Genomic DNA, 56889 nt, shown 5'->3' with positions numbered 1-56889 from the left:
GCCTCCCGGACGGTCGGCGGCAGCCTCGTGCCGCTCGCCCAGCAGGACCGCGGGAAGTGGGACACGCGGATGATCGCCGAGGGCGTCGGGGTGCTGCAGGCGGCGCTCGCGCGGGACCGGCTGGGGGAGTTCCAGGCGCAGGCGGCCATCGCGGCGCTGCACGCGGACGCCCCCGTGGCCGAGGAGACCGACTGGGTGCAGATCGTCGAGTGGTACGACGAGCTGCTGGCGCTGACGGACAGCCCCGTCGTCCGGCTCAACCGCGCGGTCGCCGTGGGCGAGGCCGACGGGCCGCGAGCGGGGTTGAAGGCCTTGGCGGAACTGGACGACTCCCTGCCCCGCCATTCGGCCGTCTCGGCTTACCTGCACGAGCGCGACGGCGATCTGCGCACGGCCGCGCGGCTCTACGCCGAAGCGGCGGAGAAAGCGACGAACCTCGCCGAGCGGGAATACCTCACCCGGCAGGCCGCCCGGCTCAACAACTGAAAAGACCTCCCGACCCGGGTGGGTCGGGAGGTCTTTTGTGATCAGGCACTCAACCGTGCGGAGGAAAGTCAGAGCGTGCCGCCCGCGGCGGTCGGAGCGCTGGTGTCGGCGCCTTCGTCGCCCACGCTTTCCCGCGTGAGGAAGGTCTCCACGTAGAACATGTTGCCGTCCGCGCGGTCCATGATCGTGAGCAGCGTCTTCATCGAGGAGACCTCCTCGACCTGCTCCTTGAGGAACCACTGCACGAACTGCTCACCGATGTAGTCGCCCTCCTCGCGGGCGGCCTTGGCGAGGGCCACGATCTGCTCGGTGACCTGCTGCTCCTGGCGCAGTGCCAGGTCGACGAGGTCGCGCGGGGCCTTGAACTCGTTGAACGGCGTCTCGGTGCCGGGAATGACGGCCGGGATGTCGTTGTCCATGAGGAACTTGACGATCATCATCGCGTGGTTGCGCTCTTCGAGGGCCTGCTTGTAGAAGTGCGACGCGAGGCGCGGGAGGTCCTCGTTGTCGAACCACACGGCGAGTGCGACGTACTGCTGCGAAGCGGAGAACTCGTTGCCGACCTGAGCCTGCAGGAGCTCGTGGAACTTCGACTGCTTGGACAGGATCTTCTTCACGTTCGAGGCCATGCGGAGTACGTTAGCCGAGAATGCCGAAATTTGCATTCGAGGAAAAGCTAACCTTTGTTTGGAAAGGGAAACCAAACAAAGGTTAGGCATTCCTAACGATCACACCAATGGCGCGCGGTCGATCGGGCACGACATGCACCGGGGGCCGCCGCGGCCGGAACCCAGCTCCGAACCGGCGATCCGCAGCACCTCGACGCCCGCGTCCTCCAGGCGTGCGTTCGTCTCGACGTTGCGCTCGTAGGCCACGACGAGGCCGGGAGCCACGGCAAGCGTGTTGTTGCCGTCGTCCCACTGCTCGCGCTCGGCGGTGACGGTGTCCAGGCCGGTGTCGATCACACGCAGCCGCTCGATGCCCATGGCCTCCGCCGCCGCCTCCAGGAACGGCACGGGGCCGTCCACGCGCACGCCGCCGTCGCCGTCGGACCGCATCGGATAGGCGGTGAGCGAGTCGCTGATCGCCGGGTACATCACCACGGCGTCGCGGTCGACCATCGTGCAGACGGTGTCGAGGTGCATCGTGGCGCGTTCCTGCTTGATCGGCACCGCCAGCACCGTGTGCGCGAGGCCGTCCGCGAGAGCGGAGCGCGCGAACGACTCGGCGCCGGCCGGGGTGGTGCGCTCGCCGACGCCGATGGCGATGACGCCCGGCGCGAGCAGCAGCACGTCGCCGCCCTCCAGCGGTGCCGAGTGGGCGCCGTACGCGCGGCCCGTGCGGCGGAACCGCGGGTGGTAGGCGTAGATCAGGTCGGTCAGCGTCGTCTCGCGGTCGCGGGCGGGCAGCGCGAGCGAGGTGATGGCCACGCGGTCGCCGACCCAGACCGACGAGTCGCGGGTGAAGAGCAGGTTCGGCAGCGGGTCGACAGCGAAGTCGATCGGCAGGTGCATCTTGCGCACCAGCGACGCGCCCTCGGCGGCCGGCAGCTCCTCGAAGGTCATGCCGGTCATCAGGACCTGGGCGAGCTGCGGGGCCGGCAGCGACGTGAGGTGGCTGCGCAGCGCGTCGGCCAGGTCGATGCCCAGACGGCGCTCGTTGACGGCGCTGTGGATGCCCGCGATGCGCGCGCGGTTGTCCTCCAGCGCCTGCACCAGCACGTCGGCCAGCAGCAGCACCTCGACACCGCGGGAGGTGAGCGTCGCGGCGAACGCGTCGTGCTCCTCCTGGGCGCGGCCGACCCACGGCACGCCGTCGAACAGCAGCTGGTCGTTGTTGCGCGGGGTGAGCCTTTTGAGCTCGTTGCCCGGCCGGTGCAGCAGCACCGTGCGCAGCGGGCCGACCTCGCTGTCCACGCGGGGCGCGGCGTCCGGGAGTGCTTCGGTTTCGGCGATCGTGTGCGCAGTCACCGGTCGAGCGTAACTCCGAACAGCACAAATCGCCGCTCCAGAGCTTCAACAGGCAACGAAACGCGTGTGAATGTCGATCTGAGCAACGAATCGTTAGGGCAACCAGCTGACTTTGCCGCGCAACATTGCGTAGCCCACGAATGCCACGACGTCGAGGATCGTGTGAGCGATCACCAACGGCCACAGGCGCTTCGTCCGCTGCCAGTAGTAGCCGAAGACCAGGCCCATCACGAGGTTGCCGACGAACCCGCCGAAGCCCTGGTAGAGGTGGTACGAGCCGCGCAGGACGGCCGCCGCGACCAGCGCGGTGTACTGCCGCCACCCGAGCTGGCGCAGCCGGGTGATCAGGTACCCGACGACGAGCACCTCCTCCGCCCACGCGTTGCCGGCCGCGGCGAGGACCAGCGCCACGTTCATCCACCACTGGTTGTCCAGGGTGGACGGCTGGACGGCGAGGTTCAGCCCGAGCGTCCAGGCGGCGAAGTAGAACGCGAGCCCCGGGATGCCGATGATCGCGGCCAGCCCGAGCGCGCCGAGCGAGTCGGCGAGCTTGCGGGTGCCGTCGAGCCCGATGACCTTGAGCTTGATCCCCGTGCGCCACAGCAGGTACAGCCCGATGCCGCCCCACGCGGCCAGTTGCAGCACGCCGAGCAGCTGTGCCACGAGGTCCAGCAGGTCGGCACGCGCCTGCGGGACGTTGAGCGCGACGGACTGCTGGTTGAGCGGCGTCGGCTGCAGCAGGCTGTCGACGAGCCGCACGAGGCTGCGCAGGCCCGAGAGCCCGAGCGTCATGCTGAAGACGATCAGCAGTTCGAGCTGGTAACCGCGCTTCTCTTCGGTGCGGATCTCCAGGGCGGTCGAGGTCACCCGCGTGACGCTACCCGCAGGCCCCGCTCACCTCTGTGCGAGGAAAGGGCAGCCCATCAGGCGCCGGAGCTCGGCGGCGAGCTCCGCCGGGGTGCTGACCGACTGGGAGAACGCGATGCGCACGTCGTGGTCGTCGCACTCCGCCTCCACCCGCAGCCGCAGCCCGAACCGGTCGAGTCCGAGCGGCCGCACGCGGCCCGCCCGCAGCTCCTCCGGCAGGTGCCGGGCGAGCTGGCCGACGACGTCGCGGTGCGCGGCCTCCAGGTGCCGCAGCCAGTGGTCCTCGTTGCCGCAGAACGGGTCCGGCGTCGCGCTCGCGAACTGCTCCGGCTGGATCGACGACGTGCTCTCGGCGTCCGCGATCACCATCGAGGCGGGCGTGAGCCGCAGCACGGTGACGCCGTGACCGGCGTCGAGCAGCCGGTGGTCGGGCCGGACGTCGGCGACCGCGAGCACCTCCTCGCGCGCCTCCCGGTCGTCGAGCGCGGAGACCCAGCCGGTGAGCCACAGCAGGCCGCGCACGGGTTCGCGCAACGCCACCGGTGCCTGGTCGGCGATCTCCAGCATCGCCGTCACCTCGGTCCGCGGGGAGTGCCAGAGCTGTCCGACCAGCGGGTGCTCGTCGGGCAGCAGCAGGGTGGTGGAGCCGCACGGGTGGACGTGGTGGAACAGCGGGGTGGTGCGGGACCCGGCCTGGGGGAGCAGGGCGGCGGAGCCGTGGCGGGCCGCGATCGTGCGGGCGCGTTCGGCGGCGTGCGGCGCCGGCGGGCGCTTGGTCCGGGTGTCGGTCACCACTCCACCTCCTCGAAGCTTAGGCAAGCCTAACTTAGCGGTGCTCGGGAAGGGAACAGCCACCTGTACGGTGGACGCGTGGCCGTGCCCAGCAAGCCGTCCACCGAGGGGGCGGCGCTCGACGATCGGTGGACCCGGCACTGCGTGGACCGGGCGAGTCGTCGCGCCCTCATGTGGACGGTTCTCGCGGGTTCGGCTTTCGTGCTCCAGTTCCTCCTGGTCCTGGTGTGGTCGTGGTCCTCGCCGGTGGCGCTGGTGCTGCTCTTCTTCGCCGCGGCCGTGCTGTGGGGGGTCACCCGACGGCGTCCCGTGCGTTTACCGGAAGGTGAACCGTGGCATTTCGCTCATGTGCAGTGGGAGGGAGGGCGTCTGGTCGTGCAGTCTTCACCGCCTCTGTTGCTGACCCTGAGCGTCGATCCCCTGGTGCGTGGCCGGATCGCGCGTCACCGCCGTGCGTGGTTCGTGCCGCCGGACGCCGCCGGGAACACCGTTGTGACGTTCCGCGGCGTGCCGCGCCTGATCCCGGCGCGGGTGACCCGATGACGACCATGGTCGAGAACTGGAGCGACACCTGCCTCGCGCGGGCGGACCGCCGCGCGGTCGGCCACATCCTCTTCTCCCTCGCCGTGCTCGGCCTCGTGCTGCTGATCGGCTGGCTCTGGCTCACCGTCCTGTCGGTGCCGGTGGTGCTCGAACTGGCCGCCCCGGGGTTGCGGCACTTCCTGCAGCGCAGCGGCACGGTCGAGCTGGTCGAGCGGTTCCCGTTCCGCCCGGTGTCGGTGAAGTTCGTGCCGGGCAAGCGGATCGGGCGCCAGGCCTACCTGCGGGTCGCCGACTCGGAGAACGACCTGCGCCTGCCCGAGCTGCCGGAGCGGGCGCGCGTGCTGGTCCGGCACACCGGCCGGATCTGGATCGCCGGACCGGACGAACGCGGCCGCGTCGTGGCGATGACGCGCGGTCTCGCGTTCCTCACCCGCGGACGGGTCATCGACCGCTGACCCACGCCCGGTAGTGCCTCTCGGGCGCGTCGGTGAACGAGACGTGCCGCGGCCGCCAGCCGAGCAGCCGGTGGGCCTTGGCGCTCGACACGAGTTCGTCCTGGTCCGCCGCGACCTGCATGATCCCGCCCGCCTCCGCGGGTTCCAGTCGGATCCCACCGGTGAAGCCCGCCGCGCGCACCGCGACGCGCTGCACCTCCAGCGCGGACAGGCGCTGGTCGTCCGCGATCACGAACACCTCGCCCTCCGGTGCGCGGCCGAGGATGCGGACGTATGCCTCGGCGAGGTCGTCGACGTGCACCCAGCTCCAGCGCTTGGCGGTGTCGCCGTAGAAGACCGGTGCGCCCGCCTCGGCCGCGGCGAACCACTGCGCGGTCATGGAGGTGGTGGCCGGGCCGCCGTAGAGGAAACCGGGCCGCACCACCGTGTGCGCCAGGCCGCTCGCGGCGAGCTCGCGTTCCAGCGCGAACCGGAACCCGATCGGGCTCTCCGGGTTGCCGGGCGTGTTCTCGTCCATGAGCGCCACGCCCGTGCGGCCGTAGGAGGAGATGCCGGTCGTGTAGACGAGGTGACGGCGCCGGCCGTCCCGTTCCTCGGCCGCGGTGATCTCGGCGAACAACGTGCGGTCGGTGCCCACCGGGTCGTCGAGGTCCATCACCAGGTGCACGACCGCGTCGGTGCCGTCGAGGTGGTGACGCCAGGTCTCCGGCTCGGCGAGGGCGCCCCGCACGGGCGTGACCTCGTCGACGACCAGGTTCCCGGCGGTGGACGTGTCGCGGGTGAGGCCGAGGACGGTGTGCCCGGCGCGGGCGAGGGCCGCGGAGACGCGGCGGCCGGTGTAGCCCGTGGCGCCGGTGACGAGGATCTGCATGTTTTCTGGCTCCCTGATCAGGCCGCGAAGAAGCGGGTCAGTGCGTCGGCGGTGGCGGCCGGGTTGTCGGCGGCATAGGTGTGGGCGGCGTCAGGGACGATCTCGGCGCGGACGTCGGTCGCCGCCTCGCGGGCGCCGTTGAGCAGCACGTCGGACGGCAGGCCGTGCTCGCCGTGCAGCACGAGCACCGGGACCTCGACCTTGATGCCGGCACGGGCGTTGCGGCCGTCCTGCGGCACCGTGGCGTAGTGCTCGAACCCGCCGCGCATCCCGCCGGGCCGGGTGAGGGTGCGCAGCAGATCGGCGTGGTCGTCGTCGGTGATGCCGCCGCGGGTCATCTGCCGGTGGAACCAGGACAGGTACCGCTCCTCGCGGCCTTCGACGAGCTCCGCCGCGAACTCGCTCTCGGCGTGGAAGCCGAAGTGCCACAGGTGCGACAGGTGCTCCTCCAGGCCGAAGCCGGGCAGGAAGCACTCGCTGAGCACCAGCCTGGTCACGTCCCGCGGGTACCGCTGGGCCCAGGCGTGGGCGGTCATCGTGCCGACGTCGGTGCCGAGCACGAACGCGTTCCCGGCACCGAGGTGGCGCAGCAGCGCGTGCAGGTCATCGGCCTCGTCCTGCTTGGTCCAGTGCCCGTCGGGGACCGACGAGTCGCCGGAGCCGCGCAGGTCCGGTGCGACGACGCGGAAGCCGCGTGCGGCCAGCAGCGGCAGCAGTGCGCGGAACTCGATCCAGCTGAACGGCCAGCCGTGCACGAGCACGGCCAACGGCCCCTCCCCGCCGATCACGTAGTGCAGCGTGACGCCGTTGACCTCGGCGTACGCGTGTTCGAACCCCTCCGGCGCCGGAGCTGGAGATGTCATGCGATCACCCCTTAGCTTGCTTGCCTAAGCAAGGAACACCCTTCCAGGAGTACAGGAAATTGCTTGGTTGGGCAAGTAAGCTGTGAGCGTGACCGCACTCGCTCCGCTGTCGTCCGACGAAACCCAGCTCTGGCAGAGCCTCGGCCGGTTGGTGCACTCGCTGCCCCGCGCGCTGGAGGACGACATGTCCCGCACCGGCGTGACGATGACCGAGTTCGCCGTGCTGCTGCTGTTGAGCGAGGCACCCGGCCGTCGGCTGCGGATGTCCGCGCTCGCCTCCCGGGCGGGTCTCACCGCGTCCCGCATCACCAGGGTCGTCGACGGGCTGGGCAAGCACGGCCTCGTGCGGAAGGAGCGCCACGGCGAGGACGCGCGCGGAAACGACGCGATCCTGACCGACGAGGGGCTGCGCGTGATGCGCGCGGCCCAGCCGGCTCACCTGGCGAGCGCGCGCAAGCGGGTGCTCGACAAGATCCCGCCCGAGCTGCTGCCCGAGCTGGCCAGGACCGTCACGGCGCTGGCCGACGAGCTGGCCTAACGGCCCGTGGCGATGCCCTCGGCCTCGGCCCACTGCGTGAGGTCGTCCTTGCGCAGGGCGGCCGCCATCAGCTCGGGGAACTTGTCCGGCGTGCAGGCGAACGCGGGCGCGCCCAGCGCGTGCAGCTTCGCCGCCAGCTCGTGGTCGTAGGCCGGGGTGCCGGAGTCGCTGAGCGCCAGCAGGTTCACGACCGTGACACCGCTCGCGACCAGTTCCCGGACGCGGCGCCGCAGCTCGGACTCCGACCCGCCCTCGTAGAGGTCGCTGATGATCACGACGACCGTGTCGGTGGGCCTGCGGACGAGCGTCTGCGCGTAGGCGACCGCGCGGTTGATGTCCGTGCCGCCGCCGAGCTGGGCGCTGAACAGCAGGTCGACCGGGTCGCTGAGCTGGTCGGTCAGGTCCGCGACCTCGGTGTCGAAGACGACGAGCTTCGTCGAGATCGAGCGGATGGACGCGAGGGCCGACCCCAGGACCGCCGCGTGCACCAGCGACTCCGCCATCGAGCCGGACTGGTCGACGAGCAGGACGACGTCCCGCACCGCCGCGGCCCTGCTGCGCCGGCGGTGGCCGATCAGGTCCTCGACGATCACGGTCTTGTGCCGCGGCTGGTAGTTCTTGAGGTTCGCGCGGATCGTGGTCGCCCAGTCCACGTCCGGCAGCTGCGGCCGCCGGGTGCGCCGGGACCGGTCGACGGCGCCGCGGACGGCCTCGACGAGCCGGTCCTGCAGGCGTTTCTCGATGTCCTCGACGACCTTGGCCACCACGGTCCGCGCGGTGTCGCGGGTGCGGGCGGGAATGGCGCGGGAGAGCTGCAGCAGGGTGCTGACGAGGTTCACGTCCGGCTCGACCGACTGCAGCAGTTCGGGTTCGAGCAGCAGCTGCTTGAGCCCCAGCTTCTCGACCGCGTCCCGTTGCATGACCTGCACGACGGACGTGGGGAAGTACTTGCGGACGTCGCCCAGCCAGCGGTGCAGCTGCGGGTTGCTGGCACCGAGACCGGCGCCGCGGTCGCCGCCACCGCCGTAGAGGCCCGTGAGCGCGCTGTCACGCCGTTGGTCGTCGTCTCCGAGCTGAGAGACGTCTTCAGCGCTCGGGCCGAGCAGCAGCCGCCAGCGCCTCAGGCGTTCGTCGGTCATTTGAGCGCCGCCGCCACTTCTTCGGCCGCCCGCACGACGTGAGGGCCGACGATGTCCGCGTCGAGCTTCTCCAGCGCCACGACGCCCACGGACGCCCGCAGGCCGGGAACGCCGCGCACCGGTGCCGCGACGCCGAACGCGTTCGGCTGCAGCTCACCCGCGGAGACGACCCAGATCTCCGCGGGCTGCGAGATGGCCCTGCCGGCCGCCCCGCGGTGCACCGGGTGGCGCGATCCCACCCGGTACGCCACGTGGAAAGCGGTCCACGACGGTTCGACGACGGCGACGGCCTGGGCCTCGCCGCCGTCCGCGACCGTCAGGTGCGCGGTGGCGCCGACCTTCTCGGCGAGCTCGCGCAACGCCGGGTTGGCCGCCATCCGCAGCTGGGGGAGGACGTTGGAGGCGAGGCGCAGCACGCCCAGGCCGAGCCGGACCTTCGACCCCTCCCGGCGCACGAGACCGCGCGCCTGGAGCGGGACGAGGAGCCGGTAGACCGCGGCCCTGGACGCGCCGATGGCCGTGGCGAGCTCCGAGATCGACGGCGCCTCGGACTCCGCCTCAGCGACAGCCTGGAGGAGCGCCAGACCCCGTTCCAGGGTCAGCGAGCTCTCCTTCGTCGCTCCCACCATCACGCGCTCCGAACTGTGCCCACCACCTCGGCGAGACCGACCACGGAGCCGCCTTCACCGGGAGCCGTCGCGGTCAGCCTGACCGTGTCGCCGTCCTCCAGGAAGGACCTCGTGGAGCCGTCGTCGAGCTTGAACGGTTCCTTGCCGCCCCAGCTGAGCTCGAGGAACGAGCCGCGCTCGTGCTTCTCCGGTCCCGAGACCGTGCCGGAGGCGAACAGATCACCCGGGCGCACCGTAGCGCCGTTCACCGTCATGTGGGCCAGCTGTTGCACAAATGACCACGACATCTCCCGGAACGGGGGCCGCGCGACGATCGTGTCGTTCAGCTCCACCGTGATGGTGATGTCCAGGCCCCACGGCTGGTCGCACGTCAGGTAGTCGTGCAGCTTGTTCGGCAGCGGCGGCGTCGGGACGCGGGCGACCGAGAACGCCTCCAGCGGCGTGATCCACGCGCTGATCGACGTGGCGAACGACTTGGCGAGGAACGGGCCCAGCGGCTGGTACTCCCAGGCCTGGATGTCGCGCGCCGACCAGTCGTTGACCAGCGCGACGCCGAAGACGTGCTCGGCGGCCCTGCTGGTGCTCACGTTCGCCGCCCGCGGACCGCCGCAGACGAACCCGACCTCGGCCTCGATGTCGAGGCGCTCGGACGGGCCGAACTTCGGGCCCTCGCTGCCGCGCTTCTGGCCGTTGGGGCGCTTGACGTCGGTGCCCGAGACGTACACCGTGCCCGCGCGGCCGTGGTAGCCGATCGGCAGGTGCGTCCAGTTCGGCGTGAGCGGGTCGCCGTCGGGGCGGAACATGCGGCCGACGTTCTCGGCGTGGTGCCTGCTCGAGTAGAAGTCCACGTAGTCGCCGACGGTGAACGGCAGCTTCGCGGTCTCGATCCCGACGAGCTCGGCGCCCCTGGGGGCGGAGCTCGACCGGACGACCTCCCTCAGCTTGGCGCGCAGCGCGCTCCACACCGGGCGGCCCGCCGCCAGCAGCGGGTCCAGCGAGTCGCCCTGGACGAACTCGCTGCACTTGCCCAGGGCGAGGCTCTTCAGCAGCAGAGCCCGGTCGCCCACGCGGACGGCCACACCGCCGTCGACGACGCCGTAGGGGAGGGTCTGCGGTCCGAACGGCTGGTCTTCGGTGAAGTTCGGGTCGCTGATCCAGCTCACAGCAGTCCAAGCCCCTCGAGGTCGGCGACAGGTTCGGCGAGCGAGCACGAGCCGTAGCTCGCGAACACGCCGCGGACGGCGTGCGCGGCCTGGTCGCTGAGCGCCTTGGCCTCGGCGGTGAGAGCCTCGGCGTCGGTGTTCGCCAGCGCCTCGCGGACGTCCCGGCCGCTGAGGCTGCGGGCCGTGGCGACGAGGAGGTTGAGGAAGCCGTGGTGCGTGAAGCCCTGCTCGTCGGTGTGGCGGACGGCCCTGTGCAGGCCCGCCGTCGCCTTGAACGCGACGCCGCCGCCGCTGACGACGGACAGGAAGTCCGCGACCTCCTCGACGCTCGGGAAGTTCTCCTGCGACAGGCCGCCGCAGCGCAGCTTGGGCCAGCTGCCGTGCTCGATGACCCGGCGGACGCCGTCGAGCCACTCGGCTCCACCGCGGCGGGGTTCGACGACGCGGATGACGTCCTCGGGGACGAACTCCGACACGCGCTCGAGCCACACCTCGTCCACATCGGACGGTGCGGGCATCTCGACCATGCGCAGCGCCAGGAGCTCACTGCGGCTCTCGACGATCGACACGGCCTTCGGCACACCGCCGAGACCCGTGTCGATCACGAGGGAGAGCGCGATCGGCTTCGGGGGCTTGACCTTGATGAGTTCGGTGATCAGTTCGGCGAGGCGGGAGGCCGGGCACAGGAAAAGACCCATGACACCGGACCACTCACCGACCCGTCCGTCGAGGTGACCACGCACCGCGTCGGGCATCGACGCGCTCCCCGGGGGGAACAGCGCGGCATCGTCCACAAGCCTCGCGAGCAGGGGCGGAGTACCGCGCGGACCGGGCGCACGGAGTTCGACAGCGCTTGACACGGCTGACACGCTAGCCGTGTACCGCCAACTGAACAAAGATGTCCGATAGTCGAACGCTTCCGGAGACGTCATGGCCCACTACCGCCAGGTCGGGGAGATCCCCCGAAAGCGCCACACCCAGTTCCGCAAACCGGACGGTGGGCTCTACGCGGAAGAGCTCATGGGGGTCGAGGGGTTCTCGGCCGATTCGGCCCTGCTCTACCACCGGTACCTGCCGACCGCGATCGTCAACGCGGAGACGCTCAAGGACGAGCGCGGCACCGTGGCGCCGAACCTGCCGCTGAAGCCGCGCCACTTCAAGACCACCGACCTGACCTGGGCTTCCGACGAGGTCGACGCGGTGACCGGGCGTCGCCGGCTGTTCCACAACCCGGACGTGACCATCGGTTTCGTGGTGGCCAACGCGCCGTCTCCGCTGTACCGCAACGCTTCCGGTGACGAGCTGCTGTACGTGCAGGGCGGTTCCGGCGTCGTCGAGACGATCTACGGCGCGCTGGAGGTGGGCGACGGCGACTACGTCGTGGTCCCGACCTCCTGCACGTACCGGGTGGTGCCGTCGTCGCCGATGTCGCTGCTGGTGCTGGAGGCGACCGGGCACATCGGGCCGCCGAAGAGGTACCTGTCGAAGGCCGGCCAGTTCCTGGAGCACTCGCCGTACTGCGAGCGCGACATCCGCGGCCCCGAGGAGCCGTTGCTCGTCGAGGGCACCGACGTCGACGTGGTCGTGCGGCACCGCGCGGGGCTCACGAAGTTCACCTACGCCAACCACCCGTTCGACGTAGTGGGCTGGGACGGGCACCTGTACCCGTGGGCGTTCAACATCCGCGACTTCGAACCGATCACCGGCCGCGTGCACCAGCCGCCGCCCGTGCACCAGACGTTCGAGGGCCCGAACTTCGTCGTGTGCTCGTTCTGCCCGCGCAAGGTCGACTACCACCCGCTGGCCGTGCCGGTGCCGTACAACCACGCGAACGTCGACTCGGACGAGCTGATGTTCTACGTCGGCGGCAACTACGAGGCGCGCAAGGGTTCGGGCATCGGCATCGGCTCGATGTCGCTGCACCCCTCGGGCTGCACGCACGGCCCGCAGCCCGGAGCCGTCGAGGCGTCGCTGGGCGTGGACTACTTCGACGAGACCGCGGTCATGGTCGACACGTTCCGGCCGCTGGAACTGGGCGAGGCCGCGGAGGCCTGCGAGGACCCGGCGTACGCGTGGACGTGGGCCCGACGCGGTCCGGCCTGATTTCCTGTCGGGGGTCCTCGCTACTTTGGTCCCGTGAGGACACGAGCCGTTCCGACGCGCTGGCAGGGCCTGGGCAAGGCCCTGCCGGTGCTGTGGGGCCTCTACACGGGCTCGGGCTCCGTGCCGTACCGCGTGTGCGTCGACCTGGCCGCGGGCTCGGCCAAGTGCACGTGCCCGTCCCGCAAGTTCCCCTGCAAGCACGCCGTCTCGCTGCAGGAGCTCGACCTCCCCGACGCCCCGCCGCCCGACTGGGTGCGGGAGTGGACGGCCCGCAGAGCCGCTCGTGAGCTCGACTCCTCACCGGAGGCCGTGGCCAGGCGCCTGCGCGCCCGCGAGAAGACGGCGGCGAACCGCGCCTCGGCGATGTCCTCGGGCATCGACGGCCTGCGCGACTGGCTGCTCGACGTGGCCTCCGCGGGCATCGCGTCCCTGCCCGGCCGCCCGGCGTCGTGGTGGCAGGCGTTCACCGCCCGCATGATCGACGCCCAGGTCCCCGGCGTCGCCGCGGCGGTGGCCGAGATCCAGGAGATCGTCGCCCGCTCGGGTCCCCGCTGGACCTCCGACGTGGCCGACCGCCTGGGCGGCCTGCACCTCCTGTGCTTCGTGCAGCCACGATCGCGCCTGGGCGTCACGATCCCCGAGGAGGCCGTCCGGGCCACCCCGGGCGTGTTCGACCGCTGGGTGGCCCTCCTGCGGCTGGAAACGGACGACGGCCGCGTCCGCACCGTCCGCCAGTGGTGCTGGGGCCGCCGGACGTCGGGCTGGGTGGTCGCGATCCGCCACTCCGCGGTCGGCGCGCCGGTCCCGCTCCTGCCGCACGGCCAGGAGTCCTCCGCGCTCGTGCACCGGTACCCGGACTCGGACCGCGTGGCCCTCGGCGAGTTGGAAGGCTCGCGAACCCCGGACCCGGTGCCCGCCCCGCCGGCGTGGCGCACGGCCCTGGCGGCCCTGGAACCGATGCTGACGGCCGACCCGTGGCAGCGCCTGTTCCCGCTCGGCTGCGCCTCGGTGAGGCTGCACGGGGGCTCTCTGGTCGACCCGTCCGGGCACGGCCTCCCGGTGCGCGACGACACGGGCCTGGACATGGCGCTGGCGCTGAGCGGCGGTGTCCCGTTCGACGCCTGGGGCCTGTGGGACGGGCACGCGCTGCGGCTGGGCGCGGTGTCGATCGACGGCATCCTGGAGGTGGTCGCGTGACCACGCCGCAGCCCGGTGGCGCCCCGCGGCTTCCTCCGGCGCGCTCCCGCGTCGCCCCGCACGTCCCCTTCCCCGGCCGCTCCCACCCCCTGCCGGAGGTGGCGGCGTGAAGGACGACTGGTCCAAGGCCGTCCAAGACCTCCTCATCGGCACCACGAGAGGAGGCGGCGACCCCGCGGTCCTCCTCGCCGACTGTGCCGCCCTGGGCGTGGCCGCGTTCGGCGCCACCCTCCCGCAGGAGGTCCAGGCCGACCCGCTCCCACCGGCCCCGCCCGAGCGGGCCGACTTCCCCAGGCCGGCCGCCAGGGCCGTCCTCGAAGCGATCATGAGCCTCGACGACGAGGTCCTGCTCACCGAGTGGTGCGCCCTCGCCAAGGCCGGCGGCGTCGTGGCCGAGCACCGCATGCTCCCCGCGCTGCTCGCCCTCGGCACGGCCCGTCCCGGCCTGCGCGCCGCCGTGGTCGAGGTGCTGGGCACGAGGGGCCGCTGGCTCGCGGGCACCCGCCCGGGCTGGTCCTGGGCGAGCGGTGCCGCGCCGCTCGTGGACGAGGTGCCGCTGGACGAGGTCCTCGACCTGCCCAGCGCGCAACGGGTCCGCGCGCTGCGCCGCAAGCGCAAGGCCGACCCGGTGGGCGTCGGCGGGTTCATCGCGCGGGAGTTCGCCGCGTCCCGCCGCTCCGCCGACCGCCAGGTGCTGGTCAGCGCCCTCGAGACCGGCCTGGGGCCGCAGGACGAACGGCTGCTCGAAGCGGCCCTCGACGACAACGCGGCGGCCGTCCACGACGAGGCACTCCGGCTCCTGCGCACCCTGGGGCGCACACGTCTCGCCGCCCGCGCGGCCCACCGCCTGCGCCGCGGGCTCCGCCTCACCGCGGACGGGCTCGACGTCCGGCCGGAGGAGCTCTGGACCGCGCAGGCCGACCCGGCGGAGCAGCGCGACCTCATGCGCGACGGGTCCGAGAAGGGCGTGGCGGGGCGCATCCGTGCGGCGGCCGCGAGCGTCCCGCCGTCGTACTGGACCTCGACCCTGCGGGCCGACGACGCCCAGGCCGCCGACGTGCTCCGGCGGGGGCCGTGGGCCGCGGCTCTGCTCAGGGGTGTCGCCGGTCAGCTCTCCGCGGCGAAGGACCCGCGTCCGTGGGCCGTCGCGGCCGCCGAGACGCTGACCGGCATGGAGCAGCTGGAGATGCTGGCAGCACTGCCCGCGAGCGTCGCCGAGCAGGCGGTCGTGGCCGTGTCGAAGAACTGGCACTACGACCTCCTCGACCACGCCTGCGCCCAGCTCCCGGCGCCGTGGTCGCCCGAGACCACCCGCGCGCTGATGCACCGCTACGCCGCGCTGCCCGATCCGCGCTGGCGGGCGGGCCGTCCGCCGTCCGTGCTGCTGGCGCGGGGTGACGCGGACCTGCTCGGGGCGAGCTGGGAGGCTCTGACCCGCCGCTGGCCGGAGAACTCGCTGGAACTGGAGGTCCTCCGCCTCCGCATCCGCCTGCGCGAATCGTTCGCACCACCGCAACCGCCCCGGGAGGCCCCGTGACCGCCGTGCTCAGGCCGACGGCCGAACAGCAGTACGCCGCCGAGCTCGAGGCCGTCGCGGCTCAGGACGACCGGCAGCGGCCACCGAACTGGCGCCTGTCGCCGCAGGCCGTGGTCACGTACGTGCTGGGCGGCACGCTGCCCGACGGCACGGTCGTCACGCCGAAGTACGTCGGCGCGCGCAGGCTGGTCGAGGTCGCGGTGGGCACGCTGGTCACGGACAGGGCGCTGCTGCTCGTCGGTGTGCCGGGCACGGCCAAGTCGTGGCTGTCCGAACACCTCGCGGCGGCGATCACCGGCGACTCGACGCTGGTGGTCCAGGGCACGGCGGGCACGAGCGAGGACCAGGTCCGCTACGGCTGGAACTACGCCCGGCTGATCGCCGAGGGCCCGAGCGAGAACGCCCTGGTGCCGAGCCCGGTCATGAAGGGCATGCAGCAGGGCTCGGTGGTGAGGGTCGAGGAGCTGACCCGCATGCCGTCCGAGGTGCAGGACTCGTTCATCACGGTCCTGAGCGAGAAGTCGCTGCCGGTGCCGGAGCTCAACTCGCAGGTCCAGGCGGTGCCGGGCTTCACGGTCATCGCCACGGCGAACGACAGGGACCGCGGCGTCAACCAGATGTCGTCGGCGCTCGCCCGGCGCTTCAACACCGTCGTGCTGCCGCCTCCCGCGACCGAGGACGCCGAGGTCGAGATCGTCATCACCCGCGCGCGGCAGCTGGGCAAGGCGCTGCAGCTGCCCGCCGAACCGCCCGCGCTCGACGAGGTGCGCCGCGTCGTGCGGATCTTCCGGGAGCTGCGCGGCGGTTCCACCGTGGACGGTCGCACGCAGCTGAAGAAGCCCAGCGGCAGCCTGTCCACCGCGGAGGCGATCTCGGTGATCGCGAACGGCATGGCGCTCGCCGGCCACTTCGGCGACGGCACGCTCGGCGCGGACGAGCTGGCCAGCGGGTTGATCGGGTCGGTGGTCAAGGACAGGGTGTCGGACGCGACGGTGTGGCAGGAGTACCTGGAGACGGTGCTGAAGGAGCGCGCCGAGTGGCGCGACCTCTACCGGGCCTGCCTGGACGCCAGCGGTGACTGAGCCGGATCCCGGGCCGGTCCTGCTCGGCATCCGCCACCACGGCCCCGGCTCGGCCCGGATGGTCAAGCGGGCGCTGGAGGCCGTCCGGCCGGCGCTCGTCCTGATCGAGGGGCCTCCGGAGGCGGACGCCCTCCTCGACCACGTCCACGCCCTGACACCGCCGGTCGCGATCCTGCTGCACGACGAGACCGAGCCGGAGAACGCCGCGTTCTGGCCGTTCGCGGAGTTCTCGCCGGAGTGGCAGGCGCTCAGGTACGCCGCCGAGACCGGTGCCACCGCGCGTTTCTTCGACCTGCCCGCGGCTGCCTCGATCGGTGACGACGGCCCGAGCGGGAACGTCGACCCCATCGGCCTGCTCGCCGAGGCGGCGGGCTTCGACGACCCCGAACGCTGGTGGGAGGACGTCGTCGAGCACAGCGCCTCCGATCCGCTCGACCTCGCGAACGCCATCGCCGAGGCGATGGTGGCCGTCCGCGAGGAGTTCGAGGACGAGGTGGGGGAGCGCACGCTCCGGCGGGAAGCGTTCATGCGCCAGACGATCCGCAAGGCGCGCAAGGAAACCGACGGCCCGATCGTCGTCATCTGCGGTGCGTGGCACGTTCCCGCCCTGCTGACCACACCGACGGCCGCGAGCGACACCGCGTTGCTGAAAGGCCTGCGCCGCCGCAGGATCTCCGGCACCTGGGTGCCGTGGAGCCACGGCCAGCTCGCCGCCGAGTCCGGCTACGGCGCGGGTGTCGACTCGCCGGGCTGGTACGCGCACCTCTGGCAGCACCAGCAGGACGTGGTCCCGCGCTGGTTCGCCAAAGCCGCCGCCGTGCTCAGGGAAGAAGACCTGCCGGCCTCGACCGCGAGCGCCGTGGAGGCCGTCCGCCTCGCGGAAACCCTTGCCGCGCTGAGGGAACGCCCCAGTGCGGGCCTGAGCGAGGTCAACGAGGCCGCGCTCGCCGTCCTGTGCGGCGGCGAGGAGATCCACCTCCAGCTCGTCCACCGCAAGCTCGTCGTCGGCGAACGCCTGGGCGAGGTGGGGGAGGCCGTCCCGCGATCGCCGTTGGCTGCGGATCTCCAACGCCTGCAACGGAAACTGCGCCTGCCCGCGGACGTCCAGCCCAAGCAGCTCAAACTGGACCTCCGCAAGGACACCGACCGCGAACGGTCGAAACTCCTGCAGCGCCTGGAAGTTCTCGGCGTCCCTTGGGGCAGGCCGGACCGGTCCAACTCCCTCGGCACGTTCGCCGAGGTGTGGCAGCTGCGCTGGGACCCGGTCTTCGCGGTCTCGGTCGCCGTCGCCGCCCGCCACGGCACGACCGTCCACACCGCCGCCGAGAACGTCCTCGTCCAGTCCGCGAAGGACGCCAAGCGGGTCGCCGACGCCGCCGCGACCCTGACCAGGTCGGTGGGCTGCGAGCTGCCCAAGGCCGTCGCCGGGGCCCGCGGGGCGCTCGACCGCTGCGCCGCCCTGGCCACCGACGCCCTCGAACTGCTCGCCGCCCTCCCGGACCTGGCCAGGACCGTGCGCTACGGGTCGGTCCGCGGCACCGACCCGGAACTGCTGCGCGTGGCCCTGCACGGCCTGCTGACGCGAGGGGCCGTCGGTCTGCCCCTCGCCTGCCGCAACGTCGACGACGAAACGGCCGAGAACGCGCTCGCCACCATCGACGGAGCCCACGAGGCCACCCGTCTCGCCGCGGACGACGACCACCAGAAGACCTGGTGGCGGGCCCTGCACGCCCTGGTCAAGGCCGAGGCGCACGGCCTCCCGACCGGCAGGGCCACCCGCCTGCTCTGGGAAGCGGGCGAGCTGACCAGCGACGACGTGGCCGCCCGCCTGCACCGCAACGTCGCCACGGCGTTCGTCGCGGGCTTCCTCCGGGGCTCGGCGACGCTGCTGGCCGCCGATCCGCGCCTCTTCGGCCTCATCGACGAGTGGCTGAGCGGCCTGCGGGGCGAGGCGTTCGACGACGCCCTGCCCCTGCTGCGCCGCGCCATCACCGACTTCACCCCCGCCGAACGACGCCTGCTCGGCGAACGGGTCGTGGCCGGTGAGACCCCCACCCCGGCCGCCGGCGACGAATGGGACCCAGACATCGCGCAACGGCTCGCCGCGCACGTCCGAGGCCTCATGGCCGGAGTTTCACGTCCTTCCGATCCGGTGATCCCAGAGGTGTGACCGCACCTGACGAAGACCGCGCGACCGTGTTGGACGAAGAACGCCCCGTCGGCCGGGACGAGGACAGCGCCGTGGTGCCGGACGCGGCGCGCCCCGTCCCCGTGGACGACGAGCGTTCCGCCGAGGTGGACGACGTGCAGCCCGGCGCGCCGGACGGAACAGACCCCGTCGTGCCTTCGGGCGAGCGCACCACCGCAGCCGCGGACGGCAGCGACCTCGTCCCGCCCGACGAGAGCCGCCTCGAAGAGTCGCAGCAGCTCATCGACGAGGCCAAGAAGATCGCTCGCGATCTGCGCGAAGAGGTCCCGGACACCGCGCCGGAGCCTCCCCGCGAAGTGGGCTCCCCGGCCAACTGAGGCGAGCTGCCCACCGGCAGCACCTCAACCATCCCCGATGGCGGGCAAGCCCCTGAACAGGGCGGGTTGCCCGCCGTCCGGACTAGAGCGACCAGGGCGGCGTGATCGTCCGCCCGTCCGCCAGCGTGCCCCGGATCCCCACCGAGGTGGCGACCAGCACGCGCGCCGGCCCTCCCGTCAGCGACAGCTCGGTGTCCGGCGGCACCACCACGGCGTCGCCGGTCCCGGCGGTCTGCCCCTGGATCGTCACCGATCCGGACAGCACGTAGAACACCTCCTCCTTCGACGCGCGGTGCGGCGTGCCGTCCCCGCCCTCCGGCACGTCGACGGTCCACAGAGCGATCTCGGTGCTGCCGCGTGACGGCACGGCCAGCGACCTGAACTCGAACCCGCCGAACGAGTGCGTGACGGCGGACTCTCCCGTGACCAGCAAGACGACCTCCAAAGTAGTCAACCAAGTTGTCCAAACTTACAATAAGGTCAACCTGGTTGTCTACATCGGAGGAGCAGCGGTGGAACCGGTGCCCGTGCTGCTGGCGATGACGTACCGCGCCCTGGGCGACCAGTTCCACGACCGGCTCCGGCAGATCGGTCTCGAACCGCTGCGGCCGGCCCACGGCTACGTCTTCCGGTTCCTCGAGGAGAAGCGGGCCACGACCGTCGACATCGGACAGCACCTCGGCGTCACGAAGCAGGCCGCGGCGAAGATCGCCAACGAGCTCGACGAGTGGGGCTACGTGCTGAAAGAACCGCATCCGACGGACAAGCGCGCCCAGTACGTCACGCTCACCACGAAGGGTCGCGACTACCTGAAGCTGGCCGACAACCTCTGGTCCGACCTCGAAGCGGAGATGGCCGAGGCGATCGGCGCGGACACGCTCGCCACCGTCAAGCAGGGCCTCGCCGCGTACCTGCGGCACGTCCGCGGCGAGGACCGGCCGGGGCTCCGCCCGATCTGGTGACCAGGCAGAACGCCAGGTGGAAGCCCGTCAGAACACCTGCGTCAGCGCGACCACGGCGAACACCGCGAAGAGCACCCCGGCCACCCGCTGGATCCAGTGCGTCGGCAGGCGACCGGCGAGCTTGCGCCCCACGAGCACGGCGAGCCCGGCCACGGCGACCAGTGCCAGCCAGGCGCCCAGGCCGACGGCCAGCGGTTCGCCGTAGCGGGCCGTGATGCCGGCCGTCGCGAGCTGCGAGGCGTCGCCCCACTCCGCCGCGAACAGCACGCCGAACGACGTCAGGGTGGCGCGCCAGAACGGCACGACCGCGCGGGTCCCCGCCTCGTCCGCTGAGTCCCCGTCCTGCGAGAACCCCTCCTTGAGCAGCATGAACGCGCCCACGCCGAACAGCACGGCGACCACGGCCGCCACCACGCGGTCGGGCAGCAGGGTCAGGGCCGAGCCGAACGCGGCCGCGACGACGCTCTGCACGGCGAAGGCCGCGACGACGCCGACGAACACCGGCAACGCGCGGTAGCGGGTGGTCAGCACCAGGGTCGCGACCATGGTCTTGTCGGGCAGCTCGACGAGGAACACCACCGCGAAAGCGGTGATGAACGCGAGCAATGATGTGGCCACGAGGTCCTCCACGTCCGAATACGAGCCCGGACGGAGGCGCGACAGACCCCGACCAGGCGTGTTGCAACCTGGCCGGAGGTCTCGTTCGCCCGCGAAAGACGGGTGTGGGACCGGGGCCGCTCGAAGGCGGACCAGTATGTCGATCACCACGCCACCGGCTGGAAGCTCCGGTGGGAACTACTCCCCTCTGGCGCGGCCATCGTAACCGACGCAGGTCACGTGCAAGGCGTGACCTCCCGCACGGGACCTTGGTCCCGAGCTGGGACGGGACCGTCGTACCTGATGACGGCCATGATCCACACCTAGGCTCGGAGACGTGGAAGTACTCGAGCTCGCGCGGTGGCAGTTCGGCATCACCACCGTCTACCACTTTCTGATGGTGCCGCTGACGATCGGCCTGTCGCTGCTGGTGGCGGCGATGCAGACCGCGTGGGTGCGCACGGGCGACGAGCGCTATTACAAGATGACGAAGTTCTGGGGGAAGCTCCTCCTGATCAACTTCGCCATGGGCGTCGTCACGGGCATCGTGCAGGAGTTCCAGTTCGGCATGGCCTGGAGCGCCTACTCGCGGTTCGTCGGCGACGTGTTCGGCGCGCCGCTCGCGATGGAGGGGATCGTCGCCTTCTTCGTCGAGTCGACCTTCCTCGGCCTGTGGATCTTCGGCTGGGACAAGCTGCCGAAGAAGGCCCACCTCGCCTGCGCCTGGGCGTTCAGCCTCGCCACGATGGCGAGCGCCTACTTCATCCTCGCCGCCAACTCGTGGATGCAGCACCCGGTCGGCATCGTGATGGACGAGGGACGGCCGCGGCTCACCTCGATCTGGGCCGTGCTGACCAACAACACGGTGCTCGCCGCCTTCCCGCACACCATCGCGGGCGCGTTCGCCGTGGCCGGCGCGTTCCTCGTGGGCATCGCCGCCTGGCACCTGTACCGCAGGTCGCAGGACGAGAGCGTCTGGCGCGGCTCGCTCAAGCTCGGCACCTGGGTCGGCGTGGTCGCGTTCGGCGCCCTGAGCATCAGCGGTGACCTGCAGGGCAAGCTGATGTTCGAGCAGCAGCCGATGAAGATGGCCGCCGCGGAAGCGTTGTGCCACACCGAACAGCCGGCGAGCTTCAGCGTCTTCGCGATCGGCGACGTCACGCGGCCCGACTGCGAGAACGTCAAGAGCATCACGGTGCCCGCACTGCTGAGTTTCCTGGCGCACAACGACTTCAGCAGCGAGGTCAAGGGCATCCAGGACCTGGTCCCGATGTACCAGGAGAAGTACGGCGAGTTCTACCCCGTCGACGAACGGCTGGGCGAGCTCAGCGGCAAGCCGATCGACTACGTGCCCGCGCTTCCCGTGACGTACTGGGGTTTCCGGTTGATGATCGGGTTCGGTGCCGTCTCGGCCGGCCTCGGGGTGTTCATGCTCTGGTTGACGCGCAGGAACCGGACGCCCACCGGATGGTGGTTCCCGGCTCTCGGCCTCGCCGGCATCGCGGCTCCCTTCCTGGCCAACAGCGCGGGCTGGATCTTCACCGAGATGGGCAGGCAGCCGTTCGTCGTGGTGCCCAACCCGTCCGGTGTGGACGGTGTCTGGATGTTCACCGCGCAGGCGGTCTCGAACAGCACCCCCGGCGAGATCCTGACCTCGCTCATCGCGCTCACCGCGGTCTACAGCGTGCTGGCGGTCGTGGAGTTCCACCTGATCCGCAAGTACGTCCGGGGCGGCATCCCAGGCGTGCTGCCCCAGAAGACCGACGACGGCGCCCTGGCGTTCGCGTACTAGGGGAGAGGCGACGTGGAAACGCTCTGGTTCGTGCTCATCGCCGTGCTGTGGCTCGGCTACCTGTTCCTCGAAGGTTTCGACTTCGGCGTCGGCATGCTGCTGCCCGTCCTGGGCCGCGACAACACCGAACGCCGGGTCATGATCAACACCATCGGGCCGGTCTGGGACGGCAACGAGGTGTGGCTCATCGTCGCGATCGGTGCCACGTTCGCGGCCTTCCCCGGCTGGTATGCGGCGCTTCTGAGCGCCGCGTACCTGCCACTGACGTTGTTCCTCATCGCGCTGATCGGCCGCGGGGTCGCGTTCGACTACCGCGGCAAGGTCGACAACCCGCGCTGGCGCAAAGCCTGGGACTCGACCATCGTCGCCGGCTCGTGGATCGCCACGCTCTGCGTCGGCCTGCTGATCTCGACGACGGTGCTCGGCCTGCCGATCGACGCGAACGGTGACCGCGTCGGCTCGCCCTTCGCGGCGATCCGGCTCGACACGGTCATCGGCGCGCTCGCCTTCGCGGGGTACGCGCTGGTGCACGGCGCCGTGTTCACGGCGTTGAAGACCGAGGGCGAGATCCGCGAACGGGCACGCCGGGTCGCGATCACGCTGGCGCCGGTGGCGCTGCTGCCGCTCGTAGCGCTGCTCGCGATCGTCGCCGGGCTCTGGGCAGCCGTGGTCGTGGCGATCCTCGGCCTGGCGATGTGGCGGCTGGTCGCGGACCGCGACGGACAGTCGTTCGCGTTGATGGGCCTGGCGATCGCGGCGACCGTCGCGATCCTGTTCGGCTCGCTCTACCCGAACGTCCTGCCGTCGACGCTGAACGACGCGTGGTCGCTCACGGTCGCCAACACCGCGTCGAGCCCGTACACGTTGAAGGTCATGACTTGGGTGGCGGCGTTCGGCACGCCCGCGGTGCTCGTCTACCAGGGCTGGACCTACTGGGTGTTCCGCAAGCGCATCGGCGTCCGCCACATCCCGGCGGCGCACTGATGAGGCGAGGCCCGCTGGGAGCTCTGCCCCAGCTCTCGAAGAACGCCAGGCGCGCCCTCGCCGGGGTGGGGGCGCTGGCGTTCCTCAACGCCCTGGCGCTCGTCGCCCAGGCGGTCGCGCTGGCGTCGGTGATCACGACGCGCGAAGGTCTCCCGCTGCTGGCCGGGGCGGTCCTGGCGCGCGCCGGTCTGTCGTGGGCGACGGAGAGCGCCGCCGCCCGCGCCGCCGCCGGTGCCAAGGAGGAGCTGCGGACCCAGCTGCTCGCCAAGGCGTTCGAACGCGGTCCCGGCTGGATCGCCGACCGCGGCACGGCCGAGCTGTCGGTGCTCGCCACCAAGGGGCTCGACGCGCTCGACGCCTACTTCACCCGCTACCTGCCCGCGCTGGTCACGGCCGTGGTCGTGCCGCCGCTCGCCGGGGCGTGGATCCTCTTCACCGACTGGCCGTCGGCGGTGCTGATCGCGGTCACCGTGCCGCTGATCCCGGTCTTCGCCGCGCTGATCGGCTGGTACACCGAAAAGCGCGTCCGCAAGGCCGCGGACGTCACCGAACTGCTGTCCGCCCAGCTCCTCGAACTGCTCCGCGCACTCCCGGTGCTGACCGTCTTCGGCCGCGCGAAGCAGCAGGCCGGTGCGGTCCGGCAGATCGGTGAGCAGCACCGCAGGGCCACGATGGGCACGCTCAAGATCGCGTTCCTGAGCGCCCTGGTGCTGGAGATCGCCGCCAGCCTGAGCGTCGCGCTGATCGCGGTCGGCGTCGGCATCCGGCTCGTGCACGGCGACATGACGCTGATGACCGCGCTCGTCGTGCTGATCCTCGCGCCCGAGTGCTACCTGCCGCTGCGGGCGGCCGGTGCCGCCCACCACGCCAGCGAGGACGGCCTGGAGGCGGTCAGGCGCGTCGCCGAGGTCGTCGACCACGAGGACAGGTCGCGCCCGCGCCTGCCCAGCGGTTGTAGGAATGTCAACAATGTGCATGTCGACAACCTGCGCGTGCTGCGGCGCGGCGGGTTCGCGCCGGACGGCCTGAGCTTCAGCGTCCGGCCGGGCGAGGTCTACCGGCTCGAGGGCGCGAGCGGCGCCGGGAAGTCGACGACGTTCCAGGTGCTCCTGGGCTTCCTGGAGCCGACGGACGGCACCGCGTTCGTGGCGGGCGACATCGCCTACGTGCCGCAGAAGCCCGCGTTCGCCGCCGCCACGCCGCGCGCCGAGCTGGAGCTCACGGTTCCCGGAGCGGACGACATCGAGCAGGTCGCCGACGAGGTCGTGGCCGCACATCTGCTCGACCGCCAGATCACGGACCTTTCGACCGGTGAACGCCAACGAGTCGCAGTCGCGCGCGCTCTGCTGAGGGTTCGCCACGGCGCGACGGTGCTGCTGCTCGACGAACCGACTGCACACCTCGACCCGGTGACAAGTCGCAAAGTCGACAAAGCGATCAAGCGAGCCAGCGCCACCGCGGCCGTCGTCCTCGCCTCGCACCGCGACAAGGAGACGACCGAGGACGAGACGTTCGCCAGGGTCGTCACCGAGGAGACCCAGCAAGAGCGGCCGAAGCGCCTGCCGATCCCGTGGAAGGGCGCCGGGCTGGGCGTGCTCGCGGCCGTCGCGGGCATCGCGCTGACCGCGCTCGCCGCCCACCTCATCGCCCGCGCCGCCGAGATGCCCCCGATCCTCACCCTGTCGGTGCTGGTCGTGGGCGTGCGGACGTTCGCGCTGAGCAAGGGTGTGCTCCGGTACGTCGAGCGCCTGGTCACGCACCACGAGGCGTTCAAGCTCGCGACGAACCTGCGGGCTGAGCTGTGGCTACGGCTCGTGCGGACCCAACGGCGTGATGGGCTGCAACGGCTCGTCGAAGACACGGACACGGTTCGCGACCTCGTGCCGCGCGTGCTCGTGCCGCCGGTCGTGGCGATCGGTGCCGGCATCGCGACCACGGTCCTGTTCGCGTTCATCGACCCGGCGGCCGCGCTGACCCTGGGCGGTCTGCTGCTCGTGGCCGGGCTGGCCGCACCGGCCGTCGCCGTCCGGACCGAGCGCCGGGCCAGCACGAAGCTCGCCAGGGGCCGCCGCAAGGTCGCCGGGGACACGATCAACGCGCTCACCGCCGCGCCGGACCTCATCGCGCACGACGCCCACCACCGCCTGCTGGCGCAGCTGCACGCCGAGGACGTCGAACTCGCGCGGGAGACGCGCAGGCAAGCGTTTGGCACGGGCGCCGCCACGGCGATCGTCCTGCTCGCGACCGGTCTGGCCGCCCTGGTCTGCGCCACGACCGGCAACCCGGTGCTCGGCCTGGTCCCGCTCGCCCTGGCCGAACCGCTGGCCGCCCTGCCGCTCGCCGCCCAGCAGCGCAGGGCGCTCCAGGAGGCGAGCGCACGGCTGCAGTTCGACGCCCCGGAAGCTCCGGAGCCGCTGCGCGGCAAGCGCATCCGGCTGGAGAACGTCGACGTCCGCTGGCCCGGCGCGACCGAGCCGACGCTGACCGACCTGCACCTCGACGTCGAACCCGGCACGCACGTCGCGATCGTCGGGCCCTCGGGCAGCGGCAAGTCGACGCTGTTCGCGCTGCTCCTGGGCTTCCTGCAGCCGGAGCGGGGCATCGTCGAGCTGCCGCGCGCCACCTGGTGCCCGCAGGAACCGATGCTGGTCAGCACGACCGTGCGGGAGAACCTGCGGATGTCGGGCCGGCACGACGACGAGGCGTTGAAGGAGGCCCTGCGCAAGGCGTGCCTGCCGGAGTGGGCCGACCGGCTCGACACGGTCATCCGGCCGGACCAGGTGTCAGGCGGCGAGGCGCAACGGCTCGCGCTGGCCAGGGCGTTGCTGCACGACGCCGACGTGGTGCTGCTCGACGAGCCCACCGCGCACCTCGACGAACCGACCGCGCGCAAGCTCCTGGACGAGCTCCGGCGCGACCGCAGGACGATCTTGCACATCACCCACCGCCCCGATGAGGCGGCACGGGCAGACCTCGTGCTGGACCTCGGCACGCCCGCCTACCGTTGAGGACCATGGACCCCTCCCTCGCGCGGCGCGTGCTCGTCGCGTCGACCGAGATCACGTCGGCGGCGCTGGAAGACCCGGAGAACGTGCTGCGGCTCGTGGTGGACGCGGCCGCGGAGATCGCGGACGCCGACCTCGTGCTCGCCATGCTCGCCACCGAGGAGGACGACGGCACGCTGACCGTCGAGGCGTCCAGCGGCGAGCCGGTCGTGGCGACGCTCAGCCCGCGCAGCGCCGCCGCCAAGGCCGCGCGCACGGGCGTCCCGGTGATGGCCGACGACGTGACGAGCGATCCGCGCACGGCCCCGTACGTACCGCACGCGCTCAGGAGCTACGGGCCGTTCGCGGTGGCGCCGTTCGGCACCTCGGACCGCAAGATCGGCGCCCTGGCCGTCTACCGGCGCCGGGACAAGCCGCCGTTCACGCAGGAGACCGTGGACGTGCTGTCGGCGTTCGCGGCCCAGGCAGGCCTCGCCGTCGTGCTCTCCGAGGGCTTCACGGCACGGCAGCGCGTCGCGGTCTACGAGGAGCGCGAACGGATCGCCCGAGACCTGCACGACGTGATCATCCAACGGCTCTACGGCGCCGGCGTGCAGCTCAGCCTGCTGGAACGGCGGCTGGGTGGGAAGCTCGACCACTCGCAGCGCGCCCGGATCAACGAGGCCGTCGACCTGGTCGACGAGACCATCGCCGAGGTCCGCGCGACCGTCCGCAAGCTGCGCAACACCGACCCCGCCGACTCCGCCGACCTGCTCGACTCCATCAAGGCCGAGGCCCGCACGGCCGGCGAGCTGCTCGGCTTCGCGCCACGCCTGCACGTGGCGGGCGACCTCGCGAACGTGCCGCGCAAGCACGCCGACGACGCACGGGCGGCGCTGCGCGAGGCGTTGTCGAACGTCGTGCGGCACTCAGGCGCCACGAACGTCCAGATCGACGTACGGCGCGACGAGAAGCATCTGCTGCTGCGTGTCGCGGACAACGGGTGCGGCATCCCGTCCGGCGTCACCCAACGCGGATTGCGGCACCTCGCGGAACGGGCGAAGGCGGCGAGCGGTGATTTCCGCGTCGCGAGTTCGCCGAACGGGACGACGCTCACCTGGTCCGTCCCCGTTTAGCCACCCAGGCGGCAGCTTGCGTGCGCCGTTCCATGCCGAGTTTGGACAGAACCGACGTCACGTAGTTCTTCACGGTCTTCTCCGCGAGGAACAACCTTTCACCGATTTGGCGGTTTGTCAGGCCCTCGCCGATGAGTTCGAGCACGCGCTGCTCCTGGTCGGTGAGTCCGACCGGGGCCGGGTTGCGCATCCGTTCGAGTACCCGGCTTGTGGTGGCGGGGTCCAGAAGGGACCGTCCTGCCGCGACCTCCCGCACGGCCGTCACGACGTCCTGGCCGCGGACCTGCTTGAGCAGATATCCCGACGCACCGGCCATGATGGCCCCGACGAGCGCCTCCTCGTCGTCGAACGCGGTCAGCACGAGGCAGCGGATGCCGAGGTCCCGCAGTTCGCGGCAGAGGTCGACACCGCTGCCGTCGGGGAGCTGAACGTCCACGACGGCCACATCGGGCGTCGTCCGCCCGGCCCGTGCCACCGCCTCGCCGACGGAACCGGCTTCCGCGATGACGGAGATGTCCTCCTCGTCATCGAGCATCTCGCGCAGTCCTCTGCGCACCACTTCGTGATCGTCAACCAACAAAACGCGCACTGGCACGAATCCACCGTACGTCGAATGGCTGTTCCTGAGCGTGACTCGGATTGAGACAGTTCTTGTCATGGCAGAAGGCTCGGTAAGGCCGATCGAGGAAGCAGATCGCATAGTTGTCGCTCGATTGGTCCTCGAGCTGTGGGGAGCGCACACCTCGGTCGCGCACGGAGAGGTGTTCTTCCCGGCGAGTCTGCCGGGTTTCCTCGTGGAGAAGCAGGGTCACGTGCTGGGGCTGCTGACCTACGCGGTGGCGAACCACCAGTTGGAGATCGTGACGGTCGACGCGCTCAGGCGCGGTCGCGGCGTCGGGACCGCGCTGGTCGACGCCGCGGTGCGGCAGGCCCGCACGCTCGGGTGCAACCGGGTGCGGCTGACGACCACCAACGACAACCTCGACGCGATCCGCTTCTACCAGCGCCGCGGCTTCAAGATCACGGCGCTGAGGCCGGACGCGGTGCGCGAGGCCCGCAAGCTCAAACCCGAGATCCCCGCGGTCGGTGACTTCGGCATCCCCATCACAGATGAGCTCGACCTGGAGAGATGGGTCGCTCCACGGCAGTAGTCCACAGCTGTCCACAACTCTGTCCACAGGGTTGTGCACAACCTGGGCTCAGACGTGCAGCGGGTTGAACGCCTCGTCCCACGCGATGGCGACCTGGTGCGCGCATGTGGACGGGGCGACGCCTCCCACCCCGGTGCCGAGCCCCGGCATCGCGATGGTGCGGACGGCGTCGCGCACCGGCGTGCCGTCCTCCAGCCGGCCTTCGAGCCACAGCCGGAGCACGGCTCGCGCCGCCAGGTACGGGTGGACGGTGTCGACCGGCAGCCGTTCGCCGGGCAGGCGCATGGTCGGCGCGCTGATCATCCAGGCCGGCTCGGTCTCGCCGGTCGCCACGATCTGCGCGTCGCCCACCGGGAGCTCACCGCCGTGCAACGCGAGGACGGCGCTGCGGACGTTGTTCTCGACCTGGGGGAACGCCGTGGCGTAGACGGCGTCGATGCCGCCGCGCATCCAGCCCTGCGAGTTGGCGGGACTCACCACCGCCTGCGCGTGGATGTCCAGAACGGACCCGCGGTGCACCCGCACTCCCGTGCGTCCGTCAGCGACGGCGAGCCAGGCGTTCGCCATCGGTTCGTCGACCGCGCACAACACGAGTTCTGGCGCTAGAGCGGGCACGCCCCAAGCATTCCAGTTCGAACGGCCTCGGCGGAACCCAGGTCCGGCGGTGGTCACAGGCGTGATTTCCACCTCGGTCGCCGCACTACGCTGATCCGATGCCGCGCATTGCGTACTTCGGACCACAGGGCACCTTCACCGAGCAGGCAGCTGTCCGCTTCGGGGCGGACCTCGTGCCGGTGGAGACGATCCAGCTCGCCATCGCGTCCGTGCGCAAGGGCGAGACCGAGTTCGCGTGCGTGCCGATCGAGAACTCCGTCGAGGGCGCCGTTCCCGCGACGCTCGACGCCCTGGTGCGCGACGAACCGGTCGTCGCCGTCGCCGAGACCGTGCTGGACGTCCGGTTCAGCGTCCTGGTCCGGCCGGGCACGACGGAGATCAGGACGATCGCCTCGCACCCGCACGCGCTGGCGCAGGTCCGCGAGTGGATCGCCGCGGAGCTGCCGGGCGTCACCTCGATCGCCACGTCCTCCACCGCCGCTGCCGCCGCCGCCGTGGAGCGCGGCGAGTTCGACGCCGCCGTGACGGCCCCGGTGGCAGTCAACCACTACGCGTTGCAGGAGTACGCGACGGACGTCCTGGACGTGGCCGACGCGCGCACGCGGTTCCTCCTGTTCCGCCAGCCGGGCGCACTGCCGGAGCCGACCGGCGCAGACCGCACGAGCGTCGTCGTGACCACCCCGGACCGCATGGGCGTGCTGTCGGAACTGCTGACCGAGCTGGCTCTGCGTGGGATCAATCTCACCGGTCTCGAATCGCGCCCCACGAAGGGCAAACTGGGGGAGTACCGCTTCTACATCGACGTCGAGGGGCACATCGCAGAGCCGAGGATCGGTGACGCGCTGGCCGCGCTGCACCGACACTCGCGTGAGATCCGGTTCCTCGGGTCCTTCCCGAAGGCCGACCAGAGGCCCGTCGAGGCCCACAACGACGAGTTCGCCGCAGCCGCCACCTGGGTCGATGCTGTCAGAAAGGGCGAGCGCGGGTGAGGTTGCTGCTGGTCAGGCACGGTGAGACGGCGTCGAACATCGAGCGCAAGCTGGACACGGCCATGCCGGGTCCGCCGCTCACCGAACTGGGCCACAAGCAGGCCCGCGAACTCGCCGACTCCCTCGCGTCCGAAGAGGTCGTGGCCGTCTACGCCAGCATCGGCCTGCGCGCCCAGCAGACCGCCGCCCCCACCGCCGAACGCTTCGGCCTGCCCGTGCGGGTCCTCGAAGGCGTCCACGAGATCCAGGTCGGCTCGCTCGAGGGCCGCAACGACGCCGAGGCGTACCGCACGTACCTCGAAACCGTGGTCAGGTGGGCGGAAGGCGAGCTCGACGTGCCGTTCCCCGGCGGCGGCGAGACCGGGCGGCAGGTCCTCGACAGGTTCCTCGCCGCCATCTCCTCGATCGAGCAGGACGGCACCGTCGTCGTCGTGACCCACGGCGGCTCCGGCCGGATGGGCGCGCTGGCGCTGGCGTCGAACGTGCCGGTGGAACTGGCGGAGAACCTGCTGCCGAACACCGGCGTCGTGGTCCTCGAGTCCGGGGGCGACGGCTGGCTGTGCCGGTCCTGGGCGGGCGTGGAGATCTAGGCGGGAAGGGGCCTAGCCCCAGCCCAGCTCGTGCAGCCGCGCGTCGTCCACCCCGAAGTGGTGGGCGATCTCGTGCACCACGGTGATGGTCACCTCCTCCACGACGTCCTCCTCGGTGTCGCAGATGTCGAGGATGGCCTCGCGGTAGATGAAGATGTGGTCGGGCAGGGTGCCGCCGTAGTCGGTGTTGCGCTCGGTCAGCGCGATGCCCTGGTAGAGGCCCAGCAGCGACGGCTCGTCCGGGTTGCGGTCCTCGACGAGCACCACGACGTTGTTCATCGCGTGCAGGAAGTCGGGCGGGACCAGGTCCAGGGCCTCTTCGACGAGCTCGTCGAAACGGGCCCGCGTCATCTCGACGGTCATCGGTTCTCGGTGCTCGTCGTGGGCGTGCTGGACGACGGCTTGTCGGGCTTGTCCGAGTCCGACGGCTTGCCCGCCTCGGAGGACTGCTGGCCGTTGCTCTCGGAGTGCAGCGGGGCGCCGGTCGGCTCGTCCTGGGCCTTGACCGACGTGGTCTGCGGCGGGTTCGAGGTGGTCAGCGGCGCGCCGTTGGGGTTGCGGACGCTGCCCTCCCACGCCACGAGATTGGTGCCCTCGGGGATGGCGCCGATCTTGCAGTTGGCCTTGCGGGAGCCGACGGCCCAGCTCTCCTCGGCCCGCGTGTCCCACGTGACCAGCAGTTTCTTCGCCTTGAGGTCGGCGCCGCCGGTGTAGTCGGCCGCGATCGTGGCGCACTGCTCGGACATCACCTTGTCCTGCTGCTCGGGCGCGACGAAGGGGCCTTCGGGGTGCTGCACCACGCCGACGATCTCGAACGCGTGCGGCTTGGCGCACTCGACCGGGTCGCCCACCGTGTTGTTCTCGGCGAGCGCGACGCAGACGCCCGGGTCGTACACGTTCGACTGGTCCTGGGTCTTCGCGCTGCCGTACGACGGCAGGGCGGCGCCGGACGGGGCCGTGACCTGCAGGCCGCAGCGGAGCTGGCGGTAGCCGCTCGACCAGCGGGTCTCGTCCGGGTTCAGGGTGCTGACGCCGTACTTGCCCTTCGGGTCGAGCTTGCCGGACATGTACGTGGTCGCCGCCTGGGCGCAGTTGTCCTGGGCGATCTTCTCCCAGGCCGCGGCGTCCGGGAACGGCGCTTCCTTCGGGTAGGCGGCTGTGATGTCCGCCGTTCCGGTGACCTCGAACTTGTGCGCGGCCGAGCAGTCGACCTTCTGCGCGTCCGACAGGTCGGGTTTCTCCCAGTTCAGGCACTCGCCGACGCCGGCCTGGTACGCGGCGTTCACCAGCTCGCGCTTGGTGGTGACAGGGGCTCCTGCCAGCACAGACGTGAACGCCGACAACATCAACAGGCCGAACGCGCCCACGAAAGCACCGACCATCACAAGCCGCGTGTCGCGGATGTGACCAGATCGACTCAACCAACCGGCGCTCGGAGACATCTCATCCATGATGCCCGTGCCGTGTGAGACGGCTGTGCGCCGGGTTGGTCGAGTGTTGCTTTTAGGACACTCGTCACCGATTCGGCGTCGTTTCCGACGTCTCGCTAGGTACCTTGCCCGCGGGAGTGGTGATGACTGACAACAACCTGCCAGGACCTGGCCAGCCGACGCCGCAGTCGGGACCGCCCGGTCAGCCGCAACAGCCGCCGCCGTACCAGTCGGCGCCACAGCAGCAGCCCGGGTCGAACCAGCCGGCGCCGCAGAAGCCCGTCAAGGGCGCGGTCCGCCAGCAGCAGGCCGGCGTGACCAAGGCGCGCCAGCCCTCGGTCGCCGAGCAGCGCGCCCGTGCCGCCGCGCTCAAGGCGCAGCAGGAGCGGTTCGCCGCCGAGTCCGCCGCGTTCGAGAAGAAGCGCAAGACGCGCAAGCGCCTGCTCATCGGCGGTGGCGTCACCGTGGGCGTGATCGCGCTGGTCGCGATCTGGTACGCAGCTGCCAGCCCGAAGAACGTCACGGCGCAGTGCACGGACCAGAACAACGTCATCGTCGACGACGACTACTGCTCCGACAACTACTACCGCAGCCACGGCGGCTACTCGAGCGGCGGCTTCATCTACATCGGCGGCAGCTCGTACCGCTACAACTACGGCGGCGCGGGCACCGTCGGGCAGAAGGTCAGCGGCGGCAGCTACACGATCCCGAAGGGCGCGAACGTCACCACCAAGTCGGGCACGTCGGTGCAGCGCGGTGGGTTCGGCGTCAACAGCGGCTCGAAGAGCAGCGGAGGCTGAGCACAGTTGCGTCGTGAAGCCTCACACCCGCGGCCGAACTGGCAGCGGACGGTCTCCGACCAGGGCTTGGTGTTCGGGCTGCCCGCGAAGTACGCGAACGGCGCCGAACGCCCCTACTGGGACGAGTCAGTGCACTACGTGTTCGACATGAGCGAGGTCCTCTCGCTCGAAGCCGACGTCGAGCTCCTCCACTCCATGTGCCTCGACGCGGTCGACAACGTGATCCTCACCGAGCGCTACCGCGACTTCGGCATCGCCGAATGGGTGTGGCCGCACATCGCCGAGTCGTGGCGGCGCCGCGACCCGCACGTCTACGGCCGCTTCGACCTGCGCTACGACGGGTCGGGCCCGGCCAAGATGCTCGAGTACAACGCCGACACCCCCACGTCGCTGCTCGAGGCCGCCTACATCCAGTGGTATTGGAAGGAGGAGGTCTTCCCCGACGACGACCAGTGGAACTCGCTGCACGAGCGCCTGGTCGAGCGCTGGGGCGAGATCGGTGCCAAGCTCCCGTCCGGTGAGCTGCACTTCAGCTGGTCGAGCGCCGACCCCTCCGGTGAAGACCACCTCACGATCGCCTGCCTGCAGGAGACGGCCGCCGAGGCCGGGCTGAACACCGTGGGCATCGCGATGGAGGACATCGGCTGGGACACGCTGCTCAACCGGTTCGTCGACCTCGAAGAAGCCCCCATGGGCACGGTCTTCAAGCTCTACCCGTGGGAGTGGGTGGTCGAGGAGCAGTTCGGCCGCCACGCCGTCGAGGCGCTGCCCGGCACCCTCTGGGTCGAGCCGCTGTGGAAGATGCTGCTCTCCAACAAGGCGCTGCTCGCGATCCTGTGGGAGATGCACCCGGGCCACCCCAACCTGCTCCCCGCCTACCTGAACGACCCCGGCATGCTCACCGAGTACGTGCGCAAGCCGATCCTCGGCCGCGAGGGTGCGAACATCCAGATCGTCGCTCCGGGCTACGAAACGCAGACCGGTGGCGTGTACGGCAAAGAAGGATTCGTCTACCAGCTGTTCGATCCGCTTCCGGACTTCGACGGCTACCGCCCCGCGTTGGGTGCCTGGGTCGTGGGCGACACGTCCGCCGGCCTCGGCATCCGGGAAACGGTCGGTCTGGTGACCGACGATGGCGCGGCGTTCGTGCCGCATCGAATTGTTGAGTGAGACACCGAAAGGGAACAGCACATGACGACCACGCTGCTCGCGTTGGATCCCGGCTTCGGCGCGACCTTGGGTCGGAACATCGGCGCGATCGCGCTGTACGCCGTCGTCGGTCTCGTCCTCATGGTCTTCGGCTTCTACGCGATCGACTGGACGACGCCGGGCAAGTTGTCCGCCCTCGTCCGCAACGGCGCCCCGAACGCCGTCATCGTGACCTCCTCGGGCCTGGTCTCGATGGCGTTCATCGTCGTCATCGCGATCACCAGCTCGGTGGGCAAGCTCGACGAGGGCCTGCTGTCCGCGCTGATCTACGGCCTCGTCGGCATCGTCGTGCAGGTCGCCGCGGTGCGCCTGCTGGAGTACGTGACCAAGCTCGACATCGGCACGATCATCGAGTCCGACCGCTTCGCCCCGGCCTCCGTGGTCGTGGCGGCGGCCCACGTCGCCCTCGGCCTCGTGGTGGCGGTCGCCATCAGCTAGTGGCACGACCGCGGAGGGACCCGGCGCCTCAGGTGCCGGGTCCCTCCGCTTTGGCGTGATCCGTCCGTTGAACAGGCCGAACGGATATCCGGATGAAGCGCGGGCGCGGCGGGGACTACCCTTTTCAGGGTGATTGACCTCAAGGTGTTGCGCGAGAACCCGGAGATCGTGCGCGCTTCGCAGCGCGCCCGTGGCGAGGACGAGGCCGTCGTCGACAGCCTGCTGTCCGCGGACGAGCGCCGGCGTTCCGCCATCTCCCGCGCGGACACCCTGCGCGCCGAGCAGAAGGTGCTCGGCAAGGAGGTCGGCAAGGCCAAGGGCGACGACCGCGCCGCGCTGCTCGTCAAGGCGAAGGACCTGGCCGCCGAGGTCAAGGCCGCCGAGGCCGAGCAGAACGCCACCGCCGAGGAGGTCAACGAGCTCCTGGCCAGGATCCCGAACCTCGTGCACCCGGACGCCCCGGTCGGCGGCGAGGACGACTTCCGCGTGGTCAAGCACGTCGGTGAGCCGCGCCAGTTCGACTTCGAGCCGCTCGACCACCTCGACCTGGGCACCAGGCTCGGCGCGATCGACATGGAACGCGGCGCGAAGGTCGGCGGCTCGCGGTTCTACTTCCTGCGCGGCGTCGGCGCGCAGCTGGAGCTCGCGCTGCTCAACATGGCGGCGGCGCAGGCCACGGCCAACGGCTTCGAGCTCATGATCACGCCGACCCTGGTCCGCCCCGAGATCATGGCGGGCACCGGCTTCCTGGGCGCCCACTCCAGCGAGATCTACCACCTGCCGAACGACGACCTGTACCTCGTCGGCACGTCGGAGGTGCCGCTCGCCGGCTACCACGCCGACGAGATCCTCGACGGCGAACGCCGCTACGCGGGCTGGTCGTCGTGCTACCGCCGCGAGGCCGGCTCGTACGGCAAGGACACCCGCGGCATCATCCGCGTGCACCAGTTCAACAAGGTCGAGATGTTCTCCTACGTCCGCCCCGAGGACGCCGAGGCGGAGCACGCCCGGCTGCTCGGCTGGGAGGAGGAGATGCTCGCCAAGATCGAGGTGCCGTACCGCGTCATCGACACGGCCACCGGCGACCTCGGCACGTCCGCGCACCGCAAGTTCGACTGCGAGGCGTGGGTCCCGACCCAGCAGAAGTACCGCGAGCTGACCTCGACCTCGAACTGCACCACGTTCCAGGCCCGCCGCCTCAACGTCCGCTACCGCGACGAGAACGGCAAGTCGCAGATCGCGGCCACCCTGAACGGCACCCTGGCGACGACCCGCTGGATCGTCGCCATCCTGGAGAACCACCAGCAGGCCGACGGCTCGGTGGTGGTGCCCGAGGCGATGCGCCCGTTCATGGGGGGCCTGGAAGTCCTCCAGCCGAGGTAGTGGTGAGCTCCGGCTGTCGCACCGCGGCAGCCGGAGCCGTCTTCCGGGCGTGCGGCCTCGTGATGAGAGCCCGCCCGAGGTCGATCATCGGCAGCTCCACCCACCGGTACAGCAGGTCCGCCATGACCAGTGCCACCAGCGTGATCACCACGGCCGCCGCCAGCCTCGGCGTGCTGAGCCGCGGGATCGTGTAGATCACCGCGAAGCACGCGATCTCCTGGACCAGGTAGAGCGAGTACGACCGCTCACCCACGAACGCCATCGGCCGCACCGACAGCAGCCACCGCACCGGGCCGCCTCCCAGCGTCGACGTGACGAGCAGGGCGATCGCGACGCCGTACAGCGCGACGGGGATCAGGCCGCCGCTGCCGCCGAACACCGCGTCGATCTCCGCGATGTTCGTCTGGACCAGCGCGGCGACCACGAGCACCGGCAGCGCGGCGAGCGGGTGCGTGAACGGCCGCACGACGGCGAACGCCCCGGGGCTGTGCATCACCAGCGCGAGCAGGCAGCCCAGCAGGATCATGAAGTAGGCGGCGGCGCTGAGGCCGGAGATACCGGAGAAGTGCCCGAACACGGCGAGCACCATGAGGCCGATCGTCATCGGGAGCCGGCGCTTGAGCGTGAACGCGCCCACGGTGAACATCAGCGCGGGCCACACCAGGTAGAACTTCTGCTCGACCCCGAGCGTCCACGACTGGCCGTAGATCTGGCCGGGCATCGCCCACTCGTTGGTGAAGGTCAGGTAGTACGGCAGCAGGTCCGGCAGCCGGTAGGCGGTGAACTCGCCGCGCAGCCACAGGAACGCGACGACGACCAGCAGCACCGCGTAGTACACGGGCAGGATCCGGAACGCCCGCCGCAGGTAGAAGTCGCGCAGCGACAGCTTCCCGGCGCGGCTCTCCTCGCGCAGGGCCAGCGTGGTGATCAGGAAGCCGGACAGCACGAAGAACAGGTGCACGCCGATCCAGCCGTTGAGCCACTTCCAGTTCGGGCCGGCGAAGTGGAAGAAGACGACCATCACGGCGGCGATCGCCCTCATGCCGTCCAGCGCCGGGAACCGCTTCAGCGCCAGGAACTCGGCATGGGTGATCGTGCGCATGCGGAGGTCCCTCTCAGCTCGGCGGTGTCACCAGGTCGGGTGAGTATGCAGCGCTGAGTAGTCGATCTAGCGGCCGGGGTTCACTCCAACGGAGTAATGATCTTGTCGGCGACGTGCCGGGCGATCTCCAGTGACCCCGTCGCGGCCGGAGACGGCGCGTTGAGCACGTGCACCTGCCGTTCCGCCGTCTCGATCAGGAAGTCGTCGACCAGCGACCCGTCCGGCAGCATCGCCTGCGCCCGCACGCCCGCCTCGGCGCGCACGAGGTCGTCCTCGCGCACGGCCGGGACCAGCCGCGCCAGCGAGGCGGCGAACCGCTTGCGCGAGAGCGAGCGGAGAACCTCCTCGGCCCCTGTGCGCGCGTACTTGCGGGCCAGCCGCCAGGTGCCGGGGAAGCGGGCGACGTCGACCACGTCGGCCAGCGAGAAGTCGCGCCACCGGTAGCCCTCGCGGCGCAGCGCCAGCACGGCGTTCGGGCCGCAGTGCACGCTGCCGTCGAGCATCCGGGTGAGGTGCACGCCGAGGAACGGCAGCGTCGGGTCCGGCACCGGGTAGATCAGGCCGCGGACGAGGCCGGTGCGGCGCAGTTCGAAGTACTCGCCGCGGAACGGCACGATGCGGGCCGACGGGGTCAGGCCGGCGAGCCGTGCCACGCGGTCGCTGTGCAGGCCCGCGCAGTTCACCAGCGCGTCCGCCCTGACCACGCCCTGCGGCGTCGCGACCTCCACGCCGCCGGGGACCGACCGGATCGCCAGCGCGGGTGACCGCAGGCGCAGATCGTGCGACGACAGCCTGCCGACCAGCGCGGCGCACACCGCCGGGAAGTCGATGATCGCCGTGCTCTCCACGCGCAACGCCGCCACGCACGACACCTCGGGTTCGTGCTCGCGCGCCCGGGCGGCCGAGATCAGCTTCGCCGGGACGCCGTTGGCCTCGGCCCGTGCCGCGAGGTCGTGCAGGCGGGGGAGTTCGGACTCGGAGGTCGCCACGACGAGCTTGCCGCAGACGTCGACCGGCACGCCGTGCTCGCGGGCGAAGGCGACCATGGACGCGTTGCCCGCGACGGACATCCGCGCCTTGAGCGAGCCGGGCCTGTAGTAGAGGCCGGCGTGCACGACGTTGCTGTTGTGGCCGGTCTGGTGCGCGCCCCAGCCGCGTTCCTTCTCCAGCACCGTCACGCGGGAGCCCCGCGAGGCGAGCTCGTCCGCCACCGCGAGCCCGACGATTCCGCCACCGATCACCACGACATGTCGCACGGTGGACACCGTAGATGTCCTAGCGGCCCAAGATGTCCTAGTGGCCCAGAACGGGCAGAACGTCCGCCGCGATCTCCTCGACCACCGACTCGCTGCCCGCGTACACGCCGTCGTGCCGCGGCCAGTGGGCGACGACGTCGGTGAAGCCCAGCGCGGCCGCCCTGCCGGCGGCGTCCTGGAAGCACTGCGCGCTCGACAGGGAGTACACCGGCGCCGAGTCGAGGTTCAGGAAGCGCTGCACGCGCGTGGTCCTGCCCTCTGTGGCCAAGGTCTCGGTGAACTGCTCCGAGAGCGTCCGCACGCCGCGCCACCACGCCTCGACGTCCTCGGTCGGCGGCCCGGTGGTGACCCAGCCCTGGCCGAACCTCGCGGCGACGCCCATCGCCTTCGGGCCGTTCGCGGCGACCAGGAACGGCAGCCTCGGCCGCTGCACGCAACCGGGTGCGCCGCGGGCCTCCTCCGCCGCGTAGAACTCGCCCCGCCACGACGTGCGGTCCTTGACCAGCAGCTGGTCGAGCAGCTCGACGAACTCGGTGAACCGGGCCGTGCGGTCGCGCGGCAGCGGCGGCTCCTCGCCGAGGACGGTCGTGTCGTACCCGGCGCCACCTGCGCCGACGCCAAGGGTGAAGCGCCCGTCCGACACGTCGTCGAGGGCCAGCAGGTCCCGCGCGAACGGCACGGGGTGGCGGAAGTTGGGGCTCGCGACGAACGTGCCGAGCCGGATGTGCGAGGTGACCATCGCGGCGGCCGTGAGTGTCGGCACCGCGCCGAACCACGGGCCGTCGACCAGGGTGCGCCAGCCGAGGTGGTCGTAGGTCCACGCGTGGTGGAAGCCGTACTCCTCGGCGGCGCGCCACTTGGGTTCGGCCATCCACCACCGGTGTTCGGGAAGGATCACGATTCCAGCGCGCACGGTCGTACGGTAACCAGCTGTTCAGCCGGTACCGAACTCGGACCAGGCACCATGGGGGCGTGGAACAGCCCAGATTGGTCGCATCGGACGTCGACGGCACCCTGCTCACCCCGCCCCCCGGAGACATCGTCACTCCCCGCACGGCCGCGGTCGTCGCCCGCGTGCTGGAGGCGGGCGTGCCGTTCGTCCTGGCCACCGGCAGGCCCCCGCGGTGGGTGCCGCAGATCGCGAAGGCCGCCGGGCTCGACGGCCTCGCGGTGTGCGCGAACGGCGCGGTGCTCTACGACATCGGCCGCGACGAGATCGTCTGGGCGCGCACGCTCGACCCGGTGCAGCTGCACGACATCGCCTCCGCGATCGACAACGCGCTGCCCGGCTGCGCCTTCGCGGTCGAACGCGTGGGCACGGCGGTCGACGACGTCACGTTCGTCGCCGAGATCAGCTACACGCACCCGTGGCCGGAGGGGCCGAACGTGGGCGCGACCCGTGCCGAGACGCTCGGCCACCCGGCGATCAAGCTGCTGGTCAGGCACACGAACATGACCAGCGGCGAGATGGCGGAGGGCATCGGCGGGGTGCTCGGCGACCAGGTCGACGTGACCTGGTCCACGAACAACGGGCTGATCGAGCTGTCCGTGCACGGCGTCACCAAGGCGTCCGGGCTCGCCGACGTGGTCGAACGGTTCGGCGTCACGGCCCAGGACGTGATCGCGTTCGGCGACATGCCCAACGACGTCGAGATGCTCCGGTGGGCCGGTCACGGCGTGGCCATGGCGAACGGGCACGAGGCCGCGCTCGCCGCCGCCGACGAGGTCACCGCGTCCAGCGCCGAGGACGGCGTCGCGATGATCCTCGAACGCTGGTTCTAGCCGACCAGGGGCTTCTGCGGGTCGACCTCGGTCCACCACCGGAAGGCGAGCTCCAGCTCGGCGGGGATCTCACCCGGCAGCTGACCGGCGGCGTAAGCGCTGGTCAGCGCCTCGATCGCGGCGTCGGAGATGCCCGAGCGGCTCATGCCGACCGAGTTGACGCCGTGCACCCGGACCGGGCTGCCGTACGCGCGGGCGAACGGCGGCACGTCCTTCGAGACGGGCGTGCCCATCCCGACCATGGCGCCGGCGCCGATCACGCGGCGCTGGTGCACCGAGGCGTTCATGCCGACGTTGACCTTGTCGCCGATCTGCACGTGCCCGCCGAGCGAGACGCCGGCGGACAGGGTCACGCCCGAGCCGACCAGGCTGTCGTGCGCCACGTACACGCGGTTGAGCAGCCACGAGTCGGCGCCGACGGTCGTCGCGCGGTAGGAGCCCTGGTGGACGGTGCTCAGCTCGCGGACGACGGCCCGCGCACCGATGTGCACGCCCGCGTGGGCCAGCTCGCCGTCCCACGCCCGGTTGTGCTCGGCGGAGGTGATCTCGGGCGGGGTGCCGATCACGCAGCCCGGGCCGATCCACGCCCCGTCCTCGACGACGCACGGGCCGAGCACGACGGCGCCCGGACCGATGGTGATGCCGTCGCCGAGCTCGACACCGTCACCGACGACGGCACTGGGGTGGATGTGGTTGACCACGGGCGTCCGATCAGGAGGTGGGGACAGGCGGTATCGCCCATACGGGTAGCGTGGGGCCCCGCGTGCAGGCCAGAGCACTGTACCGGCCGCGCCGGTGGAGATCCCCGAAGGCGAGAGACTGCTGAATGATCCCGATTACTGTTGTTGACGTCGCTGCCGCCGAGCAGCTGGTGCTCCAAGTGCTGCGCTCGGGAGCCATCGCGCAGGGCCCGATGGTCAAGCGCTTCGAGGACGCCTTCGCGGGCGTCGCCGGAGTTCCGCACGCCGTGGCCGTGAACAACGGGACCACCGCGCTCGTGGCGTCGCTGCAGGTCCTCGACCTGCAGCCGGGTGACGAGGTCATCACCTCGCCGTTCACCTTCGTGGCGACCCTGAACGCCATCCTCGAGGCCGGCGCGACCGCGCGGTTCGCGGACATCCGCGACGACGACTTCAACATCGACGCGGACCAGGTCCGGGCCGCCCTCACCCCGAACACCAAGGTGCTCATGCCCGTGCACCTCTACGGGCAGATGGCGGACATGGGCAAGATCATGCCCCTCGTCCAGGAGCACGGGCTCGCGCTCGTCGAGGACTCCGCCCAGGCCGTCGGCGCCACCTACGAGGGCCGCCCGTCCGGCAGCTTCGGCCTCGGCTGCTTCTCGCTCTACGCGACCAAGAACATCACCACCGCCGAGGGCGGCGTCATCACGACGTCGGACGACACCCTCGCGGACCGGCTGCGCGTGCTGCGCAACCAGGGCATGCGCCAGCGCTACCAGTACGAGGTCGCCGGTCACAACTACCGCATGACCGACATCCACGCGGCGATCGGCATCCCGCAGCTGGAGAACCTCGAGACGATCACGAAGGCGCGCCAGGCCAACGCCGAGACCCTCACCAAGGGCCTCGCGGGCGTCAAGGGCCTGCGGCTGCCGCAGGTGCTGCCGGGCCGCACGCACGTCTGGCACCAGTACACCGTCCTGATCACCGACGACGCCCCGATCAGCCGCGACGAGTTCGCCGCGAAGCTGACCGAGAAGGGCATCGGCAACGGGATCTACTACCCGAAGACGGTCTTCGACTACGACTGCTACCGCGACAACCCGAAGGTCGTCATCTCCGACGTCCCGGTCGCCGAGCGCGTCGCCCGCCAGGCCCTGTCGCTGCCGGTGCACCCGAAGCTGACCGACGCCGAGCTCGACACGATCATCTCGACGGTGCGCGAGGTGCTGGGCGCATGAGCAACCTCCCCCGCATCGCGGTCATCGGCGTCGGCAACATGGGCTCGCTGCACGCCCGCGTGACCGCCCAGTCCGAACGCGCCGAGCTCGCCCTGATCGTCGACCCGCGCGAGGAGATCGGCAAGGCCGCCGCCGAGAAGTTCGAGACGTCGTGGGCGCCCGAGATGGGCGACCTGACCGACATCGACGCGGTCGTCCTCGCCTCCAGCACCGAAAGCCACCACGGCCTCGCGCTGGAGATCCTCGAGAAGAACAAGCCGCTGCTGGTCGAGAAGCCGGTCTGCGCCTCGCTGGAGCAGACCGAGGAGGTCCTGAAGCTCTCCGAGTCGAAGGGCCTGCCGATCATGTGCGGCCTGCTGGAGCGCTACAACCCGGCCGTCATGACCGCTCTCGGCCTGCTGACCGAGCCGGTCTACGTCTCGGCGCAGCGCCACTCCCCGTACGCGCCGCGCATCCTCACCGGCGTGGCGTGGGACCTGCTGGTCCACGACGTCGACCTCGCCATCCAGTGCTTCGGCGGCGCCGAGCCCGAGCGCGTGTCGGCCGGCGTGGCCCAGTTCCACCCGTCGTCGGTGCCGGGCGCGGAGGACGTGGTCGACACGCTGCTCACGTTCCCCTCCGGGGGCATCGCGAGCGTCTCGGCGAGCCGCATCGGCCAGCGCAAGATCCGCTCCCTGACGATCCAGGAGCTGGATCGGTCGATCGAGGTCGACCTGCTGCGCCGCGACGTGACGATCTACAAGCACATCTCGCACGACTCGGACCCGGACGGCCGCGGCTACCGCCAGCAGACCGTCATCGAGATCCCCGAGCTGGTCACGGCACGGGAGCCGCTCGCCACCCAGCTCGACCGGTTCCTCGACCTCGTCGCGGGCAAGCTCGACGCCGACGACGAACGCCGCCGCATCCTCCCCTCGCACCGCGCCGTCGCCGAGGTCAAGGCGAAGTCCGCCGCGGTGACCGGCTGATCCGAGGAACTGACTTCTGATGGGTGCATTCGTCGTTCTGGCGTTCATCCTGCCCGGCCTCGCGGTCGGGCTCGCGCTGCGGCTGAGAGGCTGGACCCTCGCGGCCGCGGCGCCGGTGCTCACGTTCGGCACCGTCGCGCTCGGCACGCTGGTGATCGGCAACCTGGGCATCGCCTGGAACCTGCTGTCCCTGGCGCTGTGGACGGTGGTGCTGGCGGCCGTGGTCGGCGTGGTGACGTGGCTCGTCGCGCGCCGCACCGGCGGCGAGCCGCTGATCGAGGAGCCCCAGCGCTCGCTCGGTGAGAACCTCGTCGTCCTCGGCGGCGTCGTGCTCGGCATGGCGGTCGGCGCCGCGACGTTCCTGCGCGGCATCGGCGGCACGCTCAGCACGGTCAACCAGGACTGGGACGCGCCGTACCACGGCAACGCCATCCGGTGGATCTCCGAGCACGCCACCGCGCTGCCGTCCGCGCTGGCCCAGATCGCGAACCTGCCGGCGGGCACGAAGTACTTCTACCCCAACACCTACCACGCGCTGCTCGCCCCGCTGCTCGACAAGGCGGCGGGCATGCCGGAGCTGCTGAACCTCGCGGCGCTCTCGGTGGTCCTCGCGTGGCCGCTCGGCATCGCCGCGATGGCGCTGGCGTGGCGCATGCCGCCGCTCGGCGCCGCGATCGCCGCCGCCGTGTCGACGTGGTTCACCGCGTTCCCGTACGACTCGCTGTGGCGCGGCCCGTTGTGGCCGTACGTCGCCGGTGTCGCGCTGGTGCCCGCCGTGCTGGCCATCGCCCGCAAGATCCTCACCACGCCCGGCCTCACCGGACCGCTCGGCCTCGCGCTCGCGGTCGCCGGTCTGACCGGCCTGCACACGAGCCTCGTGTTCATCGCGTTCGTGTACCTGCTGATGCTGGCGCTGGCGCTGGCCCTCAGGTTCGAGCCGATCGACTGGCGCGTGAGCTGGAAGCCGCTCGCCATCACGGCGGTGCTCGGGCTCGTCGCGGTGATCCCGGTGATGCTGCCGGCGCTCGTGCAGTCCGCCGGTGTCACCGGCGCGCAGTGGGACGAGTTCGCCTCGCCCGCGGAGGGCGTCGGCCAGACGCTGCTGTTCTCGCCGGTCGCCGCGTTCCCGCAGTGGTTCCTCGGCCTCGCGGCGATCACCGGCATCATCCTGATGATCAAGCACCGGGTCATGCTGTGGGTCGTCGCCGCGTTCGTCGTGGTCGGCGGCATGTACGCCGGCACCGCGTCGCTGAACAACGACCTGATCAACACGCTCAGCGGCCCGTTCTACAACGACGCCTGGCGTTTCGCGGCCCTGATCCCCCTCGCCGGCGCCATCGCCGTGGGCTACTGCGGCTTCACGGTCGCCACGGCGTTGACGGCGAAGCTCGGCTCTCGTGTCAGCCCGCAGCGGGCCGCTTTCGTCGTGCCCGTCGCGTTCGGGCTCGCCGCCGTGCTCGTGCTCGGGTTGCTGGGCAAGGGTGCGTACATCGGGCGCAACGCGGAACGGTTGTCGGAGACCAACAACGAGGGTGCGACGGTCACCAGGGGAGAGCGCGAGGCCTACCAGTGGCTCGCGCGGCACTCGAAGGACCGCCCGGTCGTCAACGACCGGCTGGACGGCTCCGTGTGGATGTACGCGCTCGCCGGCGTGAAGCCCGTGGAGTGGACGTTCTACGGAGCCGACGAGAAGACCAACGCCGGTCGGATCACCTGGCACCTGCAGGACATCGGCAAGGACCCGAACGTCCGCAAGGCCATCAACGCGCTCGGCGTGAAGTACGCCGTCGTCGGCGCGGGCTACGTGCGGCAGAACTCGCGGCCCGCGCCGGGGCTGATGGCCCTGGAACGACTGCCCGAGGTGCGCAAGGTCTACGAGAACCCGCAGGCCACCATCTACGAGTTCGTCGAGCCCGGGACCGGGCAGTCTTCCTGATCTCGGTGGTTTCGCGCCCGGCTGGGGTTTCCCCGGCCGGGCGTTCTGCTTTTCGGGTGCGGGTTGCCGGCTGTCCGGTTGGGTGCGCGCGCCTGGCCTGTGTGGCCGGTCGCCTTGCGTTGGCGAGTGCGGGTCTTGTTCGTCGCAAAGAAAAATGCCCGGCACCCCTGAGGGGCCGGGCATTGTCCTTTGAGGACTCAGACGTAGCCGAGCTGCGTCAGCGTGTCCGCGATGATCTCGCTCGGGTGGTACTTCTCCATGATGGACGGACGGCGCAGGGTCTCGTACTCGCCGAGGAACTTCTCGAGCTTCGAGGTCTCCATGCCGGTCAGCACGATGTTCTGGCCGAGGCCCTGCTTGGTCTCCGTGCGCTCGCGGTGGATCGCGCACGGCATGCCGATGTAGCTGCACTCCTGCTGCAGGCCGCCCGAGTCCGTGACCACGAACTTGGCGCGGGCCAGGATCGGCAGGAACTGCAGGTAGCGCTTCTTCGGGCGCATGATGAAGCGCTCGTCGTCGAAGAGGTGGCCCCAGCCGTGCCGTTCGATGCGCTCCCGCTCCGGCGCGCCGGCCAGGTAGAGCATCGGGGTCTTCTCGCTGGCCTTCTTCAGCAGCTCCAGGGCCTCGCGGAACTTGTCCGTGCGGGACACGAGCTCGAAGCGGTGCAGGGTGGCGAGGCCGAACTCCTCGGGGAGGTCCTCGTCCGTGCTCGAGTTGATCGCCAGGCGCATCGCGTCGATGACGGTGTTCGCGCCGGTGTTCACGACCGCGCCGCGGGCGCCGCGGAGGTTGTCGACCTCGTTCTGCGACGGGGCGAAGTGGACGTCGGTGAACTTCGTCGCGATGCGGCGGTTGAGCTCTTCCGGCAGCGGCGAGAGCAGGCTGCCCGAGCGCATCCCGGCCTCGACGTGGGCGACGCGCGCGCCCAGAAGGCGGCGGGCGATGAGGCTGCCGTACGGGGTCGTGAAGGTGTCGCCGTGCACGACCACCAGGCCGGGCTTGCCGTCCGTGGTGAGGGAGCGGCGCAGCTCCTTGCGCTGGCTCCACGCGGTCTGCGCGACGGAGAGCGCCCAGCCGGGGACCTGCTTCGGGGTCTCCAGGTTGCGGGCCTTGCCCCGCGGCACCAGCCACAGGTCGGGCTCGGGCAGCTGGAGGTCTTCGAGGACGTCGGCGACCTCGTCGAAGTGCTGCGCGGTGAACCACAGCAGCGGCTTCGTGCCGCGGGCGACGAGCGCGTGGTAGACGGGTGCCACCTTGATGAGTTCAGCGGTGGTACCTGCGATGAAGGCGATCACGGGAAGGACCCCTGAGGCTCGGGATCAAAGGACCGCCTGGATACTGTCAGGTGTGACGAGCCGGAGCAAATCCCTCCCCGACGTCCCCAGCCTCAGCATCGTGATCCCGGTCTTCAACGAGCAGGACTGGATCGGCCGCTCGGTCGAGGCGCTGGTGACGTCGCTCGACCGCGCCGGTTGGCCTGCGGAGATCGTGGCGGTCGACGACGGCAGCACGGACGGCACGCCGAAGCGGCTCGTGGAGCTGACCGAGAAGTTCGGCATCACCGTGGTGAGCCAGGAGAACGCGGGCCGGTTCGCCGCGCGCCTGGCGGGCATCCGCGCCGCCACCGGTGAGCGCGTCCTGCTGCTCGACGCCCGCGTCATCATCGAGCCGGACGCCTTCCTGTTCCTGAAGGACCAGTTCCTGCGGCACCCGGAACGCAAGGTGTGGAACGGCCACATCAACGTCAGCACCGACGGCAACCCCTACGGCGGGTTCTGGGCCGGGCTGGTCGCGATCGGCTGGCGGCGCTACATGGCGAACCCGCGCCTGGTGTCGTTCGGCGCCGACGAGTTCGACGTCTACCCCAAGGGCACCGGCTTCTTCTGCGCGCCGCGCGAGCTGCTCGAGGCGGCGGCGCGGTCGTTCGAGTCCCTCTTCGACGACGTGAAGCTCGCCAGCGACGACACGCGCATGCTGCGGTGGATCGCCGAGCAGGAGAACATCCACCTCACGCCGGAGTTCGCGGCCACCTACAACAGCCGCGACTCGTTCAAGAAGTTCGTGAAGCACGCGTACTTCCGCGGCACCACGTTCGTCGACAGCTACCTCGACTCGCCCGGTCCCGCGCGCAACGCGCTGTTCGCCGCGATGGCGGTCGGTGTCGTCGGGCTCGTCATCGCGGCGAAGTTCCCGAAGACGGCGCTCGTGCTCGTCCTGCTGGGCATGGTCGCGGCGGGTGCGGTGGCCCGCAGGGCCGGCGCGTCCCAGGGCCAGGCCCTGGCCGTGTCGAAGCTGCTGCCCGTCTTCGCCGCGAGCTTCGGCTCCGGCGTGGTCCGCGGTCTGTTCCTCGCGCTGAAGAAGGCCTTGTCGAGGTGACCGGGAAGACCGCAGGCCGTTCGCTCGGCACCGTCGGAATCGCGGTGCTGGTCGCGGCGGGGCTGGGCTACCCGATCCTGATCGTGACCGGCCGGGTCCTGTCCGAGGCGGACGCCGCGGTCTTCCTCACGTTCTGGGGTCTCGTCTTCGGCGTCGGCAGCACCCTCGCACCCGTCGAGCAGGAGCTGTCCCGTCTCGCGGCGGTGGCGGACGTGGCGGGCAAGCGCGTCGGCGGGACCGCCGTGCGCACGGTCGCCGTGGCCGCCGCGGCCGTCGGGGTGTTCGGGCTGCTGGTCCTGGTGCCGCCGGTGAGCGAGCGGCTCTTCGGCGAGTACTCCGTGATCGCGCTCGTCGCCCTGGCGTCCGGGCTCGCGTTCGCCGTGCAGTTCGGCACGCGCGGCCTGCTCATCGGCTTCCACGAGGCGAAGTCGTTCGGCGGCCTGGTGGTCACCGAGGCGGCGGTGCGGATCGTGCTGCTCGGCCTCTTCCTCCTGCTCGGCCTGAACGGCGTGGTGCCGCTCGCGGTCGCCGTCGCCGCCGGGTCGTTCGCGTTCCTGCCGTTCGGCCTGCGCGCGCGCAAGCACCTCGACGTGGCCGGTGACGCCGAGCCGTGGGGTGTCGTCGCCCGGCGGATCCTGGTGCTGATGCTCAGCGCCGGCCTCACCGCGTCGGTGCTCACGGGCTACCCGGCGATCGTGAAGCTGTTCGCCACCACGCAGGGGGAGCTGGAGGCGCTCGGCGGCCTGGTCCTCGCGCTGAGCGTGGCCCGCGTGCCGTTGCTGCTGCTGTCCCCGGTGCAGGCGATGGCCGTGCCGACGGTCGTGCGGCTCTCGCAGGACGAGGAGGGGCACGGAAAGCTTCGCGCCCTGTTGGTCAAAGGTTCAGCCGGGGCGTTCGGGCTCGCGGCGGTCGGCGCGGCGCTCGGCTGGCTCATCGGCCCGTGGGTCGTCCAGCTCCTCTTCGGAGCGAAGTTCGACGTCCCCGGCTGGGTCGTGGCCGGTCTGGTGTGGTCATCGGTGCTGCTCGGCGCCGTGATGCTGCTTGCGGCCGTGCTCGTCGCCCGCACCGAGGGCGGCAAGGTGCTCGTGCTGTGGGCGGTGGTCGCGGCGCTCAGCGTGCTCGTGCTGGCGTTCGCGCCCGGTGACCTGGTGTTGCGCGCCGTGCTCGGCCTGGTGGCCGCGCCGACGGCCGGTGCGGTCGTCGCCATGGCTTTCGTGCTGCGGCCTGGTGTCCGTGCTGAAACATCCACTGGCTAGGCTCCTCGACGTGTCTGACTCTGTCGACCTGCGACGAGTGCTCATCGTGCTTCCCGCGTTGAACGAGGAGCACAACATCGAGAAGGTCATCGCCGAGGTGAAGGCCGCGCTGCCGGACGTCGGCGTGCTGGTCGTGGACGACGGTTCCACGGACCAGACCTCGCTGCGTGCCCGGGAGAGCGGCGCCAAGGTCGCGCGCCTCGCGGTCAACCTCGGTGTCGGCGGCGCGATGCGCACCGGGTTCCGCTACGCCGTGCGCAACGGCTTCGACGTCGTGGTCCAGGTGGACTCCGACGGCCAGCACAACCCGGCGCACGTGCCCGAGCTGCTGCGCGAGCTCGACCACGCCGACATCGCCATCGGCGCCCGGTTCGCGGGCAAGGGCGACTACAAGGCCCGCGGCCCGCGCCGCTGGGCCATGAAGCTCTTCGCCGTGGTGATCTCCAAGATCTCCGGCACGAAGCTCACCGACGTCACGTCGGGGTTCAAGGCCGCCGGCCCGCGCGCGGTGCGCCTGTTCGCCGCCCACTACCCGGCGGAGTACCTCGGTGACACGCTGGAGGCGCTCGTCATGGCCGCCAGGGCCGATCTGAAGATCGTCCAGGTGCCCGTGGAGATGCGCGTGCGCGCCGGCGGCACGCCGAGCACGTCGCCCGTGAAGTCCGCCGTCTACCTGCTGCGGGCCACCCTGGCGCTGACGCTCGCGCTCGTTCGCCGCAAGCCCAAGACCGGCTCCTTCGAAGCCGCTTAGGAGGCTCCCGTGTCTGCGTTCCGATTGCTGGCGATTGTGGTCGCGGCGCTCGTTCTCGTCGTCGTGATCGAAATGATGCGACGCCGCAAGCTCCGCGAGAAGTACGCGGGAATGTGGCTGTTCGTCGGCATCGGTGTGGTCTGCCTGGGCGCGATCCCGGGCCTTCCGACCTGGCTGTCGAACCTGACCGGGATCCAGCTCGCGGCCAACTTCCTGTTCGCCGCCGCCGCGTTCACGCTGCTCTTCGTCGTGCTGCAGCTGTCCAGTGAGGTGGGTCACCTCGAAGAAGAGGTGCGCACCACGGTCGAGGAGATCGCCTTGCTGCGTTGCGAGCTGGAAGGCGTGCGCGCTGAGCTGGACAAGCGCATCACGAGCGCCGAAGAACGACTTCTCCGAGCCCAGCCCTGAATTCGGGGCACTCCGGGCATGCAGGTAACCTCGCTTGCCGTGAGCTTCGCAGGTTATGACCTGATCGTCGTCGGTTCCGGATTCTTCGGCCTCACGGTCGCCGAGCGCACCGCGTCCCAGCTGAACAAGCGGGTGCTGGTGCTGGAGCGGCGTGACCACATCGGAGGCAACGCCTACTCGGAGGCAGAGCCCGAGACGGGCATCGAGGTGCACCGCTACGGCGCGCACCTGTTCCACACGTCGAACAAGCGCGTGTGGGACTACGTGAACCAGTTCACCTCGTTCACGAACTACCAGCACCGCGTCTTCGCGATGTACGACGGCCAGGCCTACCAGTTCCCGATGGGTCTGGGCCTGATCTCGCAGTTCGTGGGTCGCTACATGTCGCCCGAGGACGCGAAGGCCTGGGTCGCCGAGCAGGCCTCGGAGATCGACACCAAGGACGCGAAGAACCTCGAGGAGAAGGCCATCTCGCTGGTCGGCCGTCCCCTCTACGAGGCGTTCATCAAGGCCTACACGGCCAAGCAGTGGCAGACGGACCCGAAGGAGCTGCCCGCCGCGGTCATCAGCCGCCTGCCGGTGCGCTACACCTTCGACAACCGCTACTTCAACGACACCTACGAGGGTCTGCCGGTCGACGGCTACACCGCGTGGCTCGAGAAGATGGCGGACCACCCGAACATCGACGTCAAGCTGTCCACGGACTTCTTCGACGTCCGCGAGGAGATCCCCGCCGGCACGCCGATCGTCTACACCGGCCCGGTGGACCGCTACTTCGACTACTCCGAGGGCTGGCTGGGCTGGCGTACGCTCGACTTCGAGCAGGAAGTGCTGCCGATCGGCGACTTCCAGGGCACGTCGGTCATGAACTACAACGATGCGGACGTGCCGTACACGCGCATCCACGAGTTCCGCCACTTCCACCCCGAGCGCGAGTACCCGAGCGACAAGACGGTTATTGTTCGGGAGTTCTCCCGCGCCGCGGAGAAGGACGACGAGCCGTACTACCCGATCAACACGTCCGAGGACCGCGCGAAGCTGGAGCGCTACCGCGAGCTGGCCAAGCAGGAGGCCGCGGAGCGCAACGTGATCTTCGGTGGACGTCTCGGCACGTACAAGTACCTGGACATGCACATGGCGATCGGTTCGGCGCTGAGCGTGTTCGACAACAAGATCGCTCCGCACCTGGCGTCCGGTCAGGCGCTGGACGGGTCGCTGGAGGACTGAATCGCAATGCCGGGCAAGTCCAACCTCGTGGAGCACGAGGCGCCGGAGAAGCTGCTGACGCAGCGCGGCCTGTTCGCAGGTCCCTCGCAGATCGTCTCGGAGGACCTGTACGCCGAGGTGAAGCGCGGGATCGCGGAGCGGGAGCGCCACCGCATGGTGGTACACCCGAACGCCACGGTCACGATGAACACCTACTTCGGCCGTTTCCCCGCGTCGTACTGGCAGCGGTGGTGCGTGAGCCCTGAGGTGGAGCTCGAGCTCGAGGTGACCGGCTCCGGCCAGGTCTCCCTCGTCGCCTCGGACTCCGAGGGCGAGACCCGCACGGTCGCCGCGGAGAAGGTCGCCGGCGCGAAGGCGCAGAAGGTGCGCCTCTCCACGAAGATCGACAAGTTCACCGACGGCGGTGGCCTGTGGTTCGACGTGATCACCGGGGACGACTCGCTGGTCGTCGAGGGGGTCCGCTGGACGGTCGCGCCACCGAAGACGGTGCGTCCGACCGCGGTCGTCATCTGCACGTTCAACCGTGTGGACGACTGCCTCAACACGATGGCCGCGCTGGCCTCGGACTCGGAGCCGCTGAAGCTCGTCGACACGATCTACGTCGTCGACCAGGGCACGGACCCCGTCGAGTCGCGTGAGCGGTTCGCCGAGGTCTCGGCCGCGCTGGGCTCGAAGCTGCGCTACATCCGCCAGCCGAACCTCGGTGGTGCCGGCGGCTTCACGCGCGGCCTCTACGAGGTCACCGAGATCAACCACGCGGAGCACGCCAACGTCCTGTTCATGGACGACGACGTGCTGTGCGAGCCCGAGATCGTCATCAGGCTCACCGCGTTCGCGAACCGCACGACGCAGCCGACGATCGTCGGCGGTCAGATGCTCTACCTGCTGCACCCGAACTTCCTGCACGTCGGTGCCGAGTACGCGAACCTCGACACCCTCTCGCCGGGCCAGGTCGTGGAAGGCGCGCTGTTCAACGCCGACCTCACCGGGTACGACGAGGAGACGGGCAAGCGCAACGTCCAGGACAAGCGCGTCGACGCCGGCTACAACGGCTGGTGGTCGTGCCTCATCCCGTCGGAGATCGTGAAGGCGGTCGGCTACCCGCTGCCGCTGTTCTTCCAGTGGGACGACATCGAGTACGGCTACCGCGCCCGTGCGCACGGCTTCGCCACCGTGTCGCTGCCCGGCGCCGGTGTCTGGCACGCGGACTTCCACTGGAAGGACTGGGACGACTGGCACAGGTACTTCAACCTGCGCAACGCCCTGATCACCTCCGCGCTGCACAGCCGCTTCGACCCGAAGATGATCGTGCGCGGCATGGCGAAGCAGTTCGCCACGTACATCCTGGGCATGCAGTACGGCCTCGCCGCCACGCAGCTCAAGGCGGTCGAGGACTTCCTGAAGGGCCCGGACTTCCTGGCGGACGGCGGTGTGCAGGCGGCGGCGGACATCCGCAAGCTGCGCGCCGAGTTCCCGGAGACGGTGCGGCACCCGGCGTCGGAGATCCCCGGTTTCAAGCCGGGCAGCCTGCCGATGATCACCGCCGCGCCGACGCCGAAGCTCATCGCACCGGTGTTCGCCAAGCGCCTCGTGAACCAGCTGCTCGGCAAGTCCGTGCACCAGGCCGGTGCCGTTCCCGCCGGTGACGCCGCGTGGTGGCACGTCTCGCTGTTCAACACGGCGGTCGTGACCGACGCGTCGCAGGAGGGCGTGCGGGTCCGCAAGCGGGACAAGGAACTCGCGGTCCGCCTGTCCAAGCAGGGCGCCAAGCTGTTCCGCGAGCTGTACCGCAGGGCTCCCGAGATCCAGCGCTCCTACAAGGACGCGATGGGGAAGCTCACCAGCCGCGACACCTGGTCGCGGTTGTACGACCTCTGATCCACACAACGTTCTGCACGGGCGGTCCGGATCTTCCGGGCCGCCCGCACTACTGACGGGGGAAGGTCTGTGGACCAGAACTGCGTGCTGCAGCGGGTGATCCTGCCGAGGGACTCCGACCCGCTCGACGTCCGGCCGCTGTACCTGGACGAGCCGGACACCGTGCACTGCCACGTCGCGTCCCGCCGCAGCACCACGGTTCCCCCGTCGGCGAAGGTCTCCTTCGCCACCTACTTCAACGCCTTCCCCGCCTCGTACTGGAAGCGCTGGACGACCGTCGAAGAGGTCGTGCTGCGCCTGTCGGTGCGCGGCAGCGGTCGCATCGACGTGTACCGCTCACGGCCTTCGGGCGACATCATCCACATCGAGGGCCACTACGTCCGCGACGCCGGTGAGTGGGCCGACGTCGAGTTCACCGTGTCGCTCAAGCCGTTCGAGGACGGCGGCTGGATCTGGTTCGACGTCTTCACCGACGACGCGCCGCTCGAGATCCGCGAGGCGGCGTGGACGGTGCGTCAGCCGTTGCCGGAGCAGAAGGTCGCCATCGGCATGACGACCATGCGCCCGGTCGACGCCGTGATCGCGTTGCGCGCGCTGGGCGAGGACGAGGCCGTTCTGAGTGTGCTCACCAAGGTCTTCGTCGCCGACCAGGGTGCCGTGAAGGTCCGCGACACCGAGGGTTTCGCGGAGGCGGCCGCGCTGCTCGGCGACAAGCTCGAGGTCATCGAGCAGGACAACCTCGGTGGCTCCGGCGGCTTCACCCGCGGCATGTTCGAAGCGATCGAGCACAGCGACGCCGACCAGATCATGTTGATGGACGACGACATCCGCCTCGAGCCGGACGCCGTGCTGCGCTCCAACGCGTTCGCCCGCGCCGCCGCCCAGCCCGTGATCGTCGGCAGCCACATGCTGAACCTGCACTCGCGGGCCCGCCTGCACAGCTTCGCGGAGATCGTCGACCTCAACACGTGCTTCTGGCGCGCGGCACCGGGTGCGGTCACCGACCACAACTTCGCCACGGACTCGCTGCGGGAGACCAGGGAACTGCACCCGCGCGTCAACGCCACCTACAACGGCTGGTGGATGTGCCTGTTCCCGCGTGAGGTCGTGCGCCGCAGCGGCTACCCGTTGCCGCTCTTCATCAAGTGGGACGACGCCGAGTACTCGCTGCGCGCCCTGGAGCACGGCTTCCCGACGGTGTCGCTGCCGGGTTCGGCCGTGTGGCACATGCCGTGGACCGACAAGAACGACTCGACGGACTGGCAGGCGTACTTCCACACGCGCAACCGCCTGATCCTCGCCGCGCTGCACAGCCCGTACGACGTGAAGAACGGCATCGTGAAGCACGGCCTGAAGCTCACGCTGCGCCACCTGCTGTCGATGGAGTACTCGACCGTCGCCCTGCAGCAGAAGGCGATCGAGGACTTCCTCGCCGGCCCGTCGTCGTTGTTCGACTCGCTGCGCACCGCACTGCCCGAGGTGCGCAAGCTGCGCGCGGAGTACTCCGACGCGCAGACCCTGCCGTCGGCCCGCGAGTTCCCGCCGCCGACGTTCGACCAGGTGCGCGCCGAGGCCCTGCTGCAGCCCTCGCAGTCGAAGGTCACCACCGCCAAGCGCGCCGCGAAGTCGTTGCTGCACAACCTCAGCAAGCCGGCACCCGACGCCGCGGGCCGCCCGCAGATGAACGTGCCGGCCCTGAGCGCCCGCTGGTTCCTGCTGGGCAACCTCGACAGCGCGACCGTCTCCACCGCCGACGGCACCGCGGTGGCGTTCTACAAGCGCGACCCGCGGGAGTTCCGCGCCCTGGCCAAGCGGGCGGCCCGCAACTACCGCCGCCTCGGCCAGGAGTGGGACCAGCTCAAGCGCGTCTACCGCGACGCCCTGCCGGAACTCACCTCGACGGATTCGTGGCGAAAGGTATTCGAGCGCTGACTGCCCCCTCCTTCCCAAGGCATCCACACGGCCTTGGGAGGGAACCGTGGCGACAACGCTCAGCTTCATCGCGCACCCGGACGACGACCTGCTGTTCATGAACCCGGACATCGCCTGCGACGTCTGGGACGGGAACGACGTCTGGGTCGTGTACCTGACGGCGGGCGACATCCCGCAACGCCCCGGCGCCGCGTACGGCGGAATCCAGTACACGGAGATGCGCCTGGACGGCGCACGCGCCGCCTACGCGCGCACAGCCGGCGTCGCCAACGAGTGGTCGTACGAACAGATGACCTTCGGTGGCCACCCGGTGCCCACGAACAGGCTCGTGGGCACCAACGTGCGAATCGTCTACACGTACGTCCACGCCGCCGCAGGCCCCGAGGACAACTTCGGCGACCTCTGGCGCCTGCTCGCCGTGCCGGGCTTCAGGGCCCAGCCGATCGACGGCCGCCCCTCGTACACCTGCGACGAGTTCACCGGCATGCTCCGCGGCCTGATCGACACCGCCGCCCCGGACCTCATCCGCACGGGCAGCTCCATCGGCCACCGCGAAGGCGACCACGTCGACCACACGGCAGGCGCCATCCTCGTGGCCGACGCGGACACCGACGACGCCCGGCGAACCCTGGTCCGCCGCTTCGAGTACGACGGCTACAAGGTGCTCGGCTTCCCGGAGAACGTCCACGGCTTCCTGCGCGACCAGAAGACCGCGATCTGGGACGCGTACTGGCCGCACGACCCGGAGCTGAACGCCTGGAGCTGGCGCGGGGCGCTGAGCAGGCGGTACCAGCCGGACGGGCGGGTGTTCCACCCCGGCTCGGTGTGGGTGCCGCCCGCGGACTTCGCCAGTTCGGTGGCTTGAGCGCCCTGCGCAGGTACCGCTACGGCGACGACCTAGCCAGACGGCGCCCACAGGTACGGCGACGACCTGGCCAAGGCTGGCAGCCGAGTAGCGGACTTCGCCAGACATCATCAAGGCGACTGTCGTGAAACCTGGCGTCTCCGTCATCCAGACGGTGGCGGAGGAAGCGGTCTCGGACTTCGCCAACAGCCAGGTTCCTGGCCTGGGCGACGCGCTGTCGCTGCTCGGGCCGTCGAAGAAGCGCGGCAACGGAGCCGCGAAGGACGCGGGCCACAGCGGGCGCAACTCGGCTGGCGCGAGCTGCCCGACGCCGTTGAGCCGCAACAGCTTCACCGGGGACACGACCGTCCTGATGGCCGACGGGTCGCGCAAGCCGATCCAGGACATCAGGCTCGGCGACAAGGTGCTCGCGACCAACCCGCTGACGGGTGAGACCGCGGCCAAGGAGGTCACCGACGTTCGGTCATACAAGACCGACGCCACGTTGTACGAGGTTCACGTTGGTACGGACTCGGGTGTCGGCAAGATCGTCGCGACCGATGAGCACCCGTTCTGGGTTACCACGGTCGGCCGCTGGATCGGCACCGAAGACCTCAAGCCCGGGTATCGGTTCCTCACGGCGGACAACCGGCCGGCAACGATGCTCGGCAAGCGGACGTTCGCCGGGTCGAAGCTCGTCTACAACCTGACAGTCGATGGTCTCCACACGTACTTCGTGGGGGCGGCAGGCAGGAAAGCAGCCGCTGCTGACCTGCTTGTCCACAACGAAGATCCAGAAATCTCGATCGCGTCGACGTGCGACATCCCCGGCCTGCAGCGGGCAGTCGACGAAATGACGAGCAAGATGGGCGCCAGGGCGCGGGAGGGAACAACGGTCGGCGGTCTGCTCGTTTCGACGGGGAGTGGGCTCATGGGACTGTACGCAGTGGGTGCAACAGGAGAAATATCTGAAAAGCAGATGAAGTTGGCTGAATAGGGCGACGGCACGTTCCGCATGTACTCGAGGCTTCCGACCAAGAAACGTGCCATTGCCATGGGGGAGCCCCATCTGATCGGCAGAAATCATGCCGAAGGGAAACTGCTCCTAGTGGCGCGTCACGCAACGTTGGCCGGGTAATGGGTCCAGGTGCGGATGGGTGAGTCGGTGGCGAAGCCGGTCTTGGGCTTGGCGCGGGCGTTGCGCCAGCGGATGTAGGCGGCGATCGTGGTGTTCTGTTCGGTGTGGCTGCGATGGTCGGTGCCGTTGAGGGCGAAGTAGCGCAGTGCGGCGAACTCGGCCTCGATCCAGTTCAGCCAGGATCCGTAGGTCGGCAGGAACACCAGCTCGATCTGGTTGCCGGCGGCCCACTTGCGGATGTCGGGGTGGCGGTGCGGGGAGAAGTTGTCCATGACCAGGTACAACTTCTC

At 70.5% G+C, this 56889-nt stretch carries 57 protein-coding genes (1 of these 57 only partly in view); 35 read left to right on the top strand and 22 right to left on the bottom strand.

Annotated elements, in window-relative coordinates:
• Positions 1-486 carry the end of an RNA polymerase sigma factor gene (locus BLQ91_RS28685; RefSeq protein WP_090101948.1) on the top strand. The gene continues 645 nt to the left of window position 1, outside the view, so only the last 486 of its 1131 coding nucleotides appear in the window; its start codon lies beyond the left edge, outside the window; the stop codon is at positions 484-486.
• Between the two features lie 68 nt (positions 487-554).
• Here the strand turns inward: BLQ91_RS28685 and BLQ91_RS28680 are convergent, their stop codons facing one another.
• From BLQ91_RS28680 to BLQ91_RS28665, 4 genes are all read right to left on the bottom strand, one after another.
• On the bottom strand, positions 555-1115 hold the full coding sequence (locus BLQ91_RS28680; RefSeq protein WP_090101747.1) for a ferritin: 561 nt from the start codon (positions 1113-1115) through the stop codon (positions 555-557).
• Between the two features lie 99 nt (positions 1116-1214).
• Positions 1215-2402: an arginine deiminase gene (locus BLQ91_RS28675; protein ID WP_176960003.1), complete on the bottom strand. Its 1188-nt coding sequence runs from the start codon at positions 2400-2402 to the stop codon at positions 1215-1217.
• A 147-nt stretch (positions 2403-2549) separates the two neighbouring features.
• Positions 2550-3248, bottom strand: a complete 699-nt coding sequence (locus BLQ91_RS28670; RefSeq protein ID WP_090101946.1) for a CPBP family intramembrane glutamic endopeptidase — start codon at positions 3246-3248, stop codon at positions 2550-2552.
• A 102-nt stretch (positions 3249-3350) separates the two neighbouring features.
• Complete coding sequence (locus BLQ91_RS28665; protein WP_090101945.1) at positions 3351-4115, bottom strand: DUF2470 domain-containing protein; 765 nt, start codon at positions 4113-4115, stop codon at positions 3351-3353.
• 246 nt (positions 4116-4361) lie between these two features.
• Between BLQ91_RS28665 and BLQ91_RS42925 the strand changes: the two genes are divergently transcribed.
• Both BLQ91_RS42925 and BLQ91_RS28655 read left to right on the top strand, forming a co-directional pair.
• The gene (locus BLQ91_RS42925; protein ID WP_245733868.1) at positions 4362-4658 is read left to right on the top strand and encodes a hypothetical protein; all 297 of its coding nucleotides are present in this window, start codon (positions 4362-4364) and stop codon (positions 4656-4658) included.
• Entirely contained in the window at positions 4655-5113 is a 459-nt protein-coding gene (locus tag BLQ91_RS28655) for a hypothetical protein (protein ID WP_143022851.1), read from the top strand. Before BLQ91_RS42925 ends, BLQ91_RS28655 begins: the two co-directional genes overlap by 4 nt.
• Here the strand turns inward: BLQ91_RS28655 and BLQ91_RS28650 are convergent.
• Together BLQ91_RS28650 and BLQ91_RS28645 are read right to left on the bottom strand one after the other, a co-directional pair.
• Complete coding sequence (locus BLQ91_RS28650; RefSeq protein ID WP_090101742.1) at positions 5100-5984, bottom strand: NAD-dependent epimerase/dehydratase family protein; 885 nt, start codon at positions 5982-5984, stop codon at positions 5100-5102. The genes BLQ91_RS28655 and BLQ91_RS28650 overlap by 14 nt on opposite strands.
• A gap of 17 nt (positions 5985-6001) precedes the next feature.
• Positions 6002-6847, bottom strand: a complete 846-nt coding sequence (locus BLQ91_RS28645; protein WP_090101740.1) for an alpha/beta fold hydrolase — start codon at positions 6845-6847, stop codon at positions 6002-6004.
• Positions 6848-6935: 88 nt separating this feature from the next.
• Here BLQ91_RS28645 and BLQ91_RS28640 point away from each other — a divergent pair, with 88 nt between their 5' ends.
• Positions 6936-7385 (top strand): MarR family winged helix-turn-helix transcriptional regulator, encoded by a 450-nt coding sequence (locus tag BLQ91_RS28640; protein WP_218130447.1) that lies wholly within the window; start codon positions 6936-6938, stop codon positions 7383-7385.
• Here the strand turns inward: BLQ91_RS28640 and BLQ91_RS28635 are convergent.
• Genes BLQ91_RS28635 through BLQ91_RS28620 form a run of 4 tightly spaced genes read right to left on the bottom strand, consistent with a single transcriptional unit; the run spans position 7382 to position 11176 of the window.
• Positions 7382-8524, bottom strand: coding sequence for a VWA domain-containing protein (locus BLQ91_RS28635; RefSeq protein WP_090101736.1), 1143 nt, complete (start codon positions 8522-8524; stop codon positions 7382-7384). The two genes, BLQ91_RS28640 and BLQ91_RS28635, sit on opposite strands and share 4 nt — an antisense overlap.
• Positions 8521-9153 (bottom strand): IclR family transcriptional regulator, encoded by a 633-nt coding sequence (locus BLQ91_RS28630; RefSeq protein WP_090101734.1) that lies wholly within the window; start codon positions 9151-9153, stop codon positions 8521-8523. The genes BLQ91_RS28635 and BLQ91_RS28630 overlap by 4 nt, the downstream gene beginning before the upstream one ends.
• Complete coding sequence (gene fahA / locus BLQ91_RS28625) at positions 9153-10316, bottom strand: fumarylacetoacetase (RefSeq protein ID WP_090101732.1); 1164 nt, start codon at positions 10314-10316, stop codon at positions 9153-9155. The genes BLQ91_RS28630 and fahA overlap by 1 nt, the downstream gene beginning before the upstream one ends.
• Positions 10313-11176, bottom strand: a complete 864-nt coding sequence (locus tag BLQ91_RS28620; protein ID WP_425412559.1) for a hypothetical protein — start codon at positions 11174-11176, stop codon at positions 10313-10315. Before BLQ91_RS28620 ends, fahA begins: the two co-directional genes overlap by 4 nt.
• A 70-nt stretch (positions 11177-11246) precedes the next feature.
• Here BLQ91_RS28620 and BLQ91_RS28615 point away from each other — a divergent pair, with 70 nt between their 5' ends.
• The 6 genes from BLQ91_RS28615 to BLQ91_RS28590 all read left to right on the top strand — a co-directional run bounded on the left by BLQ91_RS28615 (position 11247) and on the right by BLQ91_RS28590 (position 18761).
• Complete coding sequence (locus BLQ91_RS28615; RefSeq protein ID WP_090101727.1) at positions 11247-12419, top strand: homogentisate 1,2-dioxygenase; 1173 nt, start codon at positions 11247-11249, stop codon at positions 12417-12419.
• Between the two features lie 33 nt (positions 12420-12452).
• Entirely contained in the window at positions 12453-13616 is a 1164-nt protein-coding gene (locus BLQ91_RS28610; RefSeq protein WP_090101725.1) for an SWIM zinc finger family protein, read from the top strand.
• Between the two features lie 106 nt (positions 13617-13722).
• Positions 13723-15153, top strand: a complete 1431-nt coding sequence (locus BLQ91_RS28605) for a DUF5691 domain-containing protein (RefSeq protein WP_090101723.1) — start codon at positions 13723-13725, stop codon at positions 15151-15153.
• Positions 15150-16235: an ATP-binding protein gene (locus BLQ91_RS28600; RefSeq protein ID WP_218130446.1), complete on the top strand. Its 1086-nt coding sequence runs from the start codon at positions 15150-15152 to the stop codon at positions 16233-16235. The genes BLQ91_RS28605 and BLQ91_RS28600 overlap by 4 nt, the downstream gene beginning before the upstream one ends.
• A complete protein-coding gene (locus BLQ91_RS28595) occupies positions 16228-18405 on the top strand; it encodes a DUF5682 family protein (RefSeq protein WP_176959995.1) in 2178 nt (725 codons plus the stop codon). The genes BLQ91_RS28600 and BLQ91_RS28595 overlap by 8 nt, the downstream gene beginning before the upstream one ends.
• The gene (locus tag BLQ91_RS28590; RefSeq protein WP_090101720.1) at positions 18402-18761 is read left to right on the top strand and encodes a hypothetical protein; all 360 of its coding nucleotides are present in this window, start codon (positions 18402-18404) and stop codon (positions 18759-18761) included. Before BLQ91_RS28595 ends, BLQ91_RS28590 begins: the two co-directional genes overlap by 4 nt.
• Before the next feature lie 82 nt (positions 18762-18843).
• Here BLQ91_RS28590 and BLQ91_RS28585 read toward each other — a convergent pair whose 3' ends face one another.
• A complete protein-coding gene (locus tag BLQ91_RS28585) occupies positions 18844-19194 on the bottom strand; it encodes a cupin domain-containing protein (protein WP_090101942.1) in 351 nt (116 codons plus the stop codon).
• Positions 19195-19273: 79 nt separating this feature from the next.
• Between BLQ91_RS28585 and BLQ91_RS28580 the strand changes: the two genes are divergently transcribed.
• Entirely contained in the window at positions 19274-19723 is a 450-nt protein-coding gene (locus BLQ91_RS28580) for a MarR family winged helix-turn-helix transcriptional regulator (RefSeq protein WP_245733867.1), read from the top strand.
• A gap of 27 nt (positions 19724-19750) precedes the next feature.
• Here BLQ91_RS28580 and BLQ91_RS28575 read toward each other — a convergent pair whose 3' ends face one another.
• The gene (locus tag BLQ91_RS28575; RefSeq protein ID WP_281199657.1) at positions 19751-20341 is read right to left on the bottom strand and encodes a TMEM165/GDT1 family protein; all 591 of its coding nucleotides are present in this window, start codon (positions 20339-20341) and stop codon (positions 19751-19753) included.
• A gap of 316 nt (positions 20342-20657) precedes the next feature.
• Between BLQ91_RS28575 and BLQ91_RS28570 the strand changes: the two genes are divergently transcribed.
• From BLQ91_RS28570 to BLQ91_RS28555, 4 genes are read left to right on the top strand one after another with little or no spacing between them, the layout of a single operon-like run.
• Entirely contained in the window at positions 20658-22112 is a 1455-nt protein-coding gene (locus BLQ91_RS28570; RefSeq protein ID WP_090101714.1) for a cytochrome ubiquinol oxidase subunit I, read from the top strand.
• A gap of 12 nt (positions 22113-22124) precedes the next feature.
• Positions 22125-23096 carry a cytochrome d ubiquinol oxidase subunit II gene (gene cydB, locus BLQ91_RS28565; protein ID WP_090101712.1) on the top strand — a complete coding sequence of 324 codons (972 nt, stop codon included), beginning with the start codon at positions 22125-22127 and terminating at the stop codon, positions 23094-23096.
• Positions 23096-26104, top strand: coding sequence for a thiol reductant ABC exporter subunit CydD (cydD, locus tag BLQ91_RS28560; protein ID WP_090101709.1), 3009 nt, complete (start codon positions 23096-23098; stop codon positions 26102-26104). Before cydB ends, cydD begins: the two co-directional genes overlap by 1 nt.
• Positions 26105-26109: 5 nt before the next feature.
• Entirely contained in the window at positions 26110-27216 is a 1107-nt protein-coding gene (locus tag BLQ91_RS28555) for a GAF domain-containing sensor histidine kinase (RefSeq protein WP_090101707.1), read from the top strand.
• Here the strand turns inward: BLQ91_RS28555 and BLQ91_RS28550 are convergent.
• A complete protein-coding gene (locus BLQ91_RS28550) occupies positions 27194-27811 on the bottom strand; it encodes a response regulator (protein WP_281199656.1) in 618 nt (205 codons plus the stop codon). The genes BLQ91_RS28555 and BLQ91_RS28550 overlap by 23 nt on opposite strands.
• Before the next feature lie 118 nt (positions 27812-27929).
• Here BLQ91_RS28550 and BLQ91_RS28545 point away from each other — a divergent pair, with 118 nt between their 5' ends.
• A complete protein-coding gene (locus tag BLQ91_RS28545; protein ID WP_245733866.1) occupies positions 27930-28367 on the top strand; it encodes a GNAT family N-acetyltransferase in 438 nt (145 codons plus the stop codon).
• A 48-nt stretch (positions 28368-28415) separates the two neighbouring features.
• Here BLQ91_RS28545 and BLQ91_RS28540 read toward each other — a convergent pair whose 3' ends face one another.
• Positions 28416-28934 carry a macro domain-containing protein gene (locus BLQ91_RS28540; RefSeq protein WP_090101938.1) on the bottom strand — a complete coding sequence of 173 codons (519 nt, stop codon included), beginning with the start codon at positions 28932-28934 and terminating at the stop codon, positions 28416-28418.
• A gap of 146 nt (positions 28935-29080) precedes the next feature.
• On the opposite strand from BLQ91_RS28540, the gene pheA reads away from it, so the two are divergent.
• Together pheA and BLQ91_RS28530 are read left to right on the top strand one after the other, a co-directional pair.
• Complete coding sequence (gene pheA / locus BLQ91_RS28535) at positions 29081-29971, top strand: prephenate dehydratase (protein WP_090101699.1); 891 nt, start codon at positions 29081-29083, stop codon at positions 29969-29971.
• Complete coding sequence (locus BLQ91_RS28530; protein WP_090101697.1) at positions 29968-30561, top strand: histidine phosphatase family protein; 594 nt, start codon at positions 29968-29970, stop codon at positions 30559-30561. The genes pheA and BLQ91_RS28530 overlap by 4 nt, the downstream gene beginning before the upstream one ends.
• 12 nt (positions 30562-30573) lie before the next feature.
• On the opposite strand, the gene BLQ91_RS28525 is transcribed toward BLQ91_RS28530, so the two are convergent.
• The gene (locus BLQ91_RS28525; protein ID WP_090101695.1) at positions 30574-30924 is read right to left on the bottom strand and encodes a metallopeptidase family protein; all 351 of its coding nucleotides are present in this window, start codon (positions 30922-30924) and stop codon (positions 30574-30576) included.
• Positions 30921-31943, bottom strand: a complete 1023-nt coding sequence (locus BLQ91_RS28520) for a septum formation family protein (RefSeq protein WP_090101692.1) — start codon at positions 31941-31943, stop codon at positions 30921-30923. Before BLQ91_RS28520 ends, BLQ91_RS28525 begins: the two co-directional genes overlap by 4 nt.
• A 191-nt stretch (positions 31944-32134) precedes the next feature.
• Between BLQ91_RS28520 and BLQ91_RS28515 the strand changes: the two genes are divergently transcribed.
• The 4 genes from BLQ91_RS28515 to serS all read left to right on the top strand — a co-directional run bounded on the left by BLQ91_RS28515 (position 32135) and on the right by serS (position 35821).
• A complete protein-coding gene (locus BLQ91_RS28515; protein ID WP_342670670.1) occupies positions 32135-32791 on the top strand; it encodes a hypothetical protein in 657 nt (218 codons plus the stop codon).
• A gap of 6 nt (positions 32792-32797) precedes the next feature.
• Positions 32798-33961 carry a glutathionylspermidine synthase family protein gene (locus tag BLQ91_RS28510; protein ID WP_090101689.1) on the top strand — a complete coding sequence of 388 codons (1164 nt, stop codon included), beginning with the start codon at positions 32798-32800 and terminating at the stop codon, positions 33959-33961.
• Positions 33962-33982: 21 nt separating this feature from the next.
• The gene (locus BLQ91_RS28505; protein ID WP_090101687.1) at positions 33983-34438 is read left to right on the top strand and encodes a DUF350 domain-containing protein; all 456 of its coding nucleotides are present in this window, start codon (positions 33983-33985) and stop codon (positions 34436-34438) included.
• 129 nt (positions 34439-34567) lie between these two features.
• Positions 34568-35821 carry a serine--tRNA ligase gene (gene serS, locus BLQ91_RS28500; protein ID WP_090101684.1) on the top strand — a complete coding sequence of 418 codons (1254 nt, stop codon included), beginning with the start codon at positions 34568-34570 and terminating at the stop codon, positions 35819-35821.
• Here the strand turns inward: serS and BLQ91_RS28495 are convergent.
• The 3 genes from BLQ91_RS28495 to BLQ91_RS28485 all read right to left on the bottom strand — a co-directional run bounded on the left by BLQ91_RS28495 (position 35787) and on the right by BLQ91_RS28485 (position 39092).
• The gene (locus BLQ91_RS28495; RefSeq protein ID WP_090101681.1) at positions 35787-36923 is read right to left on the bottom strand and encodes an acyltransferase family protein; all 1137 of its coding nucleotides are present in this window, start codon (positions 36921-36923) and stop codon (positions 35787-35789) included. The two genes, serS and BLQ91_RS28495, sit on opposite strands and share 35 nt — an antisense overlap.
• Before the next feature lie 80 nt (positions 36924-37003).
• Entirely contained in the window at positions 37004-38179 is a 1176-nt protein-coding gene (lhgO, locus tag BLQ91_RS28490) for an L-2-hydroxyglutarate oxidase (RefSeq protein WP_090101679.1), read from the bottom strand.
• A gap of 37 nt (positions 38180-38216) precedes the next feature.
• The gene (locus BLQ91_RS28485) at positions 38217-39092 is read right to left on the bottom strand and encodes an LLM class flavin-dependent oxidoreductase (protein ID WP_090101675.1); all 876 of its coding nucleotides are present in this window, start codon (positions 39090-39092) and stop codon (positions 38217-38219) included.
• 59 nt (positions 39093-39151) lie between these two features.
• Between BLQ91_RS28485 and BLQ91_RS28480 the strand changes: the two genes are divergently transcribed.
• The gene (locus BLQ91_RS28480; protein WP_090101672.1) at positions 39152-39961 is read left to right on the top strand and encodes an HAD family hydrolase; all 810 of its coding nucleotides are present in this window, start codon (positions 39152-39154) and stop codon (positions 39959-39961) included.
• Here BLQ91_RS28480 and BLQ91_RS28475 read toward each other — a convergent pair.
• Positions 39958-40662, bottom strand: a complete 705-nt coding sequence (locus tag BLQ91_RS28475; protein WP_090101670.1) for an acyl-ACP--UDP-N-acetylglucosamine O-acyltransferase family protein — start codon at positions 40660-40662, stop codon at positions 39958-39960. The genes BLQ91_RS28480 and BLQ91_RS28475 overlap by 4 nt on opposite strands.
• A gap of 125 nt (positions 40663-40787) precedes the next feature.
• Here BLQ91_RS28475 and BLQ91_RS28470 point away from each other — a divergent pair, with 125 nt between their 5' ends.
• From BLQ91_RS28470 to BLQ91_RS28460, 3 genes are read left to right on the top strand one after another with little or no spacing between them, the layout of a single operon-like run.
• On the top strand, positions 40788-41885 hold the full coding sequence (locus BLQ91_RS28470; RefSeq protein WP_090101668.1) for a DegT/DnrJ/EryC1/StrS family aminotransferase: 1098 nt from the start codon (positions 40788-40790) through the stop codon (positions 41883-41885).
• A complete protein-coding gene (locus tag BLQ91_RS28465) occupies positions 41882-42853 on the top strand; it encodes a Gfo/Idh/MocA family protein (protein ID WP_090101666.1) in 972 nt (323 codons plus the stop codon). Before BLQ91_RS28470 ends, BLQ91_RS28465 begins: the two co-directional genes overlap by 4 nt.
• A gap of 19 nt (positions 42854-42872) precedes the next feature.
• A complete protein-coding gene (locus BLQ91_RS28460) occupies positions 42873-44789 on the top strand; it encodes a DUF6541 family protein (RefSeq protein ID WP_090101664.1) in 1917 nt (638 codons plus the stop codon).
• Positions 44790-44986: 197 nt separating this feature from the next.
• On the opposite strand, the gene BLQ91_RS28455 is transcribed toward BLQ91_RS28460, so the two are convergent.
• Positions 44987-46084, bottom strand: a complete 1098-nt coding sequence (locus BLQ91_RS28455; protein WP_090101661.1) for a UDP-N-acetylglucosamine 2-epimerase — start codon at positions 46082-46084, stop codon at positions 44987-44989.
• 52 nt (positions 46085-46136) lie between these two features.
• Between BLQ91_RS28455 and BLQ91_RS28450 the strand changes: the two genes are divergently transcribed.
• The 9 genes from BLQ91_RS28450 (at position 46137) to BLQ91_RS28410 (ending at position 56458) form a co-directional block, all read left to right on the top strand.
• Positions 46137-47165 carry a glycosyltransferase family 2 protein gene (locus tag BLQ91_RS28450; RefSeq protein WP_245733865.1) on the top strand — a complete coding sequence of 343 codons (1029 nt, stop codon included), beginning with the start codon at positions 46137-46139 and terminating at the stop codon, positions 47163-47165.
• Positions 47162-48421: a lipopolysaccharide biosynthesis protein gene (locus tag BLQ91_RS28445; protein ID WP_090101657.1), complete on the top strand. Its 1260-nt coding sequence runs from the start codon at positions 47162-47164 to the stop codon at positions 48419-48421. Before BLQ91_RS28450 ends, BLQ91_RS28445 begins: the two co-directional genes overlap by 4 nt.
• 10 nt (positions 48422-48431) lie before the next feature.
• Entirely contained in the window at positions 48432-49172 is a 741-nt protein-coding gene (locus BLQ91_RS28440; protein WP_236215736.1) for a glycosyltransferase family 2 protein, read from the top strand.
• Between the two features lie 9 nt (positions 49173-49181).
• A complete protein-coding gene (locus BLQ91_RS28435; protein WP_090101653.1) occupies positions 49182-49580 on the top strand; it encodes a DUF2304 domain-containing protein in 399 nt (132 codons plus the stop codon).
• Between the two features lie 18 nt (positions 49581-49598).
• Entirely contained in the window at positions 49599-50807 is a 1209-nt protein-coding gene (gene glf, locus BLQ91_RS28430) for a UDP-galactopyranose mutase (protein ID WP_090101650.1), read from the top strand.
• 6 nt (positions 50808-50813) lie between these two features.
• Positions 50814-52685 (top strand): glycosyltransferase, encoded by a 1872-nt coding sequence (locus tag BLQ91_RS28425; RefSeq protein ID WP_090101648.1) that lies wholly within the window; start codon positions 50814-50816, stop codon positions 52683-52685.
• A gap of 69 nt (positions 52686-52754) precedes the next feature.
• Positions 52755-54617, top strand: a complete 1863-nt coding sequence (locus BLQ91_RS28420; protein ID WP_176959994.1) for a glycosyltransferase — start codon at positions 52755-52757, stop codon at positions 54615-54617.
• Positions 54618-54663: 46 nt separating this feature from the next.
• Positions 54664-55482 carry a PIG-L family deacetylase gene (locus BLQ91_RS28415; protein ID WP_090101643.1) on the top strand — a complete coding sequence of 273 codons (819 nt, stop codon included), beginning with the start codon at positions 54664-54666 and terminating at the stop codon, positions 55480-55482.
• A 154-nt stretch (positions 55483-55636) separates the two neighbouring features.
• Positions 55637-56458, top strand: a complete 822-nt coding sequence (locus BLQ91_RS28410; RefSeq protein ID WP_143022850.1) for a Hint domain-containing protein — start codon at positions 55637-55639, stop codon at positions 56456-56458.
• A gap of 119 nt (positions 56459-56577) precedes the next feature.
• Here the strand turns inward: BLQ91_RS28410 and BLQ91_RS28405 are convergent.
• The coding region (locus BLQ91_RS28405; RefSeq protein WP_176959993.1) for a transposase at positions 56578-56889 on the bottom strand (312 nt) is incomplete at its 5' end.

Source organism: Lentzea jiangxiensis (genome assembly GCF_900104175.1).
Lineage (GTDB): Bacteria > Actinomycetota > Actinomycetes > Mycobacteriales > Pseudonocardiaceae > Lentzea > Lentzea jiangxiensis.
The sequence above is the reverse complement of the archived record's forward strand: the minus strand, read 5'-3'. Positions and strand labels throughout refer to the sequence as shown.

Excerpts from the sequence above, each read along its gene's own strand:
- BLQ91_RS28635 (WP_090101736.1), bottom strand. The coding sequence starts at position 8,524 with ATGACCGACGAACGCCTGAGGCGCTGGCGGCTGCTGCTCGGCCCGAGC.
- BLQ91_RS28630 (WP_090101734.1), bottom strand. The coding sequence starts at position 9,153 with ATGGTGGGAGCGACGAAGGAGAGCTCGCTGACCCTGGAACGGGGTCTG.
- pheA (WP_090101699.1), top strand. The coding sequence starts at position 29,081 with ATGCCGCGCATTGCGTACTTCGGACCACAGGGCACCTTCACCGAGCAG.
- BLQ91_RS28495 (WP_090101681.1), bottom strand. The coding sequence starts at position 36,923 with ATGCGCACGATCACCCATGCCGAGTTCCTGGCGCTGAAGCGGTTCCCG.
- BLQ91_RS28505 (WP_090101687.1), top strand. The coding sequence starts at position 33,983 with ATGACGACCACGCTGCTCGCGTTGGATCCCGGCTTCGGCGCGACCTTG.
- BLQ91_RS28540 (WP_090101938.1), bottom strand. The coding sequence starts at position 28,934 with ATGGCGAACGCCTGGCTCGCCGTCGCTGACGGACGCACGGGAGTGCGG.
- BLQ91_RS28465 (WP_090101666.1), top strand. The coding sequence starts at position 41,882 with ATGAGCAACCTCCCCCGCATCGCGGTCATCGGCGTCGGCAACATGGGC.
- BLQ91_RS28515 (WP_342670670.1), top strand. The coding sequence starts at position 32,135 with ATGACTGACAACAACCTGCCAGGACCTGGCCAGCCGACGCCGCAGTCG.
- BLQ91_RS28655 (WP_143022851.1), top strand. The coding sequence starts at position 4,655 with ATGACGACCATGGTCGAGAACTGGAGCGACACCTGCCTCGCGCGGGCG.
- BLQ91_RS28470 (WP_090101668.1), top strand. The coding sequence starts at position 40,788 with ATGATCCCGATTACTGTTGTTGACGTCGCTGCCGCCGAGCAGCTGGTG.
- cydD (WP_090101709.1), top strand. The coding sequence starts at position 23,096 with ATGAGGCGAGGCCCGCTGGGAGCTCTGCCCCAGCTCTCGAAGAACGCC.
- BLQ91_RS28525 (WP_090101695.1), bottom strand. The coding sequence starts at position 30,924 with ATGACCGTCGAGATGACGCGGGCCCGTTTCGACGAGCTCGTCGAAGAG.
- BLQ91_RS28460 (WP_090101664.1), top strand. The coding sequence starts at position 42,873 with ATGGGTGCATTCGTCGTTCTGGCGTTCATCCTGCCCGGCCTCGCGGTC.
- BLQ91_RS28425 (WP_090101648.1), top strand. The coding sequence starts at position 50,814 with ATGCCGGGCAAGTCCAACCTCGTGGAGCACGAGGCGCCGGAGAAGCTG.
- BLQ91_RS28680 (WP_090101747.1), bottom strand. The coding sequence starts at position 1,115 with ATGGCCTCGAACGTGAAGAAGATCCTGTCCAAGCAGTCGAAGTTCCAC.
- BLQ91_RS28615 (WP_090101727.1), top strand. The coding sequence starts at position 11,247 with ATGGCCCACTACCGCCAGGTCGGGGAGATCCCCCGAAAGCGCCACACC.
- BLQ91_RS28670 (WP_090101946.1), bottom strand. The coding sequence starts at position 3,248 with ATGACGCTCGGGCTCTCGGGCCTGCGCAGCCTCGTGCGGCTCGTCGAC.
- BLQ91_RS28520 (WP_090101692.1), bottom strand. The coding sequence starts at position 31,943 with ATGGTCGGTGCTTTCGTGGGCGCGTTCGGCCTGTTGATGTTGTCGGCG.
- glf (WP_090101650.1), top strand. The coding sequence starts at position 49,599 with ATGCAGGTAACCTCGCTTGCCGTGAGCTTCGCAGGTTATGACCTGATC.
- BLQ91_RS28650 (WP_090101742.1), bottom strand. The coding sequence starts at position 5,984 with ATGCAGATCCTCGTCACCGGCGCCACGGGCTACACCGGCCGCCGCGTC.
- BLQ91_RS28645 (WP_090101740.1), bottom strand. The coding sequence starts at position 6,847 with ATGACATCTCCAGCTCCGGCGCCGGAGGGGTTCGAACACGCGTACGCC.
- BLQ91_RS28555 (WP_090101707.1), top strand. The coding sequence starts at position 26,110 with ATGGACCCCTCCCTCGCGCGGCGCGTGCTCGTCGCGTCGACCGAGATC.